This window comes from Microbacterium sp. R86528 (genome assembly GCF_044596335.1).
GTDB classification, from domain to species: Bacteria; Actinomycetota; Actinomycetes; order Actinomycetales; family Microbacteriaceae; genus Microbacterium; species Microbacterium marmarense.
Genome location: NZ_CP138996.1, coordinates 629,524 through 685,950, shown reverse-complemented (window position 1 = coordinate 685,950; position 56,427 = coordinate 629,524). Strand labels below are relative to the sequence as shown.

At 62.1% G+C, this 56,427-nt stretch carries 55 protein-coding genes, 2 tRNA genes and 1 pseudogene (2 of these 58 cut by a window edge); 32 read left to right on the top strand and 26 right to left on the bottom strand.

The features are described from left to right. The 5 genes in view from SJY18_RS03370 to SJY18_RS03350 are tightly spaced (at most 13 nt apart) and all read left to right on the top strand, a layout consistent with a single transcriptional unit that may run on beyond the window. On the top strand, window positions 1–218 hold the final stretch of the coding sequence (locus SJY18_RS03370) for a carboxyl transferase domain-containing protein (protein WP_396668387.1). 1,357 nt of this gene lie to the left of the window's left edge; 218 of the gene's 1,575 nt are visible here — the last part of the coding sequence; its start codon lies beyond the left edge, outside the window; the stop codon is at window positions 216–218. Window positions 219–220: 2 nt separating this feature from the next. After that, window positions 221–2,215 carry a biotin carboxylase N-terminal domain-containing protein gene (locus SJY18_RS03365; protein ID WP_396668386.1) on the top strand — a complete coding sequence of 665 codons (1,995 nt, stop codon included), beginning with the start codon at window positions 221–223 and terminating at the stop codon, window positions 2,213–2,215. 13 nt (window positions 2,216–2,228) lie between these two features. Continuing rightward, window positions 2,229–3,380 (top strand): acyl-CoA dehydrogenase family protein, encoded by a 1,152-nt coding sequence (locus SJY18_RS03360; protein ID WP_396668385.1) that lies wholly within the window; start codon window positions 2,229–2,231, stop codon window positions 3,378–3,380. 4 nt (window positions 3,381–3,384) lie between these two features. Further along, complete coding sequence (locus SJY18_RS03355; RefSeq protein WP_396668384.1) at window positions 3,385–3,894, top strand: MaoC family dehydratase; 510 nt, start codon at window positions 3,385–3,387, stop codon at window positions 3,892–3,894. Further along, window positions 3,891–4,715 (top strand): HpcH/HpaI aldolase/citrate lyase family protein, encoded by an 825-nt coding sequence (locus SJY18_RS03350; protein WP_396668383.1) that lies wholly within the window; start codon window positions 3,891–3,893, stop codon window positions 4,713–4,715. The genes SJY18_RS03355 and SJY18_RS03350 overlap by 4 nt, the downstream gene beginning before the upstream one ends. An 8-nt stretch (window positions 4,716–4,723) precedes the next feature. Here the strand turns inward: SJY18_RS03350 and SJY18_RS03345 are convergent, their stop codons facing one another. Next, window positions 4,724–5,326, bottom strand: coding sequence for a histidine phosphatase family protein (locus tag SJY18_RS03345; protein WP_396668382.1), 603 nt, complete (start codon window positions 5,324–5,326; stop codon window positions 4,724–4,726). Between the two features lie 40 nt (window positions 5,327–5,366). Then, complete coding sequence (locus tag SJY18_RS03340) at window positions 5,367–6,212, bottom strand: Sir2 family NAD-dependent protein deacetylase (RefSeq protein ID WP_396668875.1); 846 nt, start codon at window positions 6,210–6,212, stop codon at window positions 5,367–5,369. A 79-nt stretch (window positions 6,213–6,291) separates the two neighbouring features. Here SJY18_RS03340 and SJY18_RS03335 point away from each other — a divergent pair, with 79 nt between their 5' ends. Then, window positions 6,292–7,098 (top strand): TrmH family RNA methyltransferase, encoded by an 807-nt coding sequence (locus SJY18_RS03335; protein WP_396668381.1) that lies wholly within the window; start codon window positions 6,292–6,294, stop codon window positions 7,096–7,098. On the opposite strand, the gene SJY18_RS03330 is transcribed toward SJY18_RS03335, so the two are convergent. After that, window positions 7,095–7,955, bottom strand: a complete 861-nt coding sequence (locus SJY18_RS03330) for an SGNH/GDSL hydrolase family protein (protein WP_396668380.1) — start codon at window positions 7,953–7,955, stop codon at window positions 7,095–7,097. The genes SJY18_RS03335 and SJY18_RS03330 overlap by 4 nt on opposite strands. A gap of 139 nt (window positions 7,956–8,094) precedes the next feature. On the opposite strand from SJY18_RS03330, the gene SJY18_RS03325 reads away from it, so the two are divergent. Continuing rightward, window positions 8,095–9,939: a DEAD/DEAH box helicase gene (locus tag SJY18_RS03325; RefSeq protein ID WP_396668379.1), complete on the top strand. Its 1,845-nt coding sequence runs from the start codon at window positions 8,095–8,097 to the stop codon at window positions 9,937–9,939. 26 nt (window positions 9,940–9,965) lie between these two features. Here the strand turns inward: SJY18_RS03325 and SJY18_RS03320 are convergent, their stop codons facing one another. Then, window positions 9,966–11,282, bottom strand: coding sequence for a chloride channel protein (locus SJY18_RS03320; RefSeq protein WP_396668378.1), 1,317 nt, complete (start codon window positions 11,280–11,282; stop codon window positions 9,966–9,968). A gap of 91 nt (window positions 11,283–11,373) precedes the next feature. Between SJY18_RS03320 and SJY18_RS03315 the strand changes: the two genes are divergently transcribed. The 4 genes from SJY18_RS03315 (at window position 11,374) to SJY18_RS03300 (ending at window position 15,376) form a co-directional block, all read left to right on the top strand. Beyond that, on the top strand, window positions 11,374–12,243 hold the full coding sequence (locus SJY18_RS03315; RefSeq protein ID WP_337337834.1) for a formate/nitrite transporter family protein: 870 nt from the start codon (window positions 11,374–11,376) through the stop codon (window positions 12,241–12,243). Between the two features lie 113 nt (window positions 12,244–12,356). Further along, the gene (locus SJY18_RS03310) at window positions 12,357–13,505 is read left to right on the top strand and encodes an outer membrane lipoprotein carrier protein LolA (protein ID WP_396668377.1); all 1,149 of its coding nucleotides are present in this window, start codon (window positions 12,357–12,359) and stop codon (window positions 13,503–13,505) included. Window positions 13,506–13,509: 4 nt separating this feature from the next. Continuing rightward, on the top strand, window positions 13,510–14,511 hold the full coding sequence (locus SJY18_RS03305; protein WP_396668376.1) for an ABC transporter ATP-binding protein: 1,002 nt from the start codon (window positions 13,510–13,512) through the stop codon (window positions 14,509–14,511). Further along, the gene (locus SJY18_RS03300) at window positions 14,498–15,376 is read left to right on the top strand and encodes an ABC transporter permease (RefSeq protein ID WP_396668375.1); all 879 of its coding nucleotides are present in this window, start codon (window positions 14,498–14,500) and stop codon (window positions 15,374–15,376) included. Before SJY18_RS03305 ends, SJY18_RS03300 begins: the two co-directional genes overlap by 14 nt. Window positions 15,377–15,385: 9 nt before the next feature. Here SJY18_RS03300 and SJY18_RS03295 read toward each other — a convergent pair whose 3' ends face one another. Next, the gene (locus SJY18_RS03295; protein ID WP_396668374.1) at window positions 15,386–15,613 is read right to left on the bottom strand and encodes an RNA-binding S4 domain-containing protein; all 228 of its coding nucleotides are present in this window, start codon (window positions 15,611–15,613) and stop codon (window positions 15,386–15,388) included. A gap of 138 nt (window positions 15,614–15,751) precedes the next feature. Here SJY18_RS03295 and SJY18_RS03290 point away from each other — a divergent pair, with 138 nt between their 5' ends. The 4 genes from SJY18_RS03290 (at window position 15,752) to SJY18_RS03275 (ending at window position 19,295) form a co-directional block, all read left to right on the top strand. Beyond that, on the top strand, window positions 15,752–16,849 hold the full coding sequence (locus SJY18_RS03290; protein ID WP_396668373.1) for a VIT1/CCC1 family protein: 1,098 nt from the start codon (window positions 15,752–15,754) through the stop codon (window positions 16,847–16,849). A gap of 90 nt (window positions 16,850–16,939) precedes the next feature. Continuing rightward, window positions 16,940–17,023 (top strand) — tRNA-Leu (locus SJY18_RS03285). 95 nt (window positions 17,024–17,118) lie between these two features. After that, window positions 17,119–18,420: a M20/M25/M40 family metallo-hydrolase gene (locus tag SJY18_RS03280; RefSeq protein WP_396668372.1), complete on the top strand. Its 1,302-nt coding sequence runs from the start codon at window positions 17,119–17,121 to the stop codon at window positions 18,418–18,420. Between the two features lie 50 nt (window positions 18,421–18,470). Continuing rightward, the gene (locus SJY18_RS03275) at window positions 18,471–19,295 is read left to right on the top strand and encodes an undecaprenyl-diphosphate phosphatase (RefSeq protein WP_396668371.1); all 825 of its coding nucleotides are present in this window, start codon (window positions 18,471–18,473) and stop codon (window positions 19,293–19,295) included. A 10-nt stretch (window positions 19,296–19,305) separates the two neighbouring features. Here SJY18_RS03275 and SJY18_RS03270 read toward each other — a convergent pair whose 3' ends face one another. Continuing rightward, entirely contained in the window at window positions 19,306–20,181 is an 876-nt protein-coding gene (locus tag SJY18_RS03270; RefSeq protein ID WP_337337842.1) for a PAC2 family protein, read from the bottom strand. A gap of 69 nt (window positions 20,182–20,250) precedes the next feature. On the opposite strand from SJY18_RS03270, the gene SJY18_RS03265 reads away from it, so the two are divergent. From SJY18_RS03265 to lnt, 9 genes are all read left to right on the top strand, one after another. Continuing rightward, entirely contained in the window at window positions 20,251–20,937 is a 687-nt protein-coding gene (locus SJY18_RS03265; RefSeq protein WP_396668370.1) for an HAD family hydrolase, read from the top strand. Next, window positions 20,934–21,962, top strand: a complete 1,029-nt coding sequence (locus tag SJY18_RS03260) for a tRNA (adenine-N1)-methyltransferase (RefSeq protein WP_396668369.1) — start codon at window positions 20,934–20,936, stop codon at window positions 21,960–21,962. Before SJY18_RS03265 ends, SJY18_RS03260 begins: the two co-directional genes overlap by 4 nt. A gap of 9 nt (window positions 21,963–21,971) precedes the next feature. Then, entirely contained in the window at window positions 21,972–22,928 is a 957-nt protein-coding gene (locus tag SJY18_RS03255; protein ID WP_396668368.1) for an FKBP-type peptidyl-prolyl cis-trans isomerase, read from the top strand. A 110-nt stretch (window positions 22,929–23,038) separates the two neighbouring features. Then, complete coding sequence (locus tag SJY18_RS03250) at window positions 23,039–23,977, top strand: helix-turn-helix transcriptional regulator (protein WP_396668874.1); 939 nt, start codon at window positions 23,039–23,041, stop codon at window positions 23,975–23,977. Beyond that, window positions 23,974–24,936: a helix-turn-helix transcriptional regulator gene (locus SJY18_RS03245; RefSeq protein ID WP_396668367.1), complete on the top strand. Its 963-nt coding sequence runs from the start codon at window positions 23,974–23,976 to the stop codon at window positions 24,934–24,936. The genes SJY18_RS03250 and SJY18_RS03245 overlap by 4 nt, the downstream gene beginning before the upstream one ends. A gap of 60 nt (window positions 24,937–24,996) precedes the next feature. Next, complete coding sequence (gene tatA / locus SJY18_RS03240; protein ID WP_337337847.1) at window positions 24,997–25,257, top strand: Sec-independent protein translocase subunit TatA; 261 nt, start codon at window positions 24,997–24,999, stop codon at window positions 25,255–25,257. A 67-nt stretch (window positions 25,258–25,324) separates the two neighbouring features. Further along, a complete protein-coding gene (tatC, locus tag SJY18_RS03235; protein ID WP_337338409.1) occupies window positions 25,325–26,086 on the top strand; it encodes a twin-arginine translocase subunit TatC in 762 nt (253 codons plus the stop codon). Then, window positions 26,083–28,581 carry a DEAD/DEAH box helicase gene (locus SJY18_RS03230; RefSeq protein WP_396668366.1) on the top strand — a complete coding sequence of 833 codons (2,499 nt, stop codon included), beginning with the start codon at window positions 26,083–26,085 and terminating at the stop codon, window positions 28,579–28,581. Before tatC ends, SJY18_RS03230 begins: the two co-directional genes overlap by 4 nt. Then, window positions 28,581–30,119 carry an apolipoprotein N-acyltransferase gene (gene lnt, locus SJY18_RS03225; RefSeq protein WP_396668365.1) on the top strand — a complete coding sequence of 513 codons (1,539 nt, stop codon included), beginning with the start codon at window positions 28,581–28,583 and terminating at the stop codon, window positions 30,117–30,119. Before SJY18_RS03230 ends, lnt begins: the two co-directional genes overlap by 1 nt. A 29-nt stretch (window positions 30,120–30,148) precedes the next feature. Here the strand turns inward: lnt and SJY18_RS03220 are convergent, their stop codons facing one another. From SJY18_RS03220 to SJY18_RS03205, 4 genes are all read right to left on the bottom strand, one after another. Further along, window positions 30,149–30,529 (bottom strand): RNA polymerase-binding protein RbpA, encoded by a 381-nt coding sequence (locus SJY18_RS03220; RefSeq protein ID WP_337337850.1) that lies wholly within the window; start codon window positions 30,527–30,529, stop codon window positions 30,149–30,151. Window positions 30,530–30,634: 105 nt separating this feature from the next. Further along, a complete protein-coding gene (locus SJY18_RS03215; RefSeq protein ID WP_396668364.1) occupies window positions 30,635–31,429 on the bottom strand; it encodes a glycerophosphodiester phosphodiesterase family protein in 795 nt (264 codons plus the stop codon). Then, window positions 31,422–32,489 carry an SPFH domain-containing protein gene (locus tag SJY18_RS03210; protein WP_337337852.1) on the bottom strand — a complete coding sequence of 356 codons (1,068 nt, stop codon included), beginning with the start codon at window positions 32,487–32,489 and terminating at the stop codon, window positions 31,422–31,424. Before SJY18_RS03210 ends, SJY18_RS03215 begins: the two co-directional genes overlap by 8 nt. Beyond that, a complete protein-coding gene (locus SJY18_RS03205) occupies window positions 32,482–32,976 on the bottom strand; it encodes an NfeD family protein (protein ID WP_337337853.1) in 495 nt (164 codons plus the stop codon). The genes SJY18_RS03210 and SJY18_RS03205 overlap by 8 nt, the downstream gene beginning before the upstream one ends. A 122-nt stretch (window positions 32,977–33,098) precedes the next feature. Between SJY18_RS03205 and SJY18_RS03200 the strand changes: the two genes are divergently transcribed. Both SJY18_RS03200 and SJY18_RS03195 read left to right on the top strand, forming a co-directional pair. After that, entirely contained in the window at window positions 33,099–33,863 is a 765-nt protein-coding gene (locus SJY18_RS03200; RefSeq protein ID WP_337337854.1) for an SDR family oxidoreductase, read from the top strand. Between the two features lie 3 nt (window positions 33,864–33,866). Continuing rightward, window positions 33,867–35,852 carry a S9 family peptidase gene (locus tag SJY18_RS03195; protein WP_396668363.1) on the top strand — a complete coding sequence of 662 codons (1,986 nt, stop codon included), beginning with the start codon at window positions 33,867–33,869 and terminating at the stop codon, window positions 35,850–35,852. Window positions 35,853–35,912: 60 nt separating this feature from the next. On the opposite strand, the gene SJY18_RS03190 is transcribed toward SJY18_RS03195, so the two are convergent. After that, complete coding sequence (locus tag SJY18_RS03190; protein WP_396668362.1) at window positions 35,913–36,467, bottom strand: DUF308 domain-containing protein; 555 nt, start codon at window positions 36,465–36,467, stop codon at window positions 35,913–35,915. Window positions 36,468–36,582: 115 nt separating this feature from the next. Further along, window positions 36,583–37,503: an AEC family transporter gene (locus tag SJY18_RS03185; protein ID WP_396668361.1), complete on the bottom strand. Its 921-nt coding sequence runs from the start codon at window positions 37,501–37,503 to the stop codon at window positions 36,583–36,585. A 68-nt stretch (window positions 37,504–37,571) separates the two neighbouring features. Between SJY18_RS03185 and SJY18_RS03180 the strand changes: the two genes are divergently transcribed. Beyond that, entirely contained in the window at window positions 37,572–38,294 is a 723-nt protein-coding gene (locus tag SJY18_RS03180; RefSeq protein WP_396668873.1) for a phosphotransferase, read from the top strand. Window positions 38,295–38,348: 54 nt separating this feature from the next. Here SJY18_RS03180 and SJY18_RS03175 read toward each other — a convergent pair. Then, window positions 38,349–38,792: pseudogene (locus tag SJY18_RS03175) on the bottom strand (recombinase family protein); the annotation flags it as partial. A gap of 341 nt (window positions 38,793–39,133) precedes the next feature. Here SJY18_RS03175 and SJY18_RS03170 point away from each other — a divergent pair. Then, window positions 39,134–40,777, top strand: a complete 1,644-nt coding sequence (locus SJY18_RS03170) for a DUF262 domain-containing HNH endonuclease family protein (RefSeq protein ID WP_337337860.1) — start codon at window positions 39,134–39,136, stop codon at window positions 40,775–40,777. A 300-nt stretch (window positions 40,778–41,077) separates the two neighbouring features. On the opposite strand, the gene SJY18_RS03165 is transcribed toward SJY18_RS03170, so the two are convergent. The 3 genes from SJY18_RS03165 to SJY18_RS03155 form a co-directional block, all read right to left on the bottom strand. Further along, window positions 41,078–41,701, bottom strand: a complete 624-nt coding sequence (locus SJY18_RS03165; protein WP_396668360.1) for an HAAS signaling domain-containing protein — start codon at window positions 41,699–41,701, stop codon at window positions 41,078–41,080. A 170-nt stretch (window positions 41,702–41,871) separates the two neighbouring features. Continuing rightward, window positions 41,872–42,042: a hypothetical protein gene (locus tag SJY18_RS03160; protein ID WP_396668359.1), complete on the bottom strand. Its 171-nt coding sequence runs from the start codon at window positions 42,040–42,042 to the stop codon at window positions 41,872–41,874. Between the two features lie 89 nt (window positions 42,043–42,131). Further along, window positions 42,132–42,572: a hypothetical protein gene (locus tag SJY18_RS03155; protein ID WP_396668358.1), complete on the bottom strand. Its 441-nt coding sequence runs from the start codon at window positions 42,570–42,572 to the stop codon at window positions 42,132–42,134. Between the two features lie 107 nt (window positions 42,573–42,679). Here SJY18_RS03155 and SJY18_RS03150 point away from each other — a divergent pair, with 107 nt between their 5' ends. Further along, the gene (locus tag SJY18_RS03150; protein ID WP_396668357.1) at window positions 42,680–43,288 is read left to right on the top strand and encodes a hypothetical protein; all 609 of its coding nucleotides are present in this window, start codon (window positions 42,680–42,682) and stop codon (window positions 43,286–43,288) included. A 48-nt stretch (window positions 43,289–43,336) separates the two neighbouring features. Continuing rightward, window positions 43,337–43,900 (top strand): carboxymuconolactone decarboxylase family protein, encoded by a 564-nt coding sequence (locus tag SJY18_RS03145; RefSeq protein WP_396668356.1) that lies wholly within the window; start codon window positions 43,337–43,339, stop codon window positions 43,898–43,900. 13 nt (window positions 43,901–43,913) lie between these two features. Here SJY18_RS03145 and SJY18_RS03140 read toward each other — a convergent pair whose 3' ends face one another. The 5 genes from SJY18_RS03140 to polA form a co-directional block, all read right to left on the bottom strand. Next, window positions 43,914–44,660 (bottom strand): formylglycine-generating enzyme family protein, encoded by a 747-nt coding sequence (locus SJY18_RS03140; protein WP_396668355.1) that lies wholly within the window; start codon window positions 44,658–44,660, stop codon window positions 43,914–43,916. Continuing rightward, window positions 44,661–45,122 (bottom strand): SRPBCC domain-containing protein, encoded by a 462-nt coding sequence (locus tag SJY18_RS03135; protein WP_396668354.1) that lies wholly within the window; start codon window positions 45,120–45,122, stop codon window positions 44,661–44,663. Between the two features lie 53 nt (window positions 45,123–45,175). Next, window positions 45,176–45,946 carry an SGNH/GDSL hydrolase family protein gene (locus SJY18_RS03130; RefSeq protein ID WP_396668353.1) on the bottom strand — a complete coding sequence of 257 codons (771 nt, stop codon included), beginning with the start codon at window positions 45,944–45,946 and terminating at the stop codon, window positions 45,176–45,178. Window positions 45,947–46,036: 90 nt separating this feature from the next. Continuing rightward, window positions 46,037–47,710, bottom strand: a complete 1,674-nt coding sequence (locus tag SJY18_RS03125; protein WP_396668352.1) for a DUF885 domain-containing protein — start codon at window positions 47,708–47,710, stop codon at window positions 46,037–46,039. A gap of 40 nt (window positions 47,711–47,750) precedes the next feature. Continuing rightward, entirely contained in the window at window positions 47,751–50,390 is a 2,640-nt protein-coding gene (gene polA / locus SJY18_RS03120) for a DNA polymerase I (protein ID WP_396668351.1), read from the bottom strand. Between the two features lie 63 nt (window positions 50,391–50,453). On the opposite strand from polA, the gene SJY18_RS03115 reads away from it, so the two are divergent. After that, window positions 50,454–50,888, top strand: coding sequence for a hotdog fold thioesterase (locus SJY18_RS03115; protein WP_396668350.1), 435 nt, complete (start codon window positions 50,454–50,456; stop codon window positions 50,886–50,888). A 35-nt stretch (window positions 50,889–50,923) separates the two neighbouring features. On the opposite strand, the gene SJY18_RS03110 is transcribed toward SJY18_RS03115, so the two are convergent. Further along, window positions 50,924–51,544 (bottom strand): response regulator, encoded by a 621-nt coding sequence (locus SJY18_RS03110; RefSeq protein ID WP_337337876.1) that lies wholly within the window; start codon window positions 51,542–51,544, stop codon window positions 50,924–50,926. A 37-nt stretch (window positions 51,545–51,581) separates the two neighbouring features. Here SJY18_RS03110 and SJY18_RS03105 point away from each other — a divergent pair. Beyond that, window positions 51,582–51,664 (top strand) — tRNA-Leu (locus SJY18_RS03105). Between the two features lie 59 nt (window positions 51,665–51,723). Here SJY18_RS03105 and SJY18_RS03100 read toward each other — a convergent pair. From SJY18_RS03100 to gltB, 4 genes are all read right to left on the bottom strand, one after another. Beyond that, window positions 51,724–52,107, bottom strand: a complete 384-nt coding sequence (locus tag SJY18_RS03100; RefSeq protein WP_396668349.1) for an SHOCT domain-containing protein — start codon at window positions 52,105–52,107, stop codon at window positions 51,724–51,726. A 138-nt stretch (window positions 52,108–52,245) separates the two neighbouring features. Then, window positions 52,246–53,697 carry a pyruvate kinase gene (pyk, locus tag SJY18_RS03095; protein ID WP_337337878.1) on the bottom strand — a complete coding sequence of 484 codons (1,452 nt, stop codon included), beginning with the start codon at window positions 53,695–53,697 and terminating at the stop codon, window positions 52,246–52,248. A 47-nt stretch (window positions 53,698–53,744) separates the two neighbouring features. Further along, complete coding sequence (locus SJY18_RS03090; RefSeq protein WP_396668348.1) at window positions 53,745–55,211, bottom strand: glutamate synthase subunit beta; 1,467 nt, start codon at window positions 55,209–55,211, stop codon at window positions 53,745–53,747. Next, on the bottom strand, window positions 55,204–56,427 hold the end of the coding sequence (gene gltB, locus SJY18_RS03085; protein ID WP_396668347.1) for a glutamate synthase large subunit. It continues 3,384 nt past the right edge of the window; only the last 1,224 of its 4,608 coding nucleotides appear in the window; its start codon lies off the right edge, out of view; the stop codon is at window positions 55,204–55,206. Before gltB ends, SJY18_RS03090 begins: the two co-directional genes overlap by 8 nt.

The window sequence follows — 56,427 nt, the reverse complement described above, 5'->3', positions numbered from 1 at the left end:
CGCGGGGCGAGCACTGGTCGAGTGACGAGCAGGCAGCCTTCGAGGCGCCCATTCGCGCCGGCTACGAAGAACAGGGCAGCCCCTACTATGCGACGGCGCGACTCTGGGACGACGGTGTGATCGACCCCATGCACACACGCGACATGCTCGGCCTCGCACTAGACGTCGTCGCCAGAACGCCGTTGCCCGAACCACGCTTTGGCGTCTTCCGAATGTGATCATGATGACTTCCTTTGACACTGTGCTCGTTGCCAACCGTGGCGAAATCGCGCGACGCGTGGTTCGCACGCTGCGAGCGCTCGACATCCGTTCGGTCGCTGTTTACAGCGATGCCGACGCGCACGCGCCGCATGTGCGTGAAGCCGACGTCGCCGTGCGCATTGGCGCGGCTGCAGCATCCGAGTCGTATCTGAACATCGACGCGGTGCTGCAGGCGGCTCGCGCCAGCGGCGCGCAGGCCATTCATCCCGGCTACGGGTTTCTCTCCGAGAACGTCGCCTTTGCGCGCGCGTGCGCCGAGAGCAACATCGTGTTCATCGGACCGAGGGAGCACGCCCTCGAAGTCATGGGCGACAAGATTCGATCGAAAGAGCAGGTGAGCGCGCACGGAGTGCCGATCGTGCCGGGATTCAGCGCTGCTGGTCTGAGCGATGAGTCCATTGCCCGTCAGGCTGGCGAAACCGGCTATCCGCTGCTGGTCAAGCCCTCTGCGGGTGGCGGCGGCAAAGGAATGCAGGTCGTGCGTCACGCAAGCGAACTCGATGAGGCGTTGGCGGCAGCCCGACGAGTTGCCGCCGCGGCATTCGGCGACGACACACTGCTGTTTGAGCGCCTCATCGAACAACCTCGCCACATTGAAGTGCAGGTGCTGGCCGACGAGCATGGCAACGTGATTCATCTCGGCGAGCGCGAATGCACCCTGCAACGCCGGCATCAGAAGGTGATCGAGGAGTCGCCGTCGACCGCGGTGAATGCGGCGACTCGCGAACGACTGGGGGCCGCGGCCTGTGCGGCGGCGGCGAGCGTCGGCTACGTGGGCGCTGGCACGGTGGAGTTCTTGGTTGCCGCGCAGCATCCCGACGACTTCTTCTTCATCGAGATGAACACGAGGCTGCAGGTTGAGCACCCCGTGACCGAAGCAGTCACGGGCATCGACCTGGTCGAGCAGCAGATTCGCGTCGCAGAGGGGCAGGCGCTCACGATCGCACAACAGGATGTGGCTATGACCGGCCACGCAATTGAGGCGCGGGTATACGCCGAATCACCCGAGCGCGGCTTCTTGCCCGCAGTCGGGGAAGTGCTGGCGTGGCGTGCCGCCGACGGCGTGCGCACCGACTCAGCGGTTGACGCGGGCAGTGAAATCACCGCCGACTATGACCCGATGATTGCGAAAGTGATCGCATTCGCCCCTGACCGAGCGAGCGCATTGACACAGCTTGACGAGGCACTCGCTGCGACTGTATTGCTCGGCGTTGACTCGAACATTGCTTTTCTGCGAGCACTGATCGCAGAACCCGGCGTGGTATCGGGCGAGATGGATACCGGACTCATCGATCGGATGCCGCGGTTCGAGGCGAAGGCGCCTGGCGCCGCACTGGTGGCGGCGGTCGCAGCACGCGGCGCCGCGCGCCCGAGCGCTCAGGGCACTCCGAACGCCGCGAGTGAGCTGTGGCGCTCCGGTTCTGGCTGGAGGGGCAGCGCGAGCGCCGTGCCGCGCACGGTTGCAGTAGAGATGGCCGACGGCACGATCACATCGGTGCGTGTGCCCGCGGTCTCAAGCGCGACAGGCGATCACATGGCCATGGCCATTGACCGCGACGGGTGGTCATGGGTTCACGCGCACGGCGAAACGCACCGGATGCGTGCACTGACGCGTCGTGAGGCGAGCTCGCAGCAACGGAGTCGGCGGGCGCGCGCAGCCGCGGCGACCAATCCCGACCTTCGCGCGCCCATGCCTGGCGCCGTCGTCGCCGTCCACGTCGCAGACGGTGATCAGATCGCGGCGGGAGAGCGGGTGCTCACGATCGAGGCGATGAAGATGGAGCACCCGGTCGTGGCCGAGCACGACGGCGTTGTGCACCTCACCACTGCGGTCGGCGACCAGGTGCGTCGCGACCAGGTGCTGGCGCGAGTTGACGAGTTATCGAACGCTGAATCTCACCGAACCAATCCAACCGAAGCGACGGCTCACGAGGCCGCCGCTGCCGAGTCCTGAACCGAGGAGAAGCATGGACAACTACACCCTTTCCGATGAAGAGCGCGAGCTCGCACAGATGGTGCGCGAATTCGCAGAAGAGGTTGTGGCACCTGTCGCGTACGAGGCGGATCGCACGCATACGCTGCCGCTCGATGTCATCGCTCAGATGGGCGAGATGGGGCTGTTCGGTCTTCCGTTTCCGGAAGAGGTCGGTGGCCAGGGTGGGGATCACTTCGCGCTCTGCCTCGCGATCGAGGCACTCGCGCGGGTTGACCAGTCGGTGGCGATCACGCTAGAAGCTTCAGTCAGTCTGGGAGCGATGCCGCTCTATCGATTCGGCACCGACGAGCAGAAGAGCACGTACCTTCCCGACCTGCTCGCTGGCCGCGCGTTGGCTGGCTTCGGATTGACCGAACCTGAAGCGGGCTCCGATGCGGGTGCAACGCGCACGACGGCTCATCTCGACGGCGGTGAGTGGGTGATCAACGGGTCAAAGCAGTTCATCACGAACTCGGGGACCGATATCACGCGATTCGTCACGGTGACTGCGGTGACGGGTGAGCACGAGGGGCGAAAAGAGATCTCGACCATCATCGTGCCCAACGACACTGCTGGATTCACCGTAGAGCCTGCGTACGACAAGCTCGGCTGGCACGCCTCGGACACGCATCCGCTCTCGTTTCAAGACGCACGAGTGCCCGAAGCCAACCTGCTCGGGGAGCGAGGCCGCGGATTCGCCAACTTTCTCTACGCGCTTGACGAAGGACGTGTTGCGATCGCGGCACTGGCTACCGGCGCTGCCGAGGGGTGCTTGGAAGCCGCGATCGACTATGCGCACAAACGTGTGGTGTTTGGCGAACCCCTCGCCACGCGCCAGAGCGTGCAGTTCATGCTCGCGCGAATGAGATTGCGCGTGCACAACGCTCGCCTGGCTTGGCACCACGCTGCGCGACTGCGTGACGCTGGCAAGGCGTTCAAGACCGAAGCGGCCATCGCGAAGTTGACCGCAAGTGACGCCGCGATGGACAACGCGCGTGATGCGACGCAGATCTTCGGTGGAAACGGGTTCATGAATGAGTATCCGGTGGCCCGCCACTTCAGAGACTCCAAGATTCTTGAGATCGGCGAAGGTACTAACGAAGTTCAACTGCTCGTGATTGCTCGCTCACTCGGGGTAGCGTGAAACCGTGACCGACATCGTGCAGCGCGGGCTGTATTTCGACGAACTCGAGGTTGGCGATCGGTTTGTGCACCGACCGGGGCGCACGGCGACAGAAGCTGACAACGTGCTGTTCTCGTCGTTGACGATGAACTCGCAGGCGCTGCATCTTGACGCAGCGTACGCGGCAACCCAGCCGTTTGGCCAGCGCCTCATGAACTCGATGTGGACGCTGTCAACGCTCGTGGGCGCCTCCGTGGCACAGATCACGCAGGGCACGCTGGTCGCGCAGTTGGGATTGAACGACATCACTTTTCCGTCGCCGCTGTTTCACGGCGATACTCTCTACGTCGACACCGAGATCGTCGGCAAACGACTGTCGGCATCTCGGCCGGGGCAGGGGATCGTCACCATGCGCCACACCGGCCGAAACCAAGACGACACCATCGTGGCAACCGCCACCCGTGTGGCGTTGATGTGGCTGTTGGATGCCGCACCGGATGCCACACCCGTGGGCGGGACGAAAGAAGGATCATGAGCACCGTGCGCACGCCGTTTCACCTGGGTCCAGCCCTGCTTTTCTGCCCGGCTGATCGCCCAGACCGCTTTGCCAAAGCGGCGGCTTGTGCCGACGTGGTCATTCTCGACCTCGAAGACGCGGTGTCGCCCGCTTCCAAAGCTGCCGCCCGCGGTGCGCTGATTGAAGCCGAGCTTGACCCGGAACGAGTGATCGTGCGGGTCAACTCAATCGACACCGATGCCTACGTGTCGGACATGTCAACGCTGTCGCAGACAGACTTTCGTCGCATCATGGTCGCGAAAGCAGAGGGCCCTAAGAAGATCGGCAAGATCGATTCGCGCTTCGAGGTGATCGCATTGTGCGAAACCGCCAAGGGCATTGTCAACGCAGAACGCATCGCGGCCCTCGACAACGTCTCGGCGCTCATGTGGGGAGCAGAAGACCTGGTCGCGAGCCTCGGCGGCACATCGTCACGCAAGCCGAACGGCCGATACCGCGACGTCGCACGTGTCGCACGTGCACAGGTTCTGCTCGCCGCAGGGTCACGAGGAAAAGCCGCCATCGACGCGGTGCACCTCGACATCGCTGACACGAAGGGACTCGCAATCGAAGCGGGGGATGCGGCAGCATCCGGATTCACTGCGACCGCCTGCATTCACCCGAGCCAGACCGATATCATCCGCGAAGCATATCGACCCGACGCGCGCACGATCGGATGGGCTCGGGCCGTGCTTTCGGCGGCGAAAGACGAACGCGGCGTGTTTCGCTTCAACGGCCGCATGGTCGACGAGCCGGTGTTGAGGCACGCGCGATCGGTGCTGCTTCGCGCAGGCGAGTAGCGCGGCGACTACACTGAGGCGGCGATTTCAGTGAGCATGCTGAGTCGCTCGCGTTCGTAGAGCAACTCGTGTGCGGATCCGTTTGTGAGCCGTACGCCGATGGGCGGGTGCTGGCCCGCGCTCGCATGATTGAGAAGTTCTCGAATGAGGGCCCCATGGGTGACCACGATGAGTGATGCATGCGACGGCGCCGTCTCCCGGCGAAGGTCGCGGACTGCCTCTCCAAGCGCGGCGATGCCACGATTGCGCAGGGCATCGCGCGATTCGGCGCCGGGAACCTCCGCGGTGTTGCTCGCGCCCCAACGCTCTTTGAACTCTTCATCGGTGACGCCCTCGGCCTCGCCATAGGAGCGCTCACGCAAACCTGGATAGGTGCGCGGGGCCGGAAGACCAAGCTCGCGCGCAATGATCTCGGCTGTTTCTTGCGCACGCGACAGATCGCTTGAAACCACGACGAGGTGCTCACGGTCACGCCGCTCGCGAAGCAGCGCGGCTGCCGCTCGCGCTTGCTCGCGCCCGGTGTCGTTGAGCGGAATATCGGTCGCGCCCTGAATGCGGCGAGCGTGATTCCAGTCTGTTTCGCCGTGGCGAATGAGAGTCAATGCGGTCACCCGGCGAGCCTACCGATCTGCCGCTGGTAGAAGCCTGGAGCTAGCTCAGCACGCTGAGCCGCTGCGCGAGCGCGGCCAGCACTTCGGTGGTGCCAGCGTTGAGCTTCACGGTGGCTCGAGCGTCGCCTCGCGTCGCCCCTCGATTGACGATGATGATGGGCAGTTTGCGACGTCTGGCTCGTTCCAGCAGCCGGATGCCGGAGTTGACCACGAGTGAAGACCCGGCAATGATCAGCGCGTCACTCGAGTGCACGAGTTGTTCAGCCTCACGGAACTTCTCGGCGGGGATGAACTCACCGAAGAACACCACATCGGGTTTCAGCATCCCTCGACAGACACTGCACTCGGGAACGACAAAACCGGCCGTCGATTCGGGAAGTACGTCGCCGTCAGGGCCGAGAGGAACGTTCTCGGGAACGGTGATCCACGGATTGTCTGCCTCGACACGTCGTGCGAGATCGCGGCGGTCAAAGACCTGGCCGCACTTCGTGCAGAACACCCGGCGCATGGTGCCGTGAAGCTCGACGACCCTGCGACTGCCCGCACCGACGTGCAGACCATCGACGTTCTGAGTGACGACCCCCGTCACCAGACCTCGCGATTCGAGTTCTGACAGCGCACGGTGGCCGCCGTTGGGCGCCGCTGAGGCGAAAGCCTGCCAGCCCAGATGGCTTCCCACCCAATAGCGGCGACGAGCAGACTCGTTTGACAAGTACTGGTCAGCGGTCATCGGGGCTCGGGTCGGTGCGCCCTGGCCGCGGTAGTCAGGGATGCCGGAATCGGTGGAGATTCCTGCGCCTGTGAGCACCGCGATTCGTCGGCCCTGGAGCGCAGCTGCCGCCTGTTCCAGTCCGCGAGAAAGCTCTGCATCAACCTCGGAGACGATCGTCACGGCGTACCCCCTTCAAAAAGAGTGTAGGCCGGATGGTTTACCGGGATGTTACGGGCTCTGTCAGAGTGGAGTCATGCCCGTCCTGCCGCTGACTACTGCCGATGATCCGCGGCTTGCCGATTATCGAGACCTCACTGACGTCGCACTGCGTCGTGTGCTTGAGCCCCGGGGAGGTCTGTACATCGCGGAATCCGCCAAGGTGATCGCCCGCGCTGTCGCCGCGGGGCACCGGCCTCGGTCGGTGCTCGTGCAAGAGAAATGGCTTGCCGATATCGAACCGGTACTGGCGGATTTTCCGGACACCCCCATCTATGTCGTCGAACCCCAGATCGCGGAGCAGCTCACCGGCTACGCCGTGCACCGCGGTGCGCTTGCCGCAATGCACCGCCCCGAGCCGCTCTCTGTCAGCGAAGTAATCGCCGACGCGCGCTTGGTCGTGATTCTCGAAGACATCGTCGATCACACCAACGTCGGGGCGATCTTTCGTGCGGCAGCGGGGCTCGGCGCCGACGCTGTGCTCATCAGTCCGCGGTGCGCGGATCCGCTGTACCGCCGATCGGTGCGCGTGAGCATGGGCACCGTTTTTCAGGTGCCGTGGGCGCGCTTGCCTGAATGGCGTACAGCGCGTGAAGTGCTGCACGAAGCCGGAATGCACCTCACAGCGCTCGCGCTGGCTGATGGCGCAGTCGACCTGGACGCGTTCGCGGAGGCGCGCCCCGAGCGCGTCGCGCTCATGCTCGGAGCCGAGGGCGACGGACTGAGTCGACGGGCGCTCGACGCGGCCGATACCGTGGTGACGATTCCTATGGCCGGGGGTGTTGACTCGCTCAACGTTGCCGCAGCGAGCGCGGTAGCAATGTGGGAACTGCGGGCCCGCTAGGCGAGTTCTCCCGGTTTCTGTTCCGGGTCTCTGCTTGGCGCGAGCGTGGTGACGGGCACAGCATCGGGTCGCTTGGCGGCGATCGCGTCGCCCGATGACTGATGACGCAGGCGGCGAAGCACCCATGGAACCAGGTGCGCGCGCGCCCAGACCAGATCGCCGGTGCGAGCTTCACGCCAGGTGCGGTTCGGCACCGGCTCGGGAACCATCGGCTGCAGGTCGTTGTCAACATTGAGAGCGCGCAGCACCATTCTGGCCACCTCATGGTGACCGAGCGGATTCATGTGCAATCGGTCATCGTCGAAGAAGCGCATATCTTGAACTTCTTTGAGTGCCCACTGGTCGGCGACGATGCAGTCGTACTTGTCGGCGATCGCGCGAATGTTCTCGTTGTAGATGGCCACCTTGCCGCGAATCCCACGAAACACCGGGGTGAAGTTCGTGTCGATTCCGGTGAATACGACCACCGTCGCGCCGTGTTCCGCGAGGCGCACCACCGCGTCTTCGAACAGTTCTGCCACACGATCGGGGTCGCCACCGGGGCGAATGACGTCGTTGCCGCCCGCGGAGAAGGTCACGAGGTCTGGCTTCAGCGCGACAGCTGCGTCGATCTGTCCGTCAACGATCTGCTGAATCAGTTTTCCGCGAATAGCGAGGTTGGCGTACGCGAAGTCGGGAACCTGTTCTCCGAGCACTGCCGCGACGCGGTCTGCCCAGCCACGATGGCCCCCGGGAGACGACGGATCCGGGTCGCCGATGCCCTCGGTGAACGAGTCTCCGACCGCAACATAGCGTCGCCACGGATGCGGCTGTGCGTTCGGGATGTATGGGCTGCGATTCTCATCAATTTCTGGCATGGCACTCCTCGGTTTGTGACCGAGCTCAAGGCTATCGCGCCGCATTCTTTGTGCCCACCGGCATCTGCGCTCGTGCCCACGATGTCGGTCGCGTCGTTTAGTGTGGTGACTCGTTGTGTGAAGGTTCGGGGGAGGTGCTGTGCAGGAAGATTCGCTTCTTCAAGACCGCGATGTGTCAGCCCACATCGGCAGCTTCGCCGCGGAACATCTTTCGCCGTCGTTCCCGCAGCGTGCACCCTGGGGTACGGCCCAGCGCCTTCGCGCATGGCAGGCTGAAGCGCTCGACATCTATTTCGCGATGGATGGTCCCGACGGCCAAGGCAGCGGCCCACGAGATTTTCTTGCGGCCGCGACCCCGGGGGCAGGCAAGACGACTTTCGCGCTGCGGCTTGCGAGTGAGTTGCTTCGTCGCCGCATCATCGACCGCATTGTCGTAGTGGCCCCGACCGAGCATCTGAAGACACAGTGGGCAGATGCCGCAGCGAGGGTGTCGATCAGGCTCGACCCTGCCTTCAGCAACCGCCACTTCGCGCCAGCAAAGCACTATCACGGCGTGGCGGTGACCTACGCGCAGGTCGCCGTCAAGGCATCGGTGCATCAACGGCTGGTTATGGATGCACGAACGCTTGTGATTCTCGACGAGGTGCACCACGGCGGCGACGCACTTTCTTGGGGAGATGCACTCCGCGAGGCCTATGCGCGAGCGACTCGACGACTATTGCTTTCTGGCACGCCTTTCCGCAGCGACACCGCACCAATTCCGTTCGTGGAGTATCACCCCGATGCCAAGGGCAATCGCGTGTCGCGCACCGACTACGCCTATGGCTACCGCCGTGCGCTCGAAGACGGCGTCGTTCGTCCGGTGATGTTCATGGTCTATGCCGGTCATATGCGGTGGCGCACCAAGACCGGCGACGAGATGGAAGCTCATCTCGGTCAAGACAACACGAAAGACATCACCTCGCAGGCATGGCGCACTGCCCTTGATCCAGAAGGCGAGTGGATTCCTGCGGTGCTGAAGTCGGCAGATCGACGACTCACCGAGGTGCGAGAGCAGATCGCTGACGCGGGCGGTCTGGTCATCGCCACGGACCAAACGGCGGCGCGCGCGTACGCGGCAATTCTTCACGCCATCACCGGCGAGCAGCCGACCGTCGTGCTTTCAGACGAAGCCGAGGCATCGTCTCGCATCGAGACCTTTGCAAAGTCGACATCGCGGTGGATGGTGGCGGTGCGCATGGTGTCGGAGGGCGTCGATGTGCCACGGCTCGCCGTCGGTGTGTACGCAACTTCAGCATCCACTCCGTTGTTCTTCGCCCAGGCGATTGGCCGCTTCGTGCGCGCGCGCAAGCGAGGCGAAACCGCCAGCGTGTTCTTGCCCAATGTGCCGCAGTTGCTCGGTCTGGCGAATGAGCTTGAGCGCCAGCGCGACCACGCTCTCGACCGCGATAGCGACGACGACGAGTGGAACGCCGAAGAAGACCTGATGGATGCTGCCGAGCGCGAAGACAAAGCATCTGACGCGCTCACAGAAGAGTTCAGCTACCAGGCGCTGGGGTCGCTCGCTCACTTCGACCGCGTGCTGTTCGACGGCAAGGAGTTCGGTCAGCTGGCCGTGCCCGGCACTCCCGAAGAAGAAGAATTTCTAGGGCTGCCCGGACTGCTTGAACCTGAACATGTTCACGAGCTGCTGATGCAACGCCAGACCCGCCAGGGGCGGCATCGACAGACTCGTGAGGCATCGGAGCAGGCGAGTGGTGAACCGGCTGAGAGCACGATTCCGGCGCCTTTGCACCGAACCCTCAAAGAGCAACGTCAGTTGCTGAACAGCTTGGTGGGCCTGTATGCGCGCCAGGCAGGCGAGGCCCACGGTCTCGTTCACGCCGAGCTGCGTCGCATCTGCGGCGGCCCAGCCGTTTCGCACGCAACCGTCTCTCAGCTGCAGGCGCGTATTGACATTCTTCGCAGCCGCATTCGCTCCTAGCTCTTGCCGTGCCGCCCTCGCGGCGTCTAGCTGAGCTTTGCGCCGTCTGCTGTTGGCAGCGGGGCGAAGCGTGCTGAGGCAACGTGCGCGACGACTACGGCGACGATCACCAGCGGCATCAGCGTGAGTCCGTCAGCGGCGAGAATCAGCGACGTCAGCAGCACTGACGTGAGTGGCAGTTTGAGCATCACGACGCACATGGCGCCGATGCCCATTGCCATTCCGGCGATGGGCGGAAGTCCGGGCAGGTGCGCGAGCGCCGCGCCACCAACAGCGCCGATGAACAGCGCGGGAAAAGTCGGACCGCCGCGAAAGCTGCTCAGCGCCAAGCCGTAGGCAAGCGCCTTGCAGACAAGCAGGAGCAGCAGCGTGCCGACGGTGTAGTCAGAGATGTTCTCAATCAGTGGACCGAGCGCAGTCTGCCCTGAGAACAGCACGTCGGCTGAACTCATGCCGGTGATGGCAGCGTAACCGACAGCGAGCGCCGCGATCCCAACGCCGACGAGTGGCGTGATCACGAGAATTCGACGCTCTACCAGCGTGCGCAGCGTGACACCGAGCCAGCGGATTCCGGCGCCAACCGGAACAGCCAGCAGACCAATCGCAATTGCCCACAAGAACTGCACACCAGAAGGAGCATCGGCCGCGGGAAGATTCGGAATAGCAAGGGAGAAGGTGCCGAGCCCTGTCCACGCGTCAAGCCCGACGAAGATGAGCGATCCGACGCCCGCTGCCAAGAGACCGGGCACGAGTACGAGTCCCAACGCCGGTCCGCCAAGTCCCGATGCCTCCATGAGAAGGAACGCACCGGTGAGTGGCGACCCGAGCAAGGTGCTGATTGCCGCGAAGCTGCCCGCCGCCGCCATCATGGTCTGAACTCGGGGTGGGGCGCCGCGCTTGACGAGACGCACTGCCAGCGCGCCAAGACCAGCGCCGAGAGCGATCAGCGGCCCTTCGGGACCGAGCACTACTCCAAGACTCAGGGTGCCGAGGGCTGCGAAAAAGATGCCCGGCAGCTGCGCGCTGCTCGGTGCGCCTTCCATCTTGAACCCGTCGGCTGGCGAGTTTCCACCGGTTCCGGGCAGGTACTTGATTGCGAGAGAGACGAGAATGCCGGCGGCGAGCAGAGGAACGAATGGCCACCACAGCGGAGCGGTTCCGCCCCCGAAGCTCTCAGGCAGAGTCGTGAAGATCCATCCCTGCAGAAAATCCACGAGCGCGAGAAAGAAGTATGCGATCGCCGCGATTGGAGCGCCGACTGCTGCGCAGAGAATGAGCAGGGATACGTAGCTCTTCGAGCGCAGCACCGTCGCCGGGTCGGGAGCAGAGGCGGTCGTCGTCATTCGACGTCACGTCCTTTCAACGGTGCTAGGTGGCGCACTCGGTCAGCATAGTGGAGCGCATGGTTGCTCACCGCTGTGCGACCCTAGTCGCATGAGCGATCAGAGCCAGCTCTTTCCGGGCAAGCATTTCATCTCGACCGTTCTTGGAGTGCTTGGCACGAAGACCACCATGAGCGGCGGCCTTGCCCGCGTCTTTCTCATGCGTTCGGCGATGGCTGGCGCAATCATCGGTGTGATGTACCTCACCTACTTCGCGGTGCTCGCCGCCTTCGATGACATCGCGAACGGCGAACTCGATGGCGTCGGCCACATCGTGGCTGCGTTGGCATTCGGCTTCGCCCTCGTCTTCATCTATTACAGCAAGTCAGAATTGCTGACCTCCAACATGATGATCGTCACCGTCGGCGCCTATTACCGCACGACCGCGTGGTGGCGACTGTTGCGCATTCTGGTGCTCTGCTATGCGGGCAATATCGTGGGCGGACTCTTCATCGCAGTCCTCGTCATGTTCTCGACGCTTGCCGATGGCAACGTGGGTGAACAGATGAACCTGGCAGTCGATCACAAGCTCGCATACCTGACCGCCGGTGCTTCGGGTTGGTCAGATCTGTTCGTGCGAGCCATTCTCTGCAACTTCATGATCAACCTCGCAATGCTGCTCGTCTATAACGGGCTGATCAAAGACGACCTCGCCAAGATGGGGGTGATGATCGCGAGTGTGTTCGTCTTCGGCTTCGTCGGCTTTGAGCACTCCGTTGCCAATACCGTGCTGTTCTCCATCGTGGGTCTTCAGCAGGGCATCGACGTCGGACTCGCCCTCGGCAATCTGGGAATCGTGCTGCTGGGCAACTACATCGGGGGCGGTCTGCTGATTGGCCTCTACTTTGCCTATGCAAATGACAGCCGGCGCTACCTGAAGAAGCACCCCGACATGACCGACCAAGCAGTGCCCGAGCCGTAAATCGAAGGAACGATGCGAAGTGCGCGGTGCCGTTTTCGCCGTTCAGATGGGGAGATCCTGGGCGTTTGCACTGAGCCCGCCCGGCGACTGATTCACAGACGTACGCTGAAAGCATGACCTCCCGAACCAAGAGGGTCTCCCCGCGTACCGCTCGCCGGTCGCTTCTCGCGATTCCCGCCATTGCCGTACCGACAGCGATCGTCGCTGCAGCCGTCTTGATCCCGAACGCCGCTTCAGGCGCGGTAGATCTTCCCGACTTAACGCCGCAGGAACTGCTCGAATTCGCGGCCGCCAGTGAGGTCGATCAGCTGAGTGGAACCATCGAGCAGGCCGCCGATCTGGGCCTGCCTGACCTCGGCGCCCTCACCACGGGTTTTGGCGCCGACACAACGGCGGCAGACGACAACGCCGCAGATATCGATGATCTGCTTTCGCTTGCCACCGGCTCGTTCACTGCCAAGGTCTATCTTGATGGCGACAGTGCGCGACTTCAGGTGCTCGATTCGCTCGCTGAACGCAATGTCTACCTTGACGGCGAAAGCGACACTGCGTGGTTCGTCGACTCCGAGTCGCAGAGCGCGACGAAGATCACTTTCAGTGCAGGGGAAGAACCTGGCGCCGATGACGCGCGTGAGCTGCCCACTCCGCAAGCCACGCTCGAAGAAGCGCTCGCGAACCTTGACGAGAGCACGGCTGTGACCGTTGGATCCGATGCGAGCGTTGCCGGCCGTGATGCCTATGAGCTCATTCTCGAGCCGCGCAGCGATGACACTCTCGTCGAGAGCATCAGTTTCGCTATCGATGGTGAAACAGGAATGGCGCTGTCGGCATCGATATCCGCGGCCGATAGCTCTGATCCGGCGTTTTCGATCGCGTTCACAGACGTGTCGTTCGATGCCCCCGATGCTTCGACGCTGACCTTTGAGCCAAGTTCGAACATCACCGTCTCTGAGAAAGAGATCGCACCGCCCTCGCATACCGATCACGAGGCTGTCAGCGACGATGCCACCGCACCTCAGATGAGCGTTGTTGGCGAAGGGTGGTCGACGGTCGTTGAGCTCTCGGCGGCGGAGGGCAGCTCGCAGACGCTTGACGGTCTCACTGCTGAGCAGCAAACGATGCTCGAGAGCTTCACGACCGCGGTCGACGGCGGACGAGTATTCGAAACGGCGTTGCTCACAGTTCTCATGACCGACGACGGTCGAACCCTTATCGGCGCGGTTCCCGCAAATGTGCTCGTAGACGCAGCATCCGGCGACTAACCGAATGCCTTCGTTGTCTGCCGAGCAGCACACGCACACGAGTAGCGCCGACCTTGCGATACAAACCCACGGGCTGACGAAACGGTTTCACAAGCACGCCGCAGTCGCTGGAATCGATCTGGCGGTGCCGCGCGGTTCGGTTTTCGGCTTTCTCGGGCCCAATGGCTCAGGCAAGACGACAACAATCCGCATGTTGCTCGGACTCGTGCGTCCAACCAGCGGTGAGGCGTACGTGCTGGGTTCGCCGATGCCGCGAACTTTCGCGACGGTGCTGCCTCGCGTAGGCGCACTTGTCGAGGGGCCAGCATTCTGGCCATACCTCAGCGGAGAGCAGAACCTGCAGAGGATGGATGCTGCCGATCCCCGTTCTGACGCCCGTTCCCGCAACAAACGGGTCGCGTCAGCGCTCGAACGCGTAGGTCTCTCTCACGCGGCGGGCAAGAAAGCTCATGCGTACTCGCTGGGAATGAAGCAACGACTCGGCTTGGCCAACGCGCTGCTCACACCGCGTGAGCTGCTGGTGCTTGATGAGCCGACCAACGGACTCGACCCGCAGGGAACTCGCGAGGTTCGCGCGCTCGTGCAATCGGTGGCCGACGAAGGAGCGACTGTGTTCGTGTCGAGTCACCTGCTGGCGGAGGTCGAGCAGGTGTGTACGCACGTGGGCATCATGAGCGCTGGCTCGCTCGTGTCGCAGGGAACTCTTGACGATTTCCGCAGCGGCGGCGGTGGTGCGCGCGCAAGAGTAGATACCCCCGATGTCGCTGTGGCGAAGCGTGTGCTCGCAGGACTGGGGCTGATTGTTGCTCCCTCGAGCGCAGGCGCGGCAGATGCGACAGCTATCGTCGCGACTCTTCCCGATGAAGCGGCCGATCCACGGCCGGATGTTATCGTCGCGGCGCTGGTGCAGGAAGGGGTGCGCGTGAACGGTTTTGCCGTCGAGCGCACCAGCCTTGAGCAGCGATTCGTCGAGCTGACGGGGGAGGGGTTCGATGTCGTCGCCTGAGCTGCTGAAGACCGGCGCCCCTTCTGCGGATGGCGGTGGCTTGCATCTGGCAGGAACGCTGCGCCTGTGGCGGAACGAGTTGCGCACGCTGTTTCGGCGTTCACGCACCTGGGCGATGCTCGGCGCTCTCGCGCTCATTCCGATCTTGCTGGCGGTGGCGTTGCGGGTTGCAGGAGGCACCGACGCGGGCCGTGGCCCTGCGTTTCTTGACCAGATCACCAATAACGGTCTGTTTGTGGGTGTTGCGGCGATGACGCTCGCCATTCCGCTGTTTTTGCCGCTCACGATTGCGGTGACCGCTGGCGATTCCATTGCGGGCGAGGCCAGCCACGGAACGCTGCGCTATCTGTTGATCGCCCCCGCCGGCCGTATTCGCCTGCTGTGGGTGAAGTACTTGGTCGCGGCAGCGTTCGCGATCGCTGCCGCGCTGACGATTGTGGTCTTCGGCACCCTCGCCGGCTGGGCGCTCTTTCCGGTCGGACCGTTGACTCTGGTCTCGGGAACCGAGGTGTCAGTGGGCGAGGGCCTGCTGAGGCTGCTCGCAGTAGCCGCCTATGCCATGGTCTCGCTGCTTGGCTTGACCGCGATCGGTCTTTTCCTGTCGACGCTGACAACAGTGCCGGTGGGTGCGATGGCAGCCACGGCGATTCTCGCGGTTGCGGCTCAGATCGTCGGATCGATTCCGCAGCTCTCGGCGCTGCATCCGTTCCTCTTTACAGACCGATGGCTCGATTTCGCCGACCTGTTGCGTTCGCCGATCGTGTGGGATTCGTTCGTCGACAACGCGCTGATTCAAGCGGCTTACATCGTGCTCTTCTTCGTCGCTGCGATCGTGCGCTTCACTCGGCGCGACGTGTTGTCGTAGCGGTCGACGTCAGGCGCAGACGCGCACGTGATGGCCGCTGAAGCCGACAACGTCGCCAAACTGAAGCTGGCGGCCGCGGCGGCGATCGACCTCACCGTTGACGGTGACGTAGCCGTCGATGATCGCTTCTTTCACGTCGCCGCCGGTGTCGAGTAGCCCCGCGAATTTCAGGAACTGGCCAAGGCGAATCGACTCGCCGTCGATGGATACGTCGTCGATTCGAGCCGAGTTTGTCATGTTCGAATGCTAGCCGACCAGCGAAAGTCCCAGCCGGGCGTTCGGCATTCCGAAATGCTGTCAAACGTGATCTGGGTACGGGCTGCGAATGCTGAGCTGATTAGCGTAGAAGCATTCCGAATCGGAGCTTGGAGGCTCATGAACTCGTCTAGCACTGTTCCCGATGCACCGCCCACCGCCGCGGAACGGCGACGTTGGGCCAGATATCTGGTGGACGAACGCGCCGAAGCAGACGTCTATCGTCGTCTCGCGGGCCGCCGCGCCGGAGAAGAACGAGCGATCCTTCTCGCGCTGGCTGATGCTGAGGGCCGCCATGAAGCCCATTGGCTTGATCTCCTAGGCGGTGAACCGTCGCGCCTGCCTCGCCCCGGCATTCGCACTCAAACTCTCGGGTGGATGGCGTCGCGGTTCGGCTCGATCTTCGTGCTCGCGCTCGCTCAGAGCGCTGAAGAGCGCTCTCCGTACGACGATGACCCTCACGCGTCGGCGGCTATGGCCGCCGACGAGAAGGTGCACTATGAAGTCGTACGAGGTCTTGCCGCACGAGGACGACGCCGACTGTCGGGAAGTTTTCGTGCTGCCGTATTCGGAGCGAACGACGGGCTGGTCAGCAACCTGGCGCTGGTGATGGGCATCGGCGCGACGGGCGTTGCACCGCAGCTCGTGCTCTTCAGCGGCGTGGCGGGACTGCTAGCTGGTGCACTGTCAATGGGTGCGGGGGAGTACGTGTCGGTGCGGTCTCAACGGGAGCTGCTGGAAGCGACAGAACCCAGCGACTATGCCAACGCTACGCTGAACGATCTCGATCTCGATGCCAATGAACTCGCGCTCGTGTATCGCACGCGCGGAATGCCAGAAGACCAGGCGCTGGTGCGCGCCCGCGAAGCAGTCGCGAGCGCGCAGCAGGGAACGGCGCACCCAGGAGAGCCTTTGGCCGCACGTGATGACGACGATGTGGTCGGCAGCGCATGGCGCGCAGCGATCTCAAGCTTCTTGTTCTTCGCGTCAGGCGCGATTATCCCCGTTCTTCCGTGGATACTCGGGCTGTCGGGGCTCGCAGCCGTCGTGCTCGCACTCGTGCTGGTGGGAATTGCGCTCATGGCGACGGGCGCAGCTGTTGGCGTGCTGTCTGGCGCACCGCCGCTGCGGCGGGCGCTCAGACAACTGGCAATCGGCTACGGCGCAGCGGCCGTCACGTACGCGCTGGGCTTGGCATTCGGGGTCACGCTGGGCTGACACAGCGCGATCGATTCCCGCCTCGATTCGTTGTCTCTGCACCGACATGGTAATGTCGTTCCTCGGTTGCAAAACCGAAAAACACCACCTGCGCGGGTGGCGGAATAGGTAGACGCGCTAGCTTGAGGTGCTAGTGCCCGAAAGGGCGTGGGGGTTCAAGTCCCCCCTCGCGCACAGTACGAAGAAGGCCCCCGAAAGGGGGCCTTCTTCTGTTGGTGCCGCCACTTCGTGGCCGATAGACCTCTGCTTTTCGCGGTAAGTTTGTCGGCATGCCTCCTGCCGACAGTCCGCTTTCAGAGGTCGTCACGATCGCACGTGATCTGATCCGCATCGACACCACCAACCACGGCGGTGGACATGCCAAAGGCGAGCGGGAAGCCGCAGAATATGTCGGGGCGTACCTGGAGTCGATCGGGCTGACGCCGACGTACTTCGAACCGATCCCTCGACGCACCAATGTGATGACCCGCATCCCGGGTCGCAATCCAGACAAACCCGCTCTGGTGGTGCACGGACATTTGGATGTCGTTCCCGCCATTGCCGAAGACTGGAGCGTTGATCCGTTCGCGGGTGAGATTCGCGACGGCATGCTCTGGGGGCGTGGCGCCGTCGACATGAAGAACATGGACGCCATGATTCTGACGTCGGTGGCTGACATTCTGCGCAGCGGAGAGCAGCCCGAGCGCGACCTGATACTCACCTTCTTCGCAGACGAGGAAAACGGCGGGGTAGAGGGATCTGAACTCGTCGTCCGCGATCACCCGGAGTGGTTCGCGGGCGCCACGGAAGCGATCAGTGAAGTTGGCGGGTACTCGATCGCCGTCGGCGAGCGCCGGGCTTACCTGCTGCAGGTGGGGGAGAAGGCGCTCATCTGGATTCGGCTGGTGGCGCGCGGACGCGCCGCTCACGGCTCCAGCTACCACTTCGACAACGCGGTGACCGCCCTTGCGAAGGCCGTCGCAGCTCTCGGCAGCACCCAGTGGCCGGTGAGCTTGACCCCCGCGACCACCGAGATGCTCGCCCGCCTCGGCGAGCTCGCAGACATTGGTTCCACCGATCCCGATGCCATTGCGGCGACTGCGGGCACGGCTGCCGGATTCCTTCGGTCGAGTTTTCGCACCACCACGAACCCGACGGGGCTGACCGCTGGCTACAAGCACAACGTGATCCCAGACCGCGCCGAAGCCCTCATCGACGTGCGCGTACTGCCAGGCACAGAAGAAGCCGCGCTCGAGGACATCCGACGCATTGTGGGCGAGGGCATCGATGTCGAGATCGTGCACCAAGACATCGGACTTGAGGTTCCGTTTTCTGGCGACCTCGTCGGCGCCATGGTAGACGCGCTTGGCCGTCACGACCCCGGAGTGCCCGTGGTTCCGTACCTGCTGGGCGGCGGCACCGACAACAAGGCACTCGCAGGATTGGGCATCGAGGGCTACGGTTTCGCGCCGCTTCGGCTACCCGCGGGCTTCGACTTCACCGGAATGTTCCACGGGGTCGACGAACGAGTGCCACTCGATGCACTCGAGTTCGGCCAGTCCGTGCTCACCGATCTGTTGCGCACCTACTGACGAAATAGACTCTCGGATGCTCCCCCCGGCATCCTCCGCGAAAGGCGCCCATGCAACTCCTCGAAGCGATCATTCTCGGCTTCATGCAGGGACTCACCGAGTTTCTGCCGGTTTCTTCGAGCGCGCACCTACGCATTCTCGGAGAGTTTCTGCCGACCGCCCAGGACCCGGGCGCGGCCTTCACCGCCATTACTCAGATTGGCACCGAAGCGGCCGTCGTGCTGTTCTTCTGGCGCGACATCGTGCGCATCATCGGCCAATGGTTTCGGTCGCTTGTCGGCAAGGTGCCGCGTAGCGATCCCGATGCCCGCATGGGCTGGTTCATCATCGTCGGCAGCATCCCGATCGTCGTTCTGGGACTGATCTTTCAAGACCAGATCGAGACCACCTTCCGCTCACTGTGGATCGTCGCAGCGATGCTGATCTTCTTCGGCGTGCTGCTCGGAATCGCCGACCACGTGGGAGCCAAGAAGCGAAAGCTCAACGACCTCACCCTGGGCCATGGCGTGGTCTACGGGTTCGCGCAGTCACTCGCGCTCATCCCAGGAGTGTCACGCTCGGGCGGCACCATCACGGCGGGACTGTTCATGGGCTACGAGCGTGCCGCAGCCGCACGCTACGCCTTCTTGCTTGCGATTCCCGCGGTGTTCGGCAGCGGCTTTTATCAGCTGTTCAAGAGCTGGGACGAGCCGGGCGTGTTCACTCTCGCCGAGACGGCAGTGGCAACCGTTGTGGCATTCTTGGTTGCACTCGGAGTGATTGCGTTCTTCATGAAGTGGATCTCACGCCACAGCTTCTTGCCGTTTGTGATCTATCGCGTTGCGCTGGGAACCACTCTGATCGTGTTGCTCAGCCTAGGCCTGATCTCGGCCTAGTCACTCAGCGTCAGCGTCGCGGACGGGGCGGGTCGTCGCGCCCGGGCTTCGTCGGTCCGCCATCGCCGCCACGGCGCAGGTAGCGCTCGAACTCTTGCGCAATCGCGTCGCCTGATGCTTCGGGCGAATCCCAGGTGTCGCGCGTCTGCTCGAGTTGGTGGATGTACTCGGTCATCTCTTCGTCGTCTGCCGCAGCCGCATCGATGGATGCTTCCCAGGTAGCGGCGGCGGTGGGCAGATCGCCGCGCGGCAACGATGCACCCGTGAGATCTTCGAGGCGGTCAAGAAGCGCCAAGCTGGCTTTTGGAGATGGCGTGTGTCCGGCCACGTAGTGCGGAACGCTCGCCCACAGGCTCGCGGCGGGAATGCCTGCTTCGTTGGCTGCGTGTCCGAGCACGCTGAGAATGCCGACCGGTCCCTCGTAGGTGCTCTTCTCAAGATCGAGTGACGTTCTCAGCTGATCCGCGTCGCTTCCGGCGAACACTGAGATCGGCCGAGTGTGCGGAACATCCGACATCATCGAACCGAGCGAGACGAAACCGGTGATGTCTGCGGCGAGCGCAGCATCCATGAACTCACTGGCGAATGCCTTCCAAGCTCGGGCCGGCTCCACCCCGGTCAGCAGCCACAATTGCGTGCCGCGGGTAGTGCGCTTGGGCTTGAAAAGCGTAGCTTCGGGCCACACCAGCGAGCGGGTGCCATCGGCATCCATCGTCAGCTGGGGCCTGGTGTACTGGTAGTCGAAGTACAACTCCGGATCTACGCTGAAGACCGGCTCGTAGGTGCCAGCTTCGCGAAGATGGGTGATCGCCGACGACGCAGCTTCTCCGGCATCGTTCCATCCATCAAACGCAGCGACGAGTATTCGACGTCCCAATCCGTCCACGCGACCTCCTTCGACGCTCGGTAAGTTCCCTCCACAATAGGCCCGTGCACCGACGGGTAGCATTGCACGGTGAGTTCATCCCCGCTTTCTGCCGTCCTGTGGGACATGGACGGAACCCTTGTTGACACTGAGCCGTACTGGATGGCAGCCGAGACGCCGCTTATCGAGAAATTCGGCGGCACGTGGTCGCACGAACAGGCGCTCGCATGCGTGGGCCTCGGACTCGAAGATTCAGCGCGAATCTTTCAGACCGCTGGTGTGCGCTTGGCAGTGCACGAGATCACCGCGCACCTCACCGATGAGGTGATGCGCCAACTCGCTACCAAGGGTGTGCCGTTTCGCCCTGGCGCGCGCGAGCTGCTCGCCAGCCTGCGCGCTGCCGGAATCAAGACCGCCCTCGTGACGATGTCGCTGCGGCGTATGGCCGATACGGTCGTCGATCTCATCGATTTCGATGCGTTCGATGTGGTCGTTGCCGGTGACGAAGTCGCTCGGCCGAAACCCTTTCCCGATCCGTACCTGCAGGCGTGCGAAGCACTCGGGGTTGATGTTCACGACACCTTGGCGATCGAAGACTCGCCCAATGGGCTGCGCAGCGCCGTTGCATCTGGCGCCACGACGATCGGCGTTCCCCTCATGGTGCCGGTCGAAGGCGTCGGCGCCGACGCCATTTGGGCAACACTTGAAGGCCGCACCGCCCAAGATCTGGCATCCTTCCATGCCGATGTTCGTGCACGAAAGGATTCCTCTCGATGAATCAGCGACCCAGCGGACCGTTCCGCGTCGGTGACCGAGTGCAGCTGACCGGACCGAAGAACCGGCTGCACACCATCACGCTTCGTGAAGACGGCGAATTGCATACGCATCACGGCGTGCTCAAGCACATCGACCTCATCGGTCTCGACGACGGCTCGGTCGTCGCCAACAGCGGCGAGCACGAATACCTCGCACTGCGGCCGCTGCTGCGCGACTTCGTGATGTCGATGCCGCGTGGCGCTGCCATCATCTATCCGAAGGATGCTGCGCAGATCCTCGCCGAAGCAGACGTCTTCTCGGGTGCTGTCGTTGTAGAAGCTGGAGTGGGCTCGGGCGCACTATCGCTGTGGTTGCTGCGTGCGATCGGCTCCGAGGGAAAGCTGCATTCCTTTGAACGCCGTGACGATTTCGCCGAGGTCGCGCAGGCCAACGTTGAGACATTTATGGGCGAAGTCCCCGACAACTGGCAGGTCACTGTTGGCGACCTGGTCGACGCGCTGCCCGAAACCGTTGAGCCAGCTTCGGTTGATCGTGTGATCCTCGACATGCTCGCGCCGTGGGAGTGCATTGACGTGGTCGCTGATGCGCTCACGCCCGGCGGGGTAGTGCTCTGCTACGTCGCAACTGCAACCCAGCTCAGTCGCGTCGCCGAGTTCATTCGCGGCACCGGCCTGTTCACCGAACCCGAAGCGAACGAGACCATGGTGCGCGGTTGGCACGTTGAAGGCCTCGCGGTTCGTCCCGACCACCGCATGATCGCGCACACCGGCTTTCTGATCTGGGCGCGCAGGCTAGCCCCTGGTGCGGTGCCACCCGAAGTCAAGCGTCGCGCCTCGAAGTCGAGCTACGGCGACGAGGACGTCGAAATGTGGACTCCCGGGGCCGTGGGTGACCGCCAGATCACCGACAAGAACCTGCGCAAACGGGTACGGGAGGCGCAGAAGGCAGCGCAAGGCGCGCGCATTGCAGCGGCATCAGCCGAGCCGCACACTCCCGCGACAGACGAGATTGATCCGTCCGCCTAGACTGTTGCGGTGCGTAAGTTCCCTGTTGCCCTCACCGTTGCCGGAGTTGCTCTCGTCTCACTGACGGGATGCACCGCATCGACGTCCGCTGATTGCGTCCCCGCGTCGGGGACAGAAGATCTCGATCTAATCAGCGTGAGCGGCGCAGTCGGCGCGGTTCCCGTCGTCGATGTCTATACGCCGTTCTATGTCGACGAGACATCGTCGCGCGAAGACGTCACGGGCGAAGGCACGCCCATCACCACAACCTCGCAGCTGGTTGTCGTCGATGTGGCGCTCTTCAGTGGCCAAACCGGTGAGCCCCTGTTGGCTACTCCCTACGACGGCGACCTTTCGAGGGCATACACCGTTGACCGCTGGAGTGAGCAGTTCTCGGCGTTCGATGAAGCGCTGATGTGCGCGACCGAGGGCTCCCGCGTCACCATCGCAATGGCTCCCGGCGACTTCGATGCGGCATCGCTTGCGAGCGTGGGCGTCGAGGCAGACGACTCAGTGATCGGCGTCGTCGACGTGCGCAAGGTGTACCTGCCGGCGGCCGACGGTGACGACCAGTTCAACGCGGCCAACGGGCTGCCGACTGTCGTGCGCGCGCCCGATGGGCGCCCGGGAATCATCGTGCCCGACAGCGCAGCCCCTGAGGAACTTGTCGTCGAGACCCTCAAAGAAGGCAGCGGCGAGGTCGTCACGGGTGACCAAGCCGTTCGCGTGCACTACACCGGGGTGACCTGGGATGGCCGTGAGGTCTTCGACACCACATGGGATACCGAACCGGCGTCGATGACTCTTGATTCGGTGGTGCCAGGGTTTGCGGCTGCGCTCGAAGGTCAGACTGTCGGCTCGCAGGTTCTCGCGGTGATTCCACCCGACCAGGGCTACGGTGATCAGGTGCAGGGCGACATTCCGGCTGGCTCGACCCTGGTGTTCGTGATTGACATCGTTGGTCTCGACGAAGCTCCACTCTCTTAGCGAGGCACCGACGGTCGGCCCCACGAGCGACTTAGGATGTGGGAGTGCCTGACAACTCAGCGAATGCGGGTCCGCCCGAAGAGCGACTGCTCAACCTCGTAGTCGCGCTCATGGCGACTGAGCAGGGACTGACGAAAGACACGATCCTGACTTCGGTCGCCGGCTATCGCGAACTGCGTGATGCAGGATCGTCCAAAGCGGCGTTGGAGAAGAGCTTCGAGCGCGACAAGCTGAACCTGCGCCAACTCGGTGTTCCCATAGAAACGCTGGGCGAGAGCAGCGACCCTGACGATCTGCGGTCTGCCCGCTATCGCATTGCGATTGGTGAGTACTCGCTTCCCGAGGACATCGAATTCACTCCCGCAGAAGTAGCGCTGCTGAACCTTGCTGGCGGTGTGTGGGGTGAGGGGTCGATGACGGATGCTGCGCGCAGCGGGTTGCGCAAGATCCGTGCGCTCGGCATCGAGGTAGACGAGCCGATCATTGGATTCTCGCCGCGCATCAGCATCCGCGAACCATCGTTCGTGCCGCTTGAGCGGGCCATAGACCTCTGCAAGGCTGTCACTTTTGCGTACCTGAAACCGGGCGAGCGTGCCGCGCGTACGCGTCGGCTGCAGCCGCTGGCGCTCGTCGAATATGAAGCCCGCTGGCACGTCTACGGAATAGACCTTGATGCGAAGGCCGAGCGCACCTTCTTGCTCTCGCGGGTGGTCGGCGATGTGGCCATTACTCGACAATCGTTTGGTCGTGAGTTACGCGACGGGGCCGGAGAACGCGCGATCGCAGGGCTCGAAGCAGTCGCGGCGCGAAACTCCGCGCTGCTCGAAGTACACCCCGGCACCGAAGCAGCGCTCCGGCTGGCGCGACGGGCAATTCATCCCCAGCCGCTTGAGCAAGGCATTCGTGTGCCGTTCGTCGACATCCATATCTTTGCCGATGAGATCGCCTCCTACGGCCCTGAAGTGCGTGTTGTCGAACCGGCTGAACTGCGGGAACAGGTCATTCAGCGCCTGGTCGCAGCGCGAGACCTGCACGGAGTTGCATCATGAGCGAACCTCGTCCGATGGTTGCTACCGACCGAGCGGCCCTCATGCTGCAACTGGTGCCCTACCTCGTCGGCAAGGGCGAGGTATCTGTCGACGATGCTGCTCGGGAATTCGATGTCGCGCCCGAGACGATGCGCGCCATGGTCGAGAAGCTCACGGTGATCGGTCGCCCCGGCGACGGCGGCTTCTGGCAGATGCCAAACGACCTCTTTGACATCGACTGGACGCTGCTCGACGAGCAAGATCGCATCGCACTGACCAACACGGTCGGTCTCGAACGCAGCCCAAAGTTGACCGCACGCGAAGCTGCGGCTCTTCTTGCGGGGCTGCAGCTTGCGCGTTCGCTTCCGGGAATCGGCGACTCTGAGGTCTTCACCGGCTTGCTCGGCAAACTCGCGCGTGGTGTATCGGGAACCCCCGTTGACGTGATCGTTGCCCCCGGCCCCGTCGACGAGGTGCGCGATGTCGTTGCGGCTGCGCTTCGCGATCGAGTGGCGGTGTCATTCACCTATAAGGCGCCGGATGCTGAAGCCACCACCCGCACCGTCGACCCGACGAAAGTGCAGATCGCGAACGGTCAGTGGTATCTGCAGGGCTGGTGTCACCTTCGTGAAGCGATGCGTACTTTCCACTTGGAGCGCGTGAGCCATCTCGAGCTGACGAACATCTCCATCACCCACACCGGCGACTCGCCGCAGGCGTGGTTTGATCCGGCAGATGAGGATCTGACAGCCACCGTCCGCTTTTCCGATGACGTTGCGCCGCTGCTGGGCGACTACCTTGAACGAGCTCGTGTCGAGTCTTCGCGCGGCGTGAGCACCGCCACGATGCGGGTCGCGGACGAATTGAGCCTTCGCCGGCTGGCAACCCGTCGCGGGGGTGCCGTGGAGGTCGTGCGGCCGGAGGGCGCCCGCCGCGCCGCTGCCGAATGGGCCGAAGCCGGGCTCGATCAGTACTCCTAGCGAGTTTGCGGGGTTAGACTACCCACACCGTACTTCGCAATCCCCGGAAGGATTACACACATGGGAATCCAAGGCTGGCAGTGGCTCCTCATCCTCGCCGTGATCCTTCTGCTCTTTGGTGCAGCGAAGCTTCCCGCTCTCGCGAAGAGCATGGGGCAGTCCGCTCGAGTGTTCAAGGGCGAAATGAAGGCGATGAAGGACGAAGACAAGGCTGATGCTGAAGGCCCCGTCAACTCGGCTCCTGCCCCCTCGACTTCGAATACGGTGACTCCAAGCGAACCGTCTTCGAACACGGGCAGGACTCCCGACTCAACCCTGTAGCGCCTTCGTGGTGACCACTGAGCCGCCGCGCACGGGAGATTCAGACTCCCCGAAGCGCGACCGGCGGATGTCGCTGGGCGCTCATTTGGTGGAGCTGAAGCGACGATTGCTGATCGGCGCGATCGCGCTGGTCGTGGGAATGGTCGTCGCATTCATCGTGACGGACCCTGTGTTGCGCTTGATCACGGAGCCGATTCGAATCGTCGCAGAGAGCCGCGGCGAAGGTTCGGCTGTCGAGTTGGCGTTCAGCAGCGTGACGGCAGGATTCGATCTTCGACTGAGGATGTCGTTCGCGATCGGTCTGTTGCTTTCGGCTCCGGTGTGGATCTGGCAAGTGTGGGCGTACATCATGCCCGGTCTGACTCGCAAAGAGATTCGATACACCATCGGATTTGTGGGTGCCGCGGTTCCGCTCTTCTTCGCTGGCTGCGCCACCGGACTCTACGTGATGCCTAACATCGTGAGCCTGATGGCGACGTTTGTCCCCGAAGGGGCGGCCGCGTTCTATGACGCGATCTACTACTACGATTTTGTGTTCAAGCTGCTGTTGTTCGTCGGGGTTGCCTTCGTGCTGCCCGTGTTCCTAGTGGCGCTCAACTTGGCCGGAATCATCTCGGGACGTGCGATTCTTCAGGGCTGGCGCATCGCGATCATCATCGCGGTGGTATTCGCTTCTCTCGCCACGCCACCGGCAGACATTGCCACCACCTTGCTGCTGGCGGGCATCCTGACGATGCTCTTCTTCGCCGCGGCTGGCCTGTCGATGCTCTTTGACCGACGCAAAGCGAAACGCGATGCGGCATTTCTAGCTTCGGAGGCACCCGAGTGAGCGACCCCGGTCCTGCAGAGCGATACGCACGAGCGCGCGAGAGCGCCGAGCAGAACCGGATTCACGCGATCACGGCCGAGTTCGCTGCATCCCAAGAGTTTGAACTCGACGATTTTCAGATCGAAGGATGCCGCGCGCTTGAGGACGGCAAGAGCGTGTTGGTCGCTGCCCCCACGGGCGCGGGGAAGACGATCGTCGGAGAGTTCGCCATTCATCTGGCGATGCGTGAGCCGGGCGTGAAAGCGTTCTACACCACACCGATGAAAGCTCTTTCCAACCAGAAGTTTCGGGAGTTGCAGCAGGTTTATGGTGAGTCTGAGGTAGGCCTCCTCACCGGCGACACGAACATCAACGGCAATGCGCGGGTTGTTGTCATGACAACCGAAGTGCTGCGCAACATGCTGTACGCCGACTCACCAGCGTTGCGCGGCCTGCGCTACGTCGTCATGGACGAGGTCCACTACCTCGCCGACAGGTTCCGCGGCGCGGTATGGGAAGAAGTGATCATTCATCTTCCACCCGCAGTGCGGATGATCTCGCTTTCTGCGACGGTGTCGAACGCTGAAGAATTCGGCGACTGGCTCGACACCGTCCGCGGCGACACCGCCGTGATCGTGTCGGAGATTCGTCCGGTGCCGCTAGAACAGCACGTGCTCGTGCGAGGAGATCTGCTTCCGCTTTTCGATGACAGGGCCGGCATTGCAACCGCTCAGGTCAATCAAGAGCTCATGCGAATTCGCTCGTTCAAGGGCAACAACTACGAGAACAACCGACGCGCGCAATCGTCGAACAGTGCGCGACACGGCGGCTACCAGTCATCGCGGCGCCGAACAAAGCACGGCAACAAGCCGCCGGTGCGGCCCGCGAACGTGCCGCGCATGGAGCGTATTGACCGTCCCGAGGTGATAGCGCTCCTTGACCGCGCAAATCTTCTTCCTGCCATTTTCTTCATCTTTTCTCGTGTCGGTTGCGACGCTGCCGTTCAGCAGGTGCGCCGCTCGGGCCTGCGCCTAACGACGGCGGAGGAGCGCGCTGAGATTCGCGCGACCGTCGAGGAGCGCACTCGTGCCTTGCACGACGAAGACCTTGCTGTGCTCGGCTATTGGGATTGGCTGAGCAACCTCGAGAGGGGGGTGGCGTCACACCACGCTGGTCTGCTTCCCGCGTTCAAAGAAGTCGTTGAAGACCTGTACCGCCGCCGCCTTGTGAAGGTTGTCTTCGCAACCGAGACACTCGCGCTGGGCATCAACATGCCGGCGCGAACTGTTGTGCTCGAGAAGCTCGAGAAGTTCAACGGCGAAGCGCGCGTGGCGATCACCTCGGGGGAGTACACGCAGCTCACCGGACGTGCCGGACGGCGCGGCATCGATGTCGAAGGCCACGCGGTCATTCAGTGGGCGGAGGGGCTAGACCCGCAATCCGTCGCCGCCTTGGCTTCTCGCCGCACCTACCCGCTCAATTCCAGTTTTCGCCCGACATACAACATGGCCGTCAACCTCATCGATCAGTTCGGGCGGCCCCGCGCACGCGAGATTCTCGAATCATCGTTCGCGCAGTTCCAAGCAGACCGCGCGGTGGTGGGTTTGGCGCGCAAGGTGCGTGAGCAGGAAGAATCCCTCGCTGGCTATAAGAAGGCGATGAGTTGCGATCGCGGTGACTTCGCAGAATACTCCGGCATTCGCCGTGAGCTCAGTGATCTCGAGCGAACCAACCGGAAGGATGCGAACGCATCGCGTTCCACCCGAGATGCGCGCCAGAAGCAACTGGCTACGTTGCGGCGCCGCATGCAGAGACACCCCTGCCACCAATGCCCGGAGCGCGAAGATCACGCGCGCTGGGGTGAGCGCTACTGGCGCATGAAGCGTACTACCGACCAGCTTCGGCGCGAGATCGACAATCGCACCGGAACCGTGGCCCGAATCTTCGACCGTGTTGTCGACGTTTTGCACACCCTGCAGTATGTGAACATCGACGATGAGGGAGTCGTGAGCCTCACAGCTGCGGGACGCACGATGCGACGCATCTATGGCGAACGTGATCTGCTCGTGGCCGAGTCGATTCGCCAGGGTCTGTGGAACAAGCTCGACGCGCCGTCACTTGCTGCACTGGCGTGCAGTCTTGTTTACGAACCGCGCCGTGATGAGTCTGGTTCGGGGGAGCGGGCACTGCCGCGGGGCGCTTTCCGCGTGGCGTTGGCAGAGACTTTGACGCTATGGCAAGAGCTCGACGACCTCGAACAAGACCACAAGCTGCCGGGGTCCGAACCGCCAGCTGCGGGCCTTGCTCAGGCAATGTACTCGTGGGCGCGCGGCGGCATGCTCGATCGTGTGCTCTCGGAAGCAGACATGGCAGCGGGCGACTTCGTGCGCTGGTCTAAGCAGACGATAGACCTTCTCGACCAGCTCTCGCTCGTAGCCGACGCTCCGCTGGCCACGACTGCGCGCAAGGCCCTTGATGCGGTCCGCCGCGGCATAGTGGCGTACGGCACGGTCTGATGCACGTTCGTCCGATCTTGCCCCTTTGGGCAGCTGTCATCGTCGCTGCTCTCGCTGGCGGCGTGCTTGATCTCGCCTACCCGTCGCTGGGCTGGTGGCCGTTCGCCTTTGTTGGCGTCGGGCTGGTGCTCGTGACGCTCATCGGTAGGTCGGCGTGGGGGTCGGTACTTGTTGGATTCGTTTTCGGCGTCTCGTTCTACCTGATTCACATTGTGTGGATCACGCGCTATCTGGGTGTGGTTCCCTGGTTCGCCCTAACCGCTGTCGAGACCATCTTCATAGCTTTCGGGTCGATTCCGATCACCCTGGCCTATCGATGGCTGCCTCGGCTGTCATCATCACGCTGGGTGCACCTCATCGCGCTGCCCGCTCTCGTGGCGGGCCTGTGGACGGCACGAGAACTGTTTATGGGTGCGTGGCCCTACTCGGGCTTTCCGTGGGCACGAATTGGAATGAGCCAGTCTGAGAGCCCGCTCGCGCACATCACCTCGTGGGTGGGTGTCGCTGGGCTCACCTTCTTCATGGTTGCGTTCACCGCAGGTGTGATCGAGTGGATTCGGCTTGGGCAGTGGCGGCAGATTCGCACGGCCATACCAGCCGCGAGCCTTGGCCTGCTGATGCTGGTGCTGCCAGCATTTCCGACCACCCCAGCCGGCGACATGCGTGTCGGCAGCGTGCAGGGCAACGGACCATCGGGCTACTTCGATGAGCGCACCGCCAATGCGGTGCTCGGTGCGCAACTCGAAGCATCCGAGCCTCTGTTCGGTGAAGACATGGATGTGCTGCTCTGGCCAGAGGGCGGAATTGACTCCGACCCGTTGACGAACTCGTCAACGGCCTTCACGCTCGATGCCCTAGCCCGACAAGTGGATGCACCGCTGCTGGTGAACGCGGCGACCACACGCGGCGATGACACCTTCAATACCTCGATGCTGTGGATCGGCGGCGAGGGAGCGGTGCAACTGCACGACAAAGCGAACCCAGTGCCGATGGGGGAGTACGTGCCCGATCGATGGTTCTTCGAGCCGCTGGCACCTGATCTGGTTGGTTTGATTCAACGCGAGTACACGCCAGGCACCAATCCGCCGTTCTTCGATGTCAACGGCATTGGCGTCGGCTTGGCGATCTGCTTTGACGTGATCTACGACAGCGTCATCTGGGACGGTGCCCGAGATGGTGCGCAGCTTTACATGTTTCAGACGAACAACGCGGACTTTCGTGAGACTGACGAGAACCTCCAACAGCTCGCCTTCGCACGCATGCGAGCTATTGAAACGGGTCGCTCGGTGGTCAACCTGTCGACCGTCGGCACCAGTCAGGTGATCGCGCCTGACGGCTCCACGATCGACGGTATCGCTGCGGACGTCGCCGGTCATATGCTCACCGATGTGCCGCTGCGAACCGGTCTCACGCCAGCGGTCATCATCGGTCCTGCAGTTCAACTGGCGATCGGATTCGGCAGCGTGCTGGCCATCGTTTTGGTGGGCGTACGCGCCAAGATCGCTGCGCGCACGCGCGCCAAAACGCCGGCCCTCTAGGAGGACCGGCGTTTTGCGGATCGCGTCAGCTAGGCGCTGATCTTGGCGCTTGCGGGCTCACTTGTGCCGCGGCGCTCACGCAACAGGGCGAGGCGCTCTTCGAGCAACTCCTCGAGCTCTGGAAGCGTGCGACGCTCTAGCAGCATGTCCCAGTGGCTACGAGGCACCTTGTCGCCGGAATGGTCGACGGTGGCCGTCGTGTCGCCAACACGCAGGAGCGCCTCGGCGCCGCAGGTGCGGCATTCCCAGGCCTCGGGAACCTCTGCGTCAGCGGCAAAGGTCAGCGTGGAATCGTTTTTGCACGTCGTGCAGTGGTAGGTGTGCTGTGCGCGTTCATGGAACACGACGCCCTCTTCGCTCTGTAAGCTCTGGGCGCCGAGTCGGATGCCGCGAAGGCTGCGGTCTGCCATTGTGTGGTCCTCTCGTCGCTACCTATTAGGTATAACGGGGTCACCTGTGCAGAAGGTTGGAACGGTGCCCGTTAACGACCATTCACAGTTGATGCACAGCCGGTGTTAGACCTTCAGCAGGGCGAGGGCATCGGCGGCGCGGTCGGTCACGATTCCGTCGACTCCGAGCGCGACCAGCCGGCGCATATCGTCGGGTTCGTTCACCGTCCACACGTGCACTTCCACCCCGTGTCGGTGCGCAGCTTCGAGCAGCCGCGGGCTCACCACCCGCAGTGCCCCGTGCCGCTCGGGCAGCTGCAGCGCATCAATGCCGTCTAGTGCTGCAGCGACGCCTCGCCGCGAGCGGATGGTGAGGGCGAGAATCAGTCGTGCGACCGTGGCCGAACCGGCGGAGGTAGCTGGTCGTTGCGCAGGGTTCGCGTGGAGCGCGGATTCGAGGGCTCGGCGTCGTCGCTGGTCGGAAAAGCTTGTCAGCAGAACTCGGTCGGCAAACGGTCCGACGATGGTTCCGGCGGCTTCTGCCGCAGCATCCGCCTTCACATCGATGTTGAACCGAACATCGGGAAACGAATCGAGCGCTTGAGCCAAAGTCACCAGTCCACCGCGTTCCGCCATGAGTTGCTCTAGCTCGCGCAGATCGACCTCGTCGATGCGCCGCTTGTCGTCGGCGATCCGCAGCAGCTCGTCGTCGTGAAAGAGCACCACTTCGCCATCCCGGGTGAGATGGCAATCAGACTCAAGATAGATCGCGCCTGCCGCATGCGCCGCCGCTACTGCCGCGAAGGAGTTCTCGACGATGCCGGCCGAGAGCGCGTCATCTGTCACCAGCCCACGATGGGCGAGCACGCGAGGTGTCTCGGACGCGTCAAACCAGGGGTGCGGCGCGGGCGGTTCAGACATCCGATCCGGGTGTTGGTGCAGTGCGTGCTTCAGTTGCGATGGAGTCTGCTTCAGAGGCTGCCTGTTTTGCCGCCGCCACAGCCTCTTCAGCGGTGGCGCGGCTCGTCGACTCACGTTTTGCCTTTGGCGTTGCACTCTCGTCGGTGGGAGGAGGGGTTGACCCGGTGCGTCCAGCAAACGCCGCACCGATTCCCTGCAACGCCTGCGTCATCTCGCTGGGCACGATCCACAGCTTGCTCGATGGACTGTCAGCGATCTTCGGAAGAGTCTGCAGGTACTGGTAAGCCAGCAGCTTCTCGTCGGCATCACCGACGTGAATCGCGTTGAACACCATTTCGATGGCCTCTGATTCGCCCTGCGCGCGCAGAACCGAGGCGAGCTTGTCGCCCTCGGCGCGCAAGATCTCGGCTTGTCTGCGACCTTCCGCTTCAAGAATCTGCGACTGCTTGGATCCTTCCGCGGTGAGGATCGCAGCGCGACGATCGCGTTCCGCGCGCATCTGCTTCTCCATCGAGTCTTGGATTGAGAGCGGCGGATCAATCGCCTTGAGCTCGACACGCGATACGCGAATGCCCCACTTTCCTGTCGCCTCGTCGAGCACCACGCGAAGCTTGCTGTTGATTTCGTCGCGGCTCGTAAGCGCCTCTTCGAGGTTCAAACCACCCACCACGTTTCGCAGCGTCGTGGTCGTGAGCTGCTCTACCGCGCCCAGGTAGTTCGCGATCTCATAGGTCGCCGCACGCGCGTCAGTCACTTGGAAGTACACGACGGTGTCGATGGAGACGACGAGGTTGTCTTCGGTGATCACCGGTTGCGGCGGAAAAGATACGACTTGCTCGCGCAGATCGATGAGCGGTCGAACGCGATCGATGAACGGAACGAGGATGTTCAATCCAGGCGCAAGTGTTCGCTGATATTTACCCAGGCGCTCGACGACTCCCGCATTGGCTTGGGGAATGATGCGAATTGAGCGAAAGATAACCACGACCACGAATATCGCGATGACGATCAGCAGGATCACTATGAATATCTGGCCGACAAAGGCCCCAACGTCAACCATTCTTGGTGGTCCTTTCGAGGGGAGAGGGGGGAGCGGAAACTTCGACGGTCGCGCCGAGCACCCGGGTTACTGACACTCGTGTGCCGACCGCCAGCAGCGAATCTGAGACGTCTTCTGGAAGCCGTGCAGACCACGTTTCGCCGTTATCAAGCTTCACAGTGCCGTTGCCTTCGGTAAATGCGCCGATCACGCGACCGGACATACCGAGAATCGCGTCGACGTTCATCGGCACGTCTGCGGAGCCACGGCGCAGTGCTTTGAGCAGAAGCGGGCGAATCGTGAAGAGCAGCAGAGCCGAGACAACGGCGGCGGCGGCTATCTGCAGCCACCAGGCCCCACCCAGAAGGTTCACCCCGAGGCCGCCGATGAGCGCGCCCGCCGCGAGCATAAGAAAGGTGAACTCAAGCGTGAGCAACTCGATGATGACGAAGATCAGCACGAGGGCAAGCCAGAGAATCCACATGTACTGCGTGAGATCTGGCAACATCGCCCATCCTTTCGATGACTTGTTTGAAGACTACCAACGAGGGGGTCAGCGGTGCCCGATTGGTAGGGTCGAATATGATTTCACGTTCGGTGGAATCGCTCAGAACCACCCAGGAGTGCACAATGACACAGCCTCTCGCTCAGGGAGCGCTCACCGGCCGCACGGCCCTCGTGACCGGATCTTCTCGTGGCATCGGCGCCGACACGGTGCGATACCTGGCCGAGGCCGGCGCAAACGTGGTGATCAACTTTCGCAACAAAGCTCCGCGTGCCGAGAAACTGGCGCGTGAGCTGCGCGAACTGGGAGTCGAGGTGTTGGTCGTGGGTGCCGACCTCACAGATCGGGCTTCTGTCGATGCGATGTTCGCTGAGGTGCAGTCCACTTTCGGCTCGCTCGACATCCTGGTGCTGAATGCATCTGGGGGTATGGAATCGGGTATGGCTGAGGACTACGCCCTCGCGCTCAACCGTGATGCCCAGGTGCGTGTCCTTGAGGCTGCCACCCCGCTGCTGTCGAAGCACGCACGCGTGGTCTTCGTCACCAGCCACCAGGCGCACTTCATTCGCACGACGCCCACGATGCCGGAATACGTGCCGGTCGCACTCTCTAAGCGGGCGGGTGAAGATGCCCTGCGGGAGATGATTCCCGCTCTCGACGATCGCGGCATCAGTTTCGTCGTGGTGTCGGGCGACATGATCGAGGGCACGATCACCGCCACGCTGCTCGAACGTGCTAACCCCGGGGCGATCGCCTCGCGCCGTGACTCGGCGGGCAAGCTCTACAACGTGTCGGAGTTCGCGGCCGAAGTCGCCAAGGCTGCGGTGGAAGAGGTTCCCGAGAACAATACAAAGCTGGTGGGCGACACTTCTTCGTTCGTGGGTGAATGACCGATGCGCGCGCAAGACATTGAGACGCTGGTTTCGGTCGGGCGCCCGACCCTGGCAGCAGATGCGACGTTTGCCATCTTCGCAACGTCGCGCCCTGACATTGCGGCCAATCGTGCTGTCGGGCAGTTGTGGCGAGCGGAATTGCCCGCAGGCACGCTGACTCGCATGACTCGCGGTGTGTCCGACAGCTCGCCGCAGCTTTCCCCCGATGACGCGAGCGTCGCGTTCTTACGCGCTGACACCAACGGCAAGCCGCAGATCCATGTCGTCGCCGCCAATGGTGGTGAACCAGTGCAGACGAGTGATGCCCCGCTCGGCGTATCCAGCTTCCGATGGTCGCCCGCGGGAGATTCAATTGCGTTCGTTGCGCGGGTAGCGGATCCCGGTCGGTACGGTGACATTGAAGGCCTGGATGCTTCGGCGGAAGCACCGCGCCACATCACCGGCATCCGCTGGCATGCGAACGGCCTGGGCTATACCGGTGATCGCCCCGCACACGTGTTTGTCGTCGACGCGCCGAACCTAGACGCGGAGCCATTCTACGAAGCGGCACCGGCCGTTGTTGACGCGCACAGTCCGGCACCCGAGAGACGTGTATTGCAGAGCATGCCTCGGCAGCTGACCTTCGGGCCGGCCTCTCACAGCGCCGTGGTGTTCAGTGAAGATGGCAGCGAGATTCTGACCATTCCTGATGTCGCAGAGCACATTCGGCGTGATCTTCGCAGCCGTTTGATTGCGGTGGCGGTGGACGGCACCGGGGAACGCGAGATCGTGAGCGCCGAGGCGCGACTGTCCATCCAAGAGGTTGCGATCGCACACGACGGCAACATCGCGTTGCTCGCACACGAGCTCGCCAACAGCGACGTCGACTTTGTCGCACCGATGGTGGGACTCTGGGTGCTCGAGGCGGGAGCTCCACGGCGATTGACCGATAAGACGCTCGACCTCGGTGAGGTGGGCAGTCACATCACTAGCCTCGATGACGGGTTCTTGGTGCAGGATCGCACTCACGGTCGGTTGAGGCTCGTGAAGATCTCGACGACAGGTGACGCAGAAGAGGTGCTCGGCGGGAGCGTCGAAGTCACCGCTCACGCGGCGGCGGCCCAGACGATGGTGGCAGCTGTGCAGGGACAGGATTCGTACGGCGAACTCATCGTGATCGATGGCGGCGGAGTCCGCACGTTGACCTCGTTTGGAGATGCCGCCGCTGCCACCGGGATTGTGACTCCTCGTGAGCTCACGGTTGAAGGTCGCGACGGCTATCCCGTGCACGGATGGGTAGCCACCCCTGCCGGCGACGGGCCGTTTCCTGTTGTACTGCAAATTCACGGCGGCCCATATGCCTCATATGGCATTCACCTTTTCGATGAGACGCAGGTGCTCGTCGATGCGGGCTACGCGGTGGTCTATTCCAATCCGCGCGGATCTGCCGGCTATGGTCGCGAGCACGGGTTGAGCATTCGCGGACAGATGGGCACCGTTGACTTTGCCGACGTGATTGATTTTCTGGATGGTGCGATTGCCGCGGATTCGCGGCTTGAGAGCGATCGAGTTGGCGTCATGGGCGGGTCCTATGGTGGCTACCTCACGGCGTGGATCATCGCTCACGATCACCGTTTCGCAGCTGCCATCGTGGAACGTGGCTTTCTCGACCCGGTGTCTTTTCAGGGAACGAGTGACATCGGTACTTTCTTCGGTGATGAGTATGTCGGTGTCGATGGTGCCGCTGTGGCGCGTCAGAGTCCGATGGCCGTGGTGGCCCAGGTCTCGACTCCTACTCTTGTCGTGCATTCGGAACTCGACTTCCGCTGCCCGCTCGAGCAAGCCACGCGCTATTTCTCGGCACTGAAGCGCAACGGTGTTGACGCTGAGATGCTGATCTTTCCTGGCGAGGACCATGAACTCACCCGTGCGGGGCAACCGCGACACCGTGTGCAGCGTTTCGACGCGGTGCTCGAGTGGTGGGCGCGCTTCCTTCCGGTTCGCTAGCGCGCAAAAGAAGAACGGCCTGGATGAATCCAGGCCGTTCTTCTTTTTACAAGCTGTTGATCAGGCTTTCTTACCGAAGGTGAATGCGCGGACCACGTTGATGATACCGAGGACGATCAGCAGGATGCCGAGCAGCCACCAGAGCGCGAATGCGCCCCACAGCGGCGTGAAGACCAAGTAGAGACCGGCAATGATGCTGACGATCGCGAAGAAGATCGTCCATCCTTTGGAAGCAGCGTCGCCCAGTGTCGACAGCGATACGATGCCTTCGACGATCCACATGATGCCGATCAGAATGGCGAAGAATACTGCGAACCATCCGGTGGCTACCTGGAGGTTGGCGAACATGATGATGCCGGCGGCGATGAACACGAGGCCGAGCACGATGTGACCGACGCGGGCCCAACCGCCCTTCTGCTTCGAGAAGATACCGAGGCCACCGTAGATAAGGCCGGCGGCGATCGCGTACACGGCGATGATGGCAGTCACGACGGAAGCCGTTGCGCCGGGCCATGCGAGGATCAGTACACCGACGATGATTGCGAGGAGGCCGCCGACGCCGAGCGCGGTGCGGATTCCGTTTACTGCCGACTTTTCGGCGGATTCCATGGACATGCGTGGGCCTTTCTGGGAGTTAGCTGTGAGCGTGCGGGTTACAGCTTAGACGTCCTCGTCGCTGACGGCGAGTTCGGTGGGGGAGTGTTGCAATCTTGTGGCTGCGTGAGTTCGTTCAACCGAGCAACAGGGTGACGAAGATCAGTACAGGTACGCAGCCGATCGTGGTGACAAGCACGGTGTCGCGCGAGATCGTCTCGCCAATGCCGTAGCGCTGCGAGTAATTGAAGACGTTCTGTGCGGTCGGGAGAGCCGCGAGCACCGTGATGACAAGCACGTCGTGAGCGCCCAGTCCGAAGACGAACTCGGCGACGGCCCATGCGATGAACGGCATCGCGAAGAGCTTGAGCGACGACGCCAGCACGATGTCTCGGCGTCTGCCAGACGATGACAGTACGCGTTGCCCGTGAAGTGAGATGCCGTAGCTGATGAGCAAAATAGGCACGCACGCGTTGGCGATGAGGATTGCCGGCTCAATGACGATCGGGGGGAGTTCAATTCCCGATACCGAGACGAGGGTTCCTAATGTCGACCCGAGAACGATCGGGTTTGTCAGTGTGCGCCCGATCGTGCGCCACACGCTTGTTCGGCCGGAAGTGACAGCATCCATAATCGCGATTGTCACGGGAGTGAACACGAGCAGCTGCAGCAGGATCACCGGTGCAGGGTACGCAGCGCTGCCGAGCAGATAGAGCGAGAGGGGAATGCCGATGTTGTTCGAATTGACCTGCCCGGCCGACAGTAGGCCGACCACGGTCTCGCCCAACGAGCGTCGCCATACGAAGCGAGCGATGAGTGCATAGATCAGAAAGACGGCGACGGCGGCGATTGCCGACACCGGCAGAAGCGCTGAGAACAGGGTTTGCACGTCGGCTTGTGAGAGCACGACGAAAAGAAGAAACGGTGACAACACAAAGAAGGTCAGCCGCGCGAGAACCGGGCGTGCGTGCTCGCCCAGGAGGTCAATTCGCCCGATGATCCAGCCGACGACGATTGCCACACCCACGACGGCGAACCCGGTGAGCGACTCCAGCATGAGCAAAGCCTAGAGATGGGGCCGTGAAGACAGCGAATCGACAACGTGAATCTGAAAGACTGACGGGTGTGGAGGAACACCTGTCGGGCGGCAATATGTCACCCGTCCTTCGATCGGGCGCGACGGTGCGTCGTGAGACGGGGGAGTGGACTCCTGCCGTTCACAAGCTGCTGAACACAATGACCTCAATTGACGAGGTGCCAGCGGTGATTGGTCTCGATGATGCCAACCGCGAGGTGCTCACCTTCTTACCCGGTGAAACGCTGGCCGGCGCAGATCCGGCTGTGCTGTGGTCTGAGAGCGTTCTGACTTCGGCCGCGCAACTGCTGAGAAGAATGCACGATGCCTCGGTAGAGCTTGTCGGCGAAGACTGCCTCGTATGGCGTTCGCCCGCACATCAGCCCATCGAGGTGATTTGTCATAACGATTTCGCGCCGTACAACTTGATCATGCGCGGGGGTGTGCTGAGCGGGGTTATCGACTTTGATTTCGCGTCGCCGGGGTCGCGTGTGTGGGATCTCGCATATCTCGCGTACCGCTTGGTGCCGTTCGCTGAAGACGCCCCACACGCTGAACTGCTGAACCGGTCACAGCGCCTTGTGGCACTAGTCAATGCATATGGCATGCCGTTCACGCCGGACGATGTTGTGAGCGTGATTGTGCAGCGACTCGATGAACTCGAGACGTTTACGCGGGCCCGAGCCGCTGACACAGGGCGGGCCGAGTTCTTGGCTCATGCGGCTATGTATCGACGTGATGCTGAGCGGCTGAAGCTCTGGAAAAGCGCGTAACCAATTACCACCGATAATGCACATTATGACAATACGCCTGTGAGGTGCTCCCTCCCTTCCGTCAAGTTCGAGTCCTGCAGCCCTTCGCTTGCTAATGGAGTCGATGATCCGTTCGCTCTTGATCTCGTGCTCCATCTGCGCCAGAGCGGCCATCATCGTAAACAGCATCGAACCCATCGGAGTCGCCGTATCAGCATCTTCGCCCCCGCGATTCAGGACACGACGACCGGCACCAACTCGGCGCAGCTCTTCCGCAAACGCAAGCAAGTTCTGCGTGGACCGTCCGAGCCTGTCGAGCGTGGTGATGACAAGCGTGTCGCCTCTTTCGAGTGCTTCGACGGCGCGATCAAACTCTGGGCGTGACGCTCTGGCGCCTGAGACACCGTTGTCGATATACAAATCGTCACGCCGGACGCCCGCCGCGCGCAGATCGACCTCTTGCCTGTCATTGGACTGCTGACGCGTCGAGACTCGCGCGTACCCCATCAGCTTTCCCATGACGCTCCCCCGGTCTCCCATAACTAATGGTGAGTACTCGACTTCAAGCATTAGCTTGTGACACATAGTTACGGGACTCACGATCAGAAGGTCGCTGGAGGCGCCGCGGTTGCTCAGTCGATTCTGGAACGTGCTGAAACTCTAGGGATATGAGACGTCTGGCCATCGCGGCGTAAATTGCCAGTTCGGCGCTCCTGGGCGGTGATCTGTGATCACTCCGTGCCGCATCGCACGGGATACCAAACGGAGAGTCTCCAAGGCGAAATCGCGTTGTTTCGAGTTCCCCTTGGCTCCTGCTGCTAGATTCTGGGATAGCGCGGGACCAAAGGGGGATCTGTCAGATGGCACGTGAAACGGACTTCGATCATGACCAGGTTGGTCATCTGCTTGCGGATCATCTGATTGAAGTTCCGCGTTTCCAGCGCAGATATGCCTGGACTACAGACAACGTTGGGGAATATCTCAGCGATCTCGCGGAAGCTCGATCGAAGGACCGAGACTACTTCGTTGGCACCGTCGTCCTCACGCAGCCTGAGGAGGACAGCTACAGGCGACGGGTCGTCGACGGCCAACAACGGCTCGCGACGACGTCACTATTGCTACTGGCGATCCGCGACCGCCTCATGGAGTTGGGAAAAGATGAACAAGCTAGACGGGTCGAAGAGCGGTATCTACGAGGCTACGAGCTTCAAGCTGAGGGTGTGTTCGAAAGACTCGCGCTAGGGCCACATGACAGCGATGCCTATCTAGAACTCCTCAATGAGGAGGTGAGCGCGGGCAACGAAGGCCACCCGCTCGTAGCTTCCTATCGACTCTGCATCGAGCACGTCACAGAGCTCACGCCTGACGTCGACTCGTATACCGAGCTCATGGAAATCGTGAATCAGCTGGAGAAGCGTGTCCAGATCCTGGTGGCCGTAGCGTCAGGAATCCAAGAGGCCTATGTGATCTTTGAAACGCTCAACGATCGCGGCGCTGACCTCACAACCGCGGATTTGCTCAAAAACTACTTGTTCAGCGCGTCCGGCTCCTACCTCTCGACCGTGGAGCACAAATGGGTGCAGCTGGAGGCTGCGTTCGAGAAGCCCGAGGATCTTGTTCGACTCATTCGGTTCGAGCTGATTTCTCGCGTCGGTCCCGTCCGAACGAGCAAGCTTTATCGTGCAATCCAGGAAGACATCGGCCAAAACGGGACTACCGCAAGTGCCTACCTCAATCGCCTCGTTAGAGCAAAGGACACATACGTGGCCCTTCGTGACCCTGAGAGTGACTACTGGCACAGCGAAAAAGTGGATGTCCGTGACTCACTTCTGGCCTACCGTCGCTTCCAGTTCGAGAGCAGCATCCCGGTGGTACTCGCCGCCTTTGCTACGTGGGACTATGACGATGCTTGCAGACTGCTCAATAAAGTACTCATGTGGTCAGTTCGTGCCCTGTTCGCCGGAAATATCGGCGCGAAACTGGCTGAGGAAACTTTTGGTAGCACGGCTGCATCCGTCTCGTCCGGCGAATCCGTGAACCAGCTAGACGTGCGGAAGTCGCTGGACAAGTTGATTCCCAGCGACGACGAGTTCCGGTTGGCCTTCATCCGCTATGGCGTTATGCCCAGTTCGCGCGTCAAGTATGTTCTCGGGATGATCGAGCGTGTGGAGTCCGAGCTCGCTGGCCGTGACACGAGCGCCCTCGACTGGTCATCACGAGGAGTGACGATCGAGCATATTCACCCGAAGTCCAAACCGACGTCACTCGGCCCAGGAGCCCCAGTGACTTTGGTGGATTATGTCGGTAACCTCACTCTGCTCGAGAAGAAGCTCAATAAGAATCTAGGGTCAAAGCTCCCCGCGGAGAAGAAATTGGTCTACGCGCAGTCGGGTTTCACCATGACTCGCAACCTCACATCACTGGACGCCTGGAGCGCGGATACCGTTCATTCTCGAATGACCGTGTTGGCGGATCTGGCGTGCCGCGCGTGGACTAACAACTAGCTCAGCCGCTGCGTGGTGGTACTGGCTTGCCGCCCCGGCTTGTCCGGAGGGCGTTTTGCTGGTCGTAGCCGCGGCGAGGATGTCACATGTGCTCATGCACTTGGTGTTCTGTCTCGTAACCTCGGTGTGCCGTAACTCATGAGATGCAACACAGTCGCGTCCCAGCGGTGTGTCACCGCAGGGACTGGCAAGACGCCCCATATCCCTAGGGTTTCGATACACCCGCCAATGGGCTGCGCTCGGGGTTTCTACTATGAAGTAATCCCGCCCGGGTAGAGGAGTGCGCGCGTCTGCCGAAGACTACGACCGTCGAAGCGCGCGGACAAGCAACCAGACTCCCACCGCCGTGCTGGCGATGGACCCTGCAACGATGGCATTGGTGGTCACCACCGGCGTGAAAAAGAGGCCAAACCACGGAATGCCGAAATCGTCCATCGAGGGCCCGTAGAAATCGGAGCTGTTCGAACTCACAACATCCGAAGAAGTGACCCCGGCGACAACAAAGTACGTGGCCGCTATAACCCCGGTCGCGAAAGGAATAGCTGTGGCCGTGATCTTCTCCCATCGTCGCCATGCAGGGGAAACCCATACCAATACGAATCCGGGCAGCGCACCGACGAGAGGGAGGGCATAGTTACCGAAAGCGACCGCGAGGCTCGCCAGCACGACGTAGAGTCGCGAAGTCATCGCCGGCTTGCGGTGCGGAGCAGCCTCCGATTCTTCTCGTCTAGCTTCCGCCGCGATAAGTGCAGGATCGCCCAGTTGAGCAATGCGCTCTCGTGCAGCGGATGAATCGAGGGTGGCGAGTTCCTCCTCGACACCGGCCCGAATATCGCTAGCGATCTGCACGGGAATCTCTGCCAATGCAGCGTCTAGTTCACGCAGGTAACGTGTCACTTCGATCGGTTCGTCAGTGTTCTCCATCGAGTCCTATAACTTCGCTAGATCTTGCCGTCAGACGGACTAGCGCCCTCCCCAAAGACCAAGTACCACCAGTCGTGCTAAAACACCCCTACGACTACGAGGAGCTTGAATGCTGCTGTGCCGCTTCGGCGCGAAGGCCGGATAAGCACCTGACGCCTGAGGAGCCTGCCCTAGGCGCTTCCACCGATGTTGCGACCCCAAGGAATATCGAAGCGTTTTCTCGTAGTGGGATCCTTGTCGCCAGCGGCGCGTGCGGCACGAATTTCTTCTTCGCTCATCGGCCGACCGGTGAGCAACCACTTCAAGCGCGTCCGCAGCGAGGGCTTCTCTTGGTTATCCATAGCAGCCTCCATATTCAGGTCTTATTCCACAGTGCCTTAGCTCCACTCACCTGTCCAGATCGACGTATCCATCCAATTCGTCGAGCGTCTCAAGCGCATCGGCTTACGGATAGGCGGGTCGTCCGATCACAGCCGGTCGCGCCAAGGGCCGATTCGCGTTGCAAGTCAGCGATCGGCGCGCGACCCGAGCTCAGCACCGAGTCTGGGGCGGAGTGCTGCTGTGCCAGCGCAAGCCGCAAGTACGGGCCAGCGACGGCGGGACACAGTCTTAGTCTTTGGCTCTTCGCTCGCGAGTAGATCTGAGTGAGCGACGCGCCGGATGTGAGCCCAAGGTCAGTGAGCGAACGCTCCGCAATGGATATGACCTCGCCCTCGTAGACGTCATCGAATGGCGAAGCGGCCAGGAGCGTCTTTGCATGTTCGTTCAACTGCGTGCCGCTCGCCTTGAGTCCCGCCAACAACTCTTCACGGGAAAGATGCCCGACAGAAACCTCTGTAGGTGCGTCGTTGGACAGGTCCGGCGGTGTCATGACTTGAGGCTATTCGCGGAAAGCACCACGACGGGCGGCCCGCCGAGCGTTCGTGGAACCAGATCGCGAACCGTTCCAGTCCTGATAAGCCGACGTAGGATCGATTGATGATCAAGCGGAGGCATGTTCCTGCACTCGTAGCTATTCCCCTTGCTCTCACCTTGGCTCTCGCGGGATGCGCCACTGGCTCATCAGACGTGGACAACGTCGAAGGCTCCCCCGCGGTCGCTGAGCTGAGCGAGCGCTTGGGTGAGACGACGGTTGCGATCAGTGCTTGGCAAGACGCAGAAGATCTAGCGGAACTCAAGCAAGCGGCCGAACAGGTGCGCAACCTCGTCACGGGCGAGGCCGGGCCATACTACGGCGATGCCGATGGTGACGATATTGTCACTGGCGCGGCGACGGTGGGCGTACTCCCCGGCCTCGAAGGCGAACCAGGTCTCGCGAGCATCATCGAAGGTGACTGCCTTGAGCAGGATGTCTTAGGCGGCGACTGGTCTGCCCCTGCAGAGCGATGGCAGATTCTTGACGACGCAATCGTGGCATGGGCTCCTACGAACAACACTTTTCCGTCGCTACCCAGCCACCCGCAACGCACGATCGGTTGGGCCACGCTCGCGCTGAACGAAGACGACCTCGAAACCGCGCGCGAATTCGCCAGCCACGCGCAGCTGCACATCAACGTGTCGGCTGCCGCGTTGCAAAACTGCGATTGAACTGCCGCGCTGCTTTTCCAACGCCACCCACACCGACAGGAGTGAAACATGATCGACTTTCCCATGCACGACGAAGAATCCGCACCCGAGGGCAGCAAAGAGCTTCTCGCCAAATCGAAGAAGCAGAACGGCCGTATTCCGGGCCTTCACGCCACCATGGCTGAGGCCCCCGGCCTGCTCGACGGCTACCAGCAGCTGCACCGTCTCTTTCTCGAGTCGAGCTTTGATGACGACGAGAAGACCGTCGTTTGGCAAACGATCAACGTTGAGCACGAATGTCACTACTGCGTGCCCGCCCACACCGGAATTGCCAAGCGCATGAAGGTTGACGATGCCATCACCGATGCTCTTCGCGATGGCACTCCCCTGCCGACCGACCGTCTCGAAGCGTTGCGCACCTTCACCCTGCAAATGGTTCGTGAACGCGGCAATGTGGGAGACGCCGAGTTGCAGGTGTTTCTCGACGCTGGCTTCACGAAGCGTCAGGTGCTCGAAGTCGTGCTCGGTCTGTCACAGAAGGTGATGTCGAACTACACCAACCACCTTGCGCACACTCCCCTAGATGCGCCCAACGAGAAGTATGCGTGGGATGGCGTCATCTCGCAGCCGTAGCGGCTAGCACTGATCACGTAGAGCGCGGTGTCCATCCGAAGGGATTTGGGCCACCGCGCTCTGCGCGTTCTTGGTCCGTCGTGGCTGACCAGCCCTGCGCAGCATCCACTGAATCGAATCCACCACGAGCCAGGCGAAAGCCGACATCGTCGTGGTGCATTCGAGGTGCTCCTCCGCGTCGAACTGACGCACGAACGCTCCACGCATCATCGGCGAAGCCGCCACCTCGAAAGACTCGATAGTCGTTGTATCGTGCGGGATCCAGCAGATCCCAGCACCACTCCCAGACATTGCCGAGAGTGTCGAAGAGTCCGTTGAGATTGGGATGCTTGCCGCCCACATTCTGCGGGGCACTGACGCCGTCTGCGCTTGTCCACGCGATCTCGGCAAGCGGCCCATAGTGCGGGGCCGTGGAACCCGCCCGGCAGGCAAACTCCCATTCCGCTTCTGTCGGCAGACGGAAGCCGTCAGCATCAACATGCCACGTCACGTCTTCGCCGTCGAAGCTGTAGGCACTGTCAAGCCCTTCCCACTCCGATGCGGCGTTGCAGAAATGCACGGCCCGCAGCCAGCTGACGTCGCTTGCTGGACGGCGCGGGAAAGCAGCAGACACGCCGAGGATCTCGGCGAGCTGTGACTGGGTCACCGCGTAGACGCCGATCTCGAAGGCCTCAAGGTTGACGCTCCTGCGGCTCTTGGTTCGTGCGTCGTGTAACGTGACGTTTCCGCCCGCCACGCGCGTCGTTTCAATGTCGTCCACTCAGGAACTCTGGGCGTTCTCCTGCGCTGACGACTGCAGGATCTCTTCGATGTCGTCGACGAATGCGTTGTAGCCGGCAATCGTCGCGGCAATCTGGTCGTCGCTGAAGTCAGAGCGATCTTGGCTGATGGTGAGCTGCGTTGCCCCGCCTACTTCTTCGATGTCGAACAGCACAGGCAAACCTGCGTCACTGCCAGGCTGGTCTGTCAACGTCATGGCGACGTGTGAGGGACGTTCCACAGCGATGTAGGTGCCCGCCCAGTTGATCGCGCCGCCCTCTGGAAGTTTCATTTCGGCACGAAACTGTCCACCGGGCCAGACCTCCATGCGAAGAGCCTCGAGCGGCACTTCGACGACGGCCGTGCCGAACCACACCGCAAAGTGCTTAGGCAGAGTGATGACGTCGAAGACTTGTTCCTTCGAGGCGCCTAGTGTGCGTACCACGGTGAAGTAATCAGGCATGAGCACCATTCTGCACCCCCGGGGTGAACTCCTACGCGGTCAACGCCGCCTGATCACTCCAGCGCGGAATCGCTCGGCGTAATCGTGGTCCACTGCCCGAACTTGGGCTGGCGCCCATCACCAGAAGACGTGCCCCTCAGCCGGCGTTGCACCCAAGGGCCGACGTGCTCACGGTAGTAATCCAAGCCGCGCGGCGCCGACGCAGGCAAGGGAGGCAAAGACCACCAGACTGTGGGTGGTTCCAGGCCGAGTGCGGTGATCACCCGCGCGGCGACGCGATGATGGCCCCGGGCGTTCATGTGCAGGCGATCCTCAGACCAGTACGGCGGCGTCGCCAACTCGCGATCAAACCAGTTGAACGCGCGAATGATGTCGCGTCGATCGTTGAAGCGAGAATCAACCGCGCGCGAGAGCAAGTCACCCCGTCGCTGGATGAGGCGGCTGAGCGGAAGCTGCCCCGACGGGTTGGCACCCGACAGCATGATCACCTTCACGCCCTCCTCATCGCATCGCTCGATCACTCGCCGAAACGAGTCCACAACGGTCGCGACGCTCGTTCTCGGGCGCAACATATCGTTGCCGCCGCCGTTGAACGACAGGTGGGTAGGACGAAGCGCCAAGGCGGGCTCAAGCTGTTCTTCGACGATTGGGCGAACGAGCTTGCCGCGGATCGCGAAGTTGGCGTATTCGACACTCTCGCCGCTCGCGTCGGCCCAGCCCTGAGCGGTCAGGTCGGCCCAACCTCGAACGTGGCCATCAGGGAGTTCGTCGCCGACTCCCTCGGTGAATGAATCGCCGATGGCGACGTAGCGAACTTTTGACACCTCTCCACCCTAGGGCGGCGGGCCGACGGGCGACGACGCCAGGAATTCACACCCCAACGGAACCACCGGGCTGAATCATCGTCATATGCGCTACCGAGCCATCGCTGCGCGCAGGGTGTCGAGACCGACGCCACCGATATCGAGCGCACGCTTGTGGAACTGCTTGATCGAGAAGTCCTCGCCGTCTCGCTCAGCAACGTCGTCTCGCAACTGCTCCCAGATTCGCTGACCCACTTTGTATGAGGGCGCCTGGCCGGGCCAGCCGAGATAGCGGTTGACCTCGAACTGCACGAACTCGTCAGACATGTTGACGTTTCGCCGCATGAACTCAAGGGCGTAGTCAGCATCCCAAACGCCCTGACCATCGGGCCGAGGCTTTGCCAGATGCACGCCGATGTCGAGAACGACACGCGCAGCACGCATGCGCTGACCATCGAGCATGCCGAGACGATCGGCAGGGTCTTCGAGGTAGCCGAGCTGTTCCATGAGCCGCTCTGCGTAGAGCGCCCAGCCTTCAGCGTGGCCAGAGGTGCCGCCGAGGAGACGGCGCCATGAATTCAACTGGCCACGGTTGTAGACAGCCTGTGCGATCTGAAGGTGGTGACCCGGGATGCCCTCGTGATAAACCGTGGTGAGCTCGCGCCAGGTGTCGAACTCGGTGACTCCTTCTGGCACCGACCACCACATGCGGCCGGGGCGCGAGAAGTCGTCGGTGGGACCGGTGTAGTAGATGCCGCCCTCTTGTGTGGGCGCGATCATGCACTCCAGGTCGCGGATGGGTGGAGCAATGTCGAAGTGAGTTTTACCCAGCTCTTCAACTGCGCGGTCACTTGTCTGTTGCATCCACTTCTGCAACGCTTCTGTGCCGATCAGCTTGCGGGTGGAGTCTTTCTCAAGAAATTCGATCGCCTCTTCGACGGTGGCGCCAGGAAGAATCTCGTTGGCGATGGACTCTTGCTCGGCGACCATTCGGGCGAGCTCCTGAATCCCCCACTCATAGGTTTCGTCAAGATCAATCGTGGCGCCGAGGAAACGACGGGAGTGCAGTTCGTAGAGCTCGCGTCCGACGGCATCGTTTTCAGATGATGCTGGCTCGAGGGTAGATGTCAAGAACGACCCGAGTGAGTTGTAGGCCGAGCGTGCCGCGTCGGCACCCTCGTTCAGCTCACCGATGAGATCGGCCGGCAAATCGCCTTCGTCTATCGAAGCGCCGGCGACAAAAGAGGTGAAGAAGCCAGAGTCGTCGGTGTAGCGCGCGATCTGTGCGGCAACTTCGCGCACCTGGCGTCGGGCCGGGGTGATGTTCTGGGCGATCCCTTCGCGAAGGGTTTCAACGTATCCCTCAATGGCGGCGGGAACGGCTTTCAACCGTGTTGCGATGGTCTTCCAGTCTTCAACGGAATCTGTCGGCATGAGATCGAACGCCGAGCGAATGTCTTGAGCCGGAGAGGCGATGACGTTCAGATCGCGCAAGTGCCAGCGTGCCTCGTGCACATCGAGGAGCAGCTGCAGATCGCGCGAGAGGTCGTCTTGAGTGACGATATCGATCTCATCGACCGGTGTCGCCGCCTGCAAATCAGCCAACGCAGCGCGGGCTGCTTCGGCGATCTGCGCAGCACCCGCCGGGCTGTAGTCGGCGAAACGGTCGTTGAACTCGAATCGACCGATGTAGGTGGCCAAGATCGGCTCAAGCTCAGCGAGTGTGTCTACCCAGGCCTCAGCGATTGTGTCGATGGGTGTGGGCGTGCGAGGTGTTTCTGTCATACCCCGAGCCTAAATCTTGTCGGCTCAGATCGCGTGAGCGTCAGTGTGCTGCTTCATCCCAATTCGCCCCACGGCCGATCTGAACGTCGAGCGGAACCGTCAGCGAGGCAGCATCGCCCATACGCGTGCGCACAATCTGCTCGGCGGCATCCCACTCCCCCGGAGCCACCTCGATGACGAGCTCATCGTGGATCTGCATGAGCACACGGGACGCGAGGCCCTGCGCGCGCAGTTCGTCGTGAATATGGAACAGCGCGATCTTCATGATGTCGGCCGCGCTGCCCTGAATAGGCGCGTTGAGAGCGGCGCGTTCGGCGTTCTCGCGCAACACTCTGTTGGGGCTGGAAAGGTCGGGGAAGGGCCGTCTTCTGCCGAAGATCGTCTCGGTGTAGCCATCGATTTTGGCCTGCTCAACGGATGAGCGCAGATAGTCGCGCACCGCACCGAAACGAGCGAAGTACTCCAGCATCAGCTGTTTGGCCTCGGACTGCTCGATGCGCAGTTGCTTCGACAGCCCAAATGCCGACAGACCGTAAACGAGGCCGTACGACATGGCCTTGACCTTGGTGCGCATCGCGGCGGTCACTTCGCTCGGATCAACACCGAACACGCGCGCACCGACGAACCGGTGCAGGTCTTCACCCGAGTTGAACGCCTCGATCAGCCCCGGGTCTTCTGACAGGTGCGCCATGATGCGCATTTCGATCTGTGAGTAGTCCGCGGTCAGCAGTGTCTCGTAGCCATTGCCGACTTGGAAGGCAGCGCGGATGCGCCGGCTCTCTTCGTTGCGCACCGGGATGTTCTGCAGGTTCGGGTCAGTGCTCGACAGGCGACCGGTCTGGCTGCCGGTCTGCACGTAGGTGGTGTGAATGCGATTGTCGGCGCCGATAGCGGTATCGAGTGACTCGATGATCTGGCGCAACTTCGTTGCTTCGCGGTGCTGCAAGAGCAAATCGAGGAACGGGTGCGGGTTCGTCCGCTGCAGGTCGGCGAGACCCGCAGCATCCGTCGAGTACCCCGTCTTGGTCTTGCGTGTCTTCGGCAGCTGCAGATCTTCGAACAGCACCTCTTGCAACTGCTTGGGCGAGCCCAGGTTCACCTCTCGGCCGATGGTCGTGAAGGCTTGTTGAGCGATCGAATCGGCGCGAGTGCCGAGTTCCGCCGAGAACGCCGAGAGCTCGTCATGCGACACAGCGACGCCTGCGAGCTCCATATCGGCGAGGACGAGAAGAGACGGCACCTCGATGTCGGTCAATACGGTTGTCACGCTGTCGGGCATGTCAGCGCGCAATGCCTCGGCGACACGCACGGTGAACCACGAGAGCTGACCAGGAGTTGCTCCCTCGGTCTCGGGAACGAGCTGGCTCGGGTCGGCCTCGGGAAGCTTCTCATCGAGGAATCGTTCTACCAGGTGGCCCAGCGTCTTGTCGGGAAAACTCGGCCTCAGCAGCCACCCAGCGATGAGCGTGTCAAACGCTAGACCGCCCAGCACAACATCGGCGCGGCGAAGTGCCTTGACCTGCGCCTTCGCGTCGTTCATGATCTTGGGCGCATCAGAAACCAGCCAAGGGATCAGCACAGCGGATGCTTCTGCATCCCATGCCGCCTCAATAGCGCTGTCACTCGTTGCCAAGCCGAGGCGCTGAGGGAGCCCGCGCTCGGTGAGCACTGTGAGGCCGACTTCGGCGGTGGCAGCCTCAAGCCAGGCTTGCAGGTCTGCTCCCGTTGGCTCGGTGGTGGCTGGCATGGCAACGGCCGGCGCGCTGGCAGCATCGCTGGTCGCTTGATCAGCTCCGGTGGCTTCAAGTACCCGGGGTAGGAGCGCTCGGAACTCGAGGCGCGCGAAGATCTCACGCACCGCCTGCGCGTCGATGGGATTGACGGCGAGTTCGTCGGGGCCGAGCGCGAGCTCGACGTCGGTGAGCAGTCGGTTGAGCTTGCGGTTGCGGCGCACATCGTCGAGGTGTTCGCGCAGGTTTCCGCCGACGACGCCCGTGACCTTGTCAGCGTTGTCGATCAGTTCTTGAAGTGAGCCGTACTGCTTGAGCCACTTGACCGCAGTCTTCTCCCCCACCTTGGGCACGCCTGGCAGGTTGTCACTCGTCTCACCGACGAGGGCGGCGATGTCGGGATACTGCTCGGGTGGCACGCCATAGCGCTCGATGACCGCTTCACGGTCATAGCGCTTGAGCTGCGAGACCCCCTGCACGTTCGGATAGAGCAGCGTCACGTCGTCATTGACCAGCTGGATGGTGTCACGGTCGCCCGAGCACACCAGCACGTTGTAGCCGGCGGCCGCTCCTTGGGTCGCCAGCGTGGCCAGAATGTCGTCTGCTTCGAAGTCGGGCTTGAGCAGCACGGGAATGTTCATCGCGCCGAGACACTCTTGCAGCAACGGGATCTGGCCCTTGAACTCGGCGGGTGACTCCGAGCGGTTTGCCTTGTATTCGGTGTACTCACGGGTGCGGAAGGACTCGCGAGAGGTATCGAACGCGACGGCAAGGTGCGTCGGCTTCTCGGCTTTGACGAGATTGACGAGCATGGACAAAAAGCCATAAATGCCGTTGGTGTGCTGGCCGTCTTTTGTGGAGAAGTTATCCACCGGCAGCGCGTAGAACGCGCGGTAGGCGAGCGAATGGCCGTCGATAACGAGAAGGGTAGGCTTTGCGGAGTCCGTCACCCTGCAAGCGTAGCCGCGGGTGGCGACATGGCTCTCGCACTGTTGCTCGACCGAAGGTGAATCATGGCATCTGACCTCCCCGCTGACATCGATGGTTTGGCCTGGGCGGCTGAAAGAGGCCTGGGCGCGCTTGCCGAGAAGATGGGCATGCGATTCACCGAGTTCACGATTGAACGCTGTGTGGCCACCATGCCCGTCGAGGGCAACACGCAGCCGGTGGGGCTGCTGCACGGCGGCGCTTACGTCGTGCTGGGCGAATCGCTCGGGTCAATGGCCGCGAATCTGCACGCGGGCCCTGGGCGGCTCGCAGTGGGGGTCGACATCAACGCGACTCACACCCGCCCCGCGACTTCGGGCATCGTGACCGGAGTCTGCACGCCCGTTCATCTCGGGCGAAGCATGACGGTGCATGAGATCGCCGTGAGCGATGACCAGGGCCGGCGTTGCTCGACCATTCGCATCACGAACATGATCAAAGAAATGCCCGCCGCGAACTGATCAGTCCGTGACGGGCATCGCTGCGATGGATTTGGCTAGCTCTTGGGAGCGAGTTGTTCGATGATCGCCTTGGCGACATCCTGCATGGTGAGGCGGCGGTCCATAGACGCCTTCTGGATCCAGCGGAATGCTTCGGGCTCAGACAAGCCCATCTTCTCGTTGAGAAGGCCCTTGGCGCGATCAACCAGCTTGCGGGTCTCAAAGCGCTCGACCATGTCGGCAACCTCGGCCTCAAGCGTGATGATCTGCTCGTAGCGGGCAAGTGCAATCTCGATCGCGGGAAGAAGGTCGTTCGGTGTGAACGGCTTCACCACGTAGGCGAGTGCGCCCGCTTCGCTGGCGCGCTCGACGAGCTCTTTCTGGCTGAAAGCCGTGAGGAGCACTACGGGCGCAATATGGTTCTTGCTCAGCTTCTCGGCGGCAGAGATGCCATCAAGCTGAGGCATCTTCACATCCATGATCACAAGGTCAGGTCGCAGCTCGGTTGCCAGTGCGACAGCGGTCTCACCGTCACCCGCTTCGCCGACGACGTCGAATCCGTTGTCGCGCAGAATCTCGACGATGTCGAGTCGAATCAACGACTCATCTTCGGCCACTACGACACGACGGGGGGTGTTTGCCGGCGTACCGGGGGTCTCTTCCTGCTCAGTCACCATTGAATCCTACGGTATCGTCGTTGTTGCACGTTTAATTGCCGGTGTGGCGGAATGGTAGACGCGACCGACTCAAAATCGGTTGCTCGAGAGGGCGTGTGGGTTCGAGTCCCACCACCGGTACAAAAAGCAGAGCGGGTCCCGTGCAGGGACCCGCTCTTTTTTGTTGAGAATCCGGGGCGTCAGCCGAAGTACTTGTTTCCCAGCGCCTTGCTCTTGAGCGCATCGAACTCGCCCTGAGAAATGGCGCCCGAGTCGAGTAGAGCTTTCGCCCGTGCAATATCTTCTGACGGGCTCGCTGAAGCTTTGGGTTGATAATCGTCCTGCTCGGGCACACGGCCGCCGCCATGTGCCTGCGCACGCTTGGCCATTCCGGATCCGCGTGCGATGACGTACACCAATGCAGTGAGGAATGGAACGAAGATCAAGAAGATGATCCACAGTGCCTTCCACCAGCCGCTCAGTTCGTGATCACGGAACAGATCGACGATGATCATCGCCATCACAAAGAAGTAGGCGATGAAGTAGAACGAGACGAGGGCAAACCAGAACAGGTCGATGATCATCGAGAGTTTCTTTCGTGTGAGGACAGAACAGTTACGTCGCTCACCCTACTGCCGTCGAGCCGCGCGCGTCATAACCCCAAGTGGGTGAAACGCAAAGTGGGATGCCTCGTTTGAGGCATCCCACTTCGAATCACGTGTTTACAGCTCGCCCGACTTGTAGATCGGTGCCTTGCCGTGAACGGCGTCGCCCACCTTGTGGATGCGGATGTCGTTGGTTGATCCGATGATGCCGGGAGGGGAACCTGAGATCACCACCACCTTGTCGCCGACTGCTGCGAGGTCGTTCGCGAGCAGATGGTCATCAACCTGGATGAACATGCGATCTGTGTGCGCCACCGGCTGGACGAGCGCGGACTGCACGCCCCAGGTGACGGCCATACGGCGACGAATCGCGGGGTCGGGAGTGAACCCGATCATCGGAATCGCCGGGCGCAGGCGAGACATGCGGCGCGCTGTGTCGCCAGATTCGGTGAAGATGCAGAGGCACTTCGCGCCGACGAACTCGGCCACCTCGAGGGCCGCAAGAGTGATCGCACCACCCTGCGTGCGCGGCTTGTTGAGCAGCGGCTGGATGCGCTCCAGCCCGTGTTCTTCGGTCGAGTCAACGATGCGCGCCATCGTCTCAACGACGCCGACGGGGTACTTTCCGACACTGGTCTCGCCCGAAAGCATGACCGCGTCAGCGCCGTCGAGGATGGCGTTTGCCACATCGCTGGTCTCGGCGCGCGTGGGCACCGGGTTGTCGATCATGGATTCGAGCATCTGGGTCGCGACGATGACCGGCTTAGCCATGCGGCGGCAGAGTTCTACGGCCCGCTTCTGAACGATCGGCACCGCTTCGAGGGGAAGCTCGACTCCGAGGTCGCCACGAGCGACCATGATCCCGTCGAATGCGTCGATGATCTCTTCGAGATTCTCGACTGCCTGCGGCTTTTCGATCTTGGCGATGACGGGAACGTGGCGTCCTTCTTCAGCCATGATGACGTGCACTCGTTGGATGTCTTTTGCATCGCGGACGAACGACAGCGCGATCAGGTCGGCGCCGGCGTTGAGTCCCCAGCGCAGGTCGGCTTCGTCCTTCTCGGACAGGGCAGGAACGTTTACAGCGACGCCGGGCAGGTTGATGCCCTTGTTGTTCGAAACCGCGCCAGCGACGATCACCTTGGTGGTCACGACGGTGCCATCGGTTTCGGTCACCTCTACGCGAACTTTGCCGTCGTCAATCAGGAGAAAGTCCCCGGGATTGACGTCATTCGGAAGTCCTTTGAAGGTCGTGCTGACGATCTCTTTGGTACCGAGGATGTCGTCGACGGTGATTTTGAAGATGTCACCGACTTCGAGCATGTGGGGACCGTTCTCGAACTTGCCGAGGCGGATCTTCGGTCCTTGCAGGTCAACGAGCGCGGCGACTGAGCGACCCGCATCGTCGGCAGCCTTGCGAACGTTCGCAAAGTTGTTTTCGTGAACTGAGTAGTCGCCGTGGCTCAAATTGAAGCGGGCGACGTCAACACCAGCATCGATGATGGCGCGAACCATCTCATATGACGATGTAGCGGGGCCTAAGGTGGCGACGATCTTGGCGCGTCTCATCCGTGGGTTCTCCGGGTTGTTTGTTGGTGGCGAATGCCGATTTCAGCCTACGCGTGTGGCAGACCGATGGCGAGGTCGGTGGGGCGAACCGGCGCGGGAAGCTCCGATGAACCCATGAGGAAGCGGTCGACGCTCGCAGCTGCGGCTCGACCTTCTGCGATCGCCCACACAATGAGCGACTGGCCACGTCCAGCGTCACCAGCAACGAACACCCCTGGTGCTGTGCTCTGATAGTCGTCTTCGCGATGCACGTTGCCGCGTTCGGTGAACTGGGTGCCGAGTTGCTCTTCGAGGAAGGTGCGCTCTGCACCAGTGAAGCCCATTGCGATCAGAACCAGGTCAGCCGGAATCTCTCGCTCGGTGCCGCTCTTTGGCACGCGTCGTCCGTCAACAAACTCAGTTTCAGCGACGCGGAGGCCGCGAACTTCTCCTGCATCGTTGCCAACGAACTCGACGGTTGAGGCAAGGTAGGCGCGTTCGCCGCCCTCTTCGTGCGCCGACGCGACTTCGAACAGCAGCGGTGCCATCGGCCACGGGTGGGTCTCAGGACGCTCTGCCGGCGGTTGCTTTCCGATGGCCAGGTTGGTCACGCTCAGTGCGCCATGACGGTGAGCGGTGCCGATGCAGTCTGCACCGGTGTCACCACCGCCGATGACGACGACGTGTTTGCCTTCTGCAGTGATCTGGTGGGCAACCTTGTCGCCAGCGCCAGCCTTGTTCTGCTCGACCAGGTACTCCATGGCGAAGTGAACGCCCGCAAGGTCACGACCCGGTATTGGCAGCTCTCGAGGAATCGTCGCGCCGGTCGTGACGACGACAGCGTCATAGCGCGCGCGCAAGTCGCTCCACGAGATGTCTTTGCCGATCTCGACGCCGGCCCGAAAACGCGTGCCTTCGTCTTGCATTTGGCGAAGGCGCGATTCAAGGTGCTTCTTTTCCATCTTGAAATCGGGAATGCCATAGCGCAGCAGGCCGCCGATTCGGTCGTCTCGCTCGTACACAGCCACGGTGTGACCGGCACGAGTGAGCTGCTGTGCCGCCGCCAGCCCAGCGGGCCCAGAGCCGACAACCGCGACCGTCTTGCCTGTCAGGCGCCCGGGAGGCTCTGCTTCGACCCAGCCATTGGCAAAAGCCTCGTCGATGATCGACACTTCGATCTGCTTGATAGTCACGGCGGGCTGGTTGATACCCAACACGCACGAGCTCTCGCACGGCGCGGGACAGAGGCGCCCGGTGAACTCAGGGAAGTTGTTCGTCGCGTGCAGTCGTTCAATCGCTGAGCGGCCCTCGCCGCGCCAGGTGAGGTCATTCCACTCGGGTATCAGGTTGCCCAGCGGGCAACCTTGATGGCAGAACGGAACGCCGCAGTCCATACAGCGGCCAGCTTGTCGGCGCAGAACCGCCGAGTCGCCGGGCTCATAGACCTCTTTCCAGTCCATGATCCGCACCGGCACGGGGCGCCGAGCGGGCAGCTCTCGCTCGGTGGTCTTCAAAAATCCTTTTGGGTCAGCCACCCGTCACCTCCAAGATGCGCGACCAGACGACATCACCATCGGGGTCCAGCCCCTCGGTGACGGCCTCCTGTCGCGTTTGCAGCACCGCTGCGTAGTCACGTGGCATTACCCGCACGAAATTGTCGAGCTCGCTATCGAGATTCTCCAAAAGTGAGGCTGCCAAGGTTGAGTCGGTCTGTGAGCGATGCTGCTCAAGCAGGTCGCGGAGGATTTCAGCATCCCCCGAGCCGAGTTTGCCAAGAACGAGTTCGCCTGACGCGAGGGATTCGCGGTTGACGAGCGCGTCGTCGAGCTTGTAGATGTACGCAGTACCGCCTGACATTCCCGCGCCGAGGTTTCGACCAGTCGCGCCCAAGATGACGGCAAGTCCACCAGTCATGTACTCGAGCGCGTGATCACCGACGCCTTCAACGACAGCGGTGGCGCCCGAGTTGCGAACGAAGAATCGCTCCCCCACCACGCCGCTCAGGAACATGGTGCCCTGGGTAGCTCCGTAGCCGATGACGTTGCCCGCGATGACGTTCTGAGACGCATCGAAGGTGGCGCTGCGCGGCGGGCGCACGACGATCTGGCCACCGGAGAGACCCTTGCCGACGTAGTCGTTCGAGTCACCCTCGAGGCGAAGTGTGATGCCAGAGGGCATGAAGGCGCCGAATGACTGACCCGCAGACCCCTTCAGGTTCACGATGATGCTGTCTTGCGGCAGGCCATTCTGGCCGCGTGCCCGCGTGACATGGTGGCCCAACAGGGTGCCAACTGCCCGCGCGGTGTTGCGCACCGGAAGGTCGATAGTGACCGATCCGCCATCACTGATGACGCCAGCGGCGCGTTCGATCAGCGCGACATCGAAGTGCGAGTCGAGGTCGTGCTCTTGCGGGCGCAGATTGCGGCGAGGCTCGTCGTCTGCGAACTGAGGACCATGAAGCACCGGCGCCAGGTTCAGTCCGCTTGCCTTCCAGTGACCCACTGCGCCATCGGTGTCGAGCAGATCCACCCGACCGATCACCTCATCGAGGGAACGGTATCCGAGCTCGGCCAGGTACTCGCGCACTTCTTCGGCGATGAACTCCATGAAGTTCACGACGAACTCAGGCTTGCCGGTGAAACGAGACCGCAGCGTCGGGTTCTGCGTCGCGACGCCCACGGGACACGTATCGAGGTGGCAGACGCGCATCATGATGCAACCCGAGACAACGAGCGGAGCCGTGGCAAAACC

Excerpts from the sequence above, each read along its gene's own strand:
- SJY18_RS03290 (WP_396668373.1), top strand. The coding sequence starts at position 15,752 with ATGAACTCGTCTAGCACTGTTCCCGATGCACCGCCCACCGCCGCGGAA.
- SJY18_RS03215 (WP_396668364.1), bottom strand. The coding sequence starts at position 31,429 with ATGTCTGAACCGCCCGCGCCGCACCCCTGGTTTGACGCGTCCGAGACA.
- SJY18_RS03160 (WP_396668359.1), bottom strand. The coding sequence starts at position 42,042 with ATGGATAACCAAGAGAAGCCCTCGCTGCGGACGCGCTTGAAGTGGTTG.
- SJY18_RS03365 (WP_396668386.1), top strand. The coding sequence starts at position 221 with ATGATGACTTCCTTTGACACTGTGCTCGTTGCCAACCGTGGCGAAATC.
- SJY18_RS03115 (WP_396668350.1), top strand. The coding sequence starts at position 50,454 with ATGGCATCTGACCTCCCCGCTGACATCGATGGTTTGGCCTGGGCGGCT.
- SJY18_RS03320 (WP_396668378.1), bottom strand. The coding sequence starts at position 11,282 with ATGACGACGACCGCCTCTGCTCCCGACCCGGCGACGGTGCTGCGCTCG.
- SJY18_RS03195 (WP_396668363.1), top strand. The coding sequence starts at position 33,867 with ATGCGCGCGCAAGACATTGAGACGCTGGTTTCGGTCGGGCGCCCGACC.
- SJY18_RS03150 (WP_396668357.1), top strand. The coding sequence starts at position 42,680 with ATGATCAAGCGGAGGCATGTTCCTGCACTCGTAGCTATTCCCCTTGCT.
- pyk (WP_337337878.1), bottom strand. The coding sequence starts at position 53,697 with ATGAGACGCGCCAAGATCGTCGCCACCTTAGGCCCCGCTACATCGTCA.
- SJY18_RS03310 (WP_396668377.1), top strand. The coding sequence starts at position 12,357 with ATGACCTCCCGAACCAAGAGGGTCTCCCCGCGTACCGCTCGCCGGTCG.
- SJY18_RS03135 (WP_396668354.1), bottom strand. The coding sequence starts at position 45,122 with ATGCCTGATTACTTCACCGTGGTACGCACACTAGGCGCCTCGAAGGAA.
- SJY18_RS03280 (WP_396668372.1), top strand. The coding sequence starts at position 17,119 with ATGCCTCCTGCCGACAGTCCGCTTTCAGAGGTCGTCACGATCGCACGT.
- SJY18_RS03200 (WP_337337854.1), top strand. The coding sequence starts at position 33,099 with ATGACACAGCCTCTCGCTCAGGGAGCGCTCACCGGCCGCACGGCCCTC.
- SJY18_RS03170 (WP_337337860.1), top strand. The coding sequence starts at position 39,134 with ATGGCACGTGAAACGGACTTCGATCATGACCAGGTTGGTCATCTGCTT.
- SJY18_RS03125 (WP_396668352.1), bottom strand. The coding sequence starts at position 47,710 with ATGACAGAAACACCTCGCACGCCCACACCCATCGACACAATCGCTGAG.
- SJY18_RS03295 (WP_396668374.1), bottom strand. The coding sequence starts at position 15,613 with ATGACAAACTCGGCTCGAATCGACGACGTATCCATCGACGGCGAGTCG.
- SJY18_RS03145 (WP_396668356.1), top strand. The coding sequence starts at position 43,337 with ATGATCGACTTTCCCATGCACGACGAAGAATCCGCACCCGAGGGCAGC.
- SJY18_RS03275 (WP_396668371.1), top strand. The coding sequence starts at position 18,471 with ATGCAACTCCTCGAAGCGATCATTCTCGGCTTCATGCAGGGACTCACC.
- SJY18_RS03165 (WP_396668360.1), bottom strand. The coding sequence starts at position 41,701 with ATGGAGAACACTGACGAACCGATCGAAGTGACACGTTACCTGCGTGAA.
- SJY18_RS03260 (WP_396668369.1), top strand. The coding sequence starts at position 20,934 with ATGAATCAGCGACCCAGCGGACCGTTCCGCGTCGGTGACCGAGTGCAG.
- SJY18_RS03190 (WP_396668362.1), bottom strand. The coding sequence starts at position 36,467 with ATGTCCATGGAATCCGCCGAAAAGTCGGCAGTAAACGGAATCCGCACC.
- SJY18_RS03330 (WP_396668380.1), bottom strand. The coding sequence starts at position 7,955 with ATGCCAGAAATTGATGAGAATCGCAGCCCATACATCCCGAACGCACAG.
- tatA (WP_337337847.1), top strand. The coding sequence starts at position 24,997 with ATGGGAATCCAAGGCTGGCAGTGGCTCCTCATCCTCGCCGTGATCCTT.
- SJY18_RS03210 (WP_337337852.1), bottom strand. The coding sequence starts at position 32,489 with ATGGTTGACGTTGGGGCCTTTGTCGGCCAGATATTCATAGTGATCCTG.
- SJY18_RS03335 (WP_396668381.1), top strand. The coding sequence starts at position 6,292 with ATGCCCGTCCTGCCGCTGACTACTGCCGATGATCCGCGGCTTGCCGAT.
- SJY18_RS03220 (WP_337337850.1), bottom strand. The coding sequence starts at position 30,529 with ATGGCAGACCGCAGCCTTCGCGGCATCCGACTCGGCGCCCAGAGCTTA.
- SJY18_RS03110 (WP_337337876.1), bottom strand. The coding sequence starts at position 51,544 with ATGGTGACTGAGCAGGAAGAGACCCCCGGTACGCCGGCAAACACCCCC.
- SJY18_RS03360 (WP_396668385.1), top strand. The coding sequence starts at position 2,229 with ATGGACAACTACACCCTTTCCGATGAAGAGCGCGAGCTCGCACAGATG.
- SJY18_RS03155 (WP_396668358.1), bottom strand. The coding sequence starts at position 42,572 with ATGACACCGCCGGACCTGTCCAACGACGCACCTACAGAGGTTTCTGTC.
- SJY18_RS03350 (WP_396668383.1), top strand. The coding sequence starts at position 3,891 with ATGAGCACCGTGCGCACGCCGTTTCACCTGGGTCCAGCCCTGCTTTTC.
- SJY18_RS03300 (WP_396668375.1), top strand. The coding sequence starts at position 14,498 with ATGTCGTCGCCTGAGCTGCTGAAGACCGGCGCCCCTTCTGCGGATGGC.
- SJY18_RS03205 (WP_337337853.1), bottom strand. The coding sequence starts at position 32,976 with ATGTTGCCAGATCTCACGCAGTACATGTGGATTCTCTGGCTTGCCCTC.
- SJY18_RS03245 (WP_396668367.1), top strand. The coding sequence starts at position 23,974 with ATGAGCGAACCTCGTCCGATGGTTGCTACCGACCGAGCGGCCCTCATG.
- SJY18_RS03315 (WP_337337834.1), top strand. The coding sequence starts at position 11,374 with ATGAGCGATCAGAGCCAGCTCTTTCCGGGCAAGCATTTCATCTCGACC.
- SJY18_RS03250 (WP_396668874.1), top strand. The coding sequence starts at position 23,039 with ATGGCGACTGAGCAGGGACTGACGAAAGACACGATCCTGACTTCGGTC.
- SJY18_RS03305 (WP_396668376.1), top strand. The coding sequence starts at position 13,510 with ATGCCTTCGTTGTCTGCCGAGCAGCACACGCACACGAGTAGCGCCGAC.
- SJY18_RS03185 (WP_396668361.1), bottom strand. The coding sequence starts at position 37,503 with ATGCTGGAGTCGCTCACCGGGTTCGCCGTCGTGGGTGTGGCAATCGTC.
- tatC (WP_337338409.1), top strand. The coding sequence starts at position 25,325 with ATGTCGCTGGGCGCTCATTTGGTGGAGCTGAAGCGACGATTGCTGATC.
- lnt (WP_396668365.1), top strand. The coding sequence starts at position 28,581 with ATGCACGTTCGTCCGATCTTGCCCCTTTGGGCAGCTGTCATCGTCGCT.
- SJY18_RS03100 (WP_396668349.1), bottom strand. The coding sequence starts at position 52,107 with ATGATCATCGACCTGTTCTGGTTTGCCCTCGTCTCGTTCTACTTCATC.